This is a genomic window from Brevundimonas sp. AVps23W (genome assembly GCF_058681395.1).
Genome location: NZ_CM178738.1, coordinates 339,315 through 394,429, shown reverse-complemented (window position 1 = coordinate 394,429; position 55,115 = coordinate 339,315). Strand labels below are relative to the sequence as shown.

Below are 55,115 nucleotides of genomic sequence, written 5' to 3'. Positions count from 1 at the left end.
AATATGGTCGGGGCGGGCGGCAGGACGGCGACGATCAGGACGCCGCCGATCGGCAGCAGGGCCAGAACCCCCAGAGCGATCAGGGCCGCCCGGAACCAAGCCTTTTTCCGCCCGCGCGCCATCAGAGGATCAGGATCCCGGCCGCGCCGTCCTCGTCGGCCCAGGCGACCTTGTCGGCGGCGGGGCTGAGGGACAGGGCGACGATGGTCGGGCCTTTCTCGGCCTTGACGAAGTTCAGCCCCTGGGCGGCCGGATGGGCGACCCAGACCCGGCCGTCGGTCAGGCCGGCGGCCAGCAGGCCGTGTTCGGTCCGGGCCGAGACCAGGTTGACCAGGCTCGTGTCGTCATAGCCGATTTCGGTCGCCTCGCGGCCCATGGGGCCGTTCGCGCCGATGAAGGGCCACAGCACCGCGCCCTGGGCGCCCGAGGTGGCCAGCAGCTGGCCATTGGCGAGGAAGGCCAGCGAGCGGACCTTGGACGGATAGCCGCCCATGCGCAGGTTCTTGGCGTCCTTCAGCCGCCAGCCGTGCAGTTGGCTGTCCTGCATGGTGGTGACCACAAAGGCGCCGTCCGGTGAAAAGGCGACGGCGGTGTGCGATCCGGCCCAGGCCAGTTTGACCGGCTGCTGCTTCTCGATCCGGGCGTACCAGAGGGCCGCGCCGCCGTAGGTCGAGGCGGCGATACGCCGGCCCTTCGGATCGAAGGCGACGCCGGAGACGGTGCGTTCGTGCTGAAAATCGCGGCGGAAGCCGGCGTCCTTCGGATCGATCACCGACAGGGTGCGGCCCCAGGAGAAGGCGACCAGGCCCGAGGCGGGCGAGGCGTCGACGGCGTCGACCCACTGGTTCTTGGCCGAGGCCAGGACGGCGGGTTCTGCGCTGCGGCGGCTCCAGACCACCTGGCCGTCGTCGCCGCCGGTGACGACGCCGTCGCCGGTCGGGTGGACAGCCGCGCACAGGACGGCGCCGTCATGGGCCTGGATCGTCGTTCCATCCTCGAATCGGACCGAGCCGTCGCCGAGGGCGAAGACGGCGCCGGTGCTGTCGAACAGGGCGGCGGTGACCTGGGCGTCGAAATCGAAGTTCATGCGGGACGCGTTAGCGGGTTGCGGCAGCGGGGGCAAATCGCGGCTTTATTCTCCCTCCCCTTCATGGGGAGGGATGATCGCGCAGCGATCCGGGTGGGGCCGTTGGAGCGTGACCGATCTCCGTACTACCCCACCCCGGCTACGCTCCGCTCCGCCGCCCCTCCCCATGAAGGGGAGGGAGAAATCAAACGGGGTCGGTGGGCGAAGGCGCCACCGGCGCCGGGGCCGATTGAGCCTTGGCGGGCTCCTCCGGGAGGGGGATGAATTCCAGATCATCCTCGCTGGGCAGGGCCATCCGGCCGGCCTTCCAGTCGGCCTTGGCCTGGTCGATGCGAGCCTGGCTTGAAGCGACGAAATTCCACCAGATCAGGCGCTCGCCGACCGGCTCGCCGCCCAGAACCATGACGGTCGATTGGACCAGGGCCTTGATGGTGGGTTCGGCCGTCGGCTCCAGCACGATCATCTGGCCTTCGTGGAAGGTGCGGTCGCCGACCTCGATGGAGCCCTTGGCCACGAACAGGGCGCGCTCACTCATGCCGCCAGCGCCCTTGCCCGGAGGGGGCGCGGTGCGGACGCCGGGCTGAAGCTCCCAATGGACATAGAAGAGCGGCGACGCCACCGGCACGGCCGCCTTGGCGCCGTAAGCCTCGCCCGCCACCAGACGCGCGAACAGGCCGCCGTTCTCGTAGGCGGGCTGGGCGTCCTCATCCAGGTGGTGGAACGACGGATCGATCTCCTCGGCCTCGTCGGGCAGGGCGACCCAGGCCTGCATCCCGTGCATCGGCCCGCCCCGGCTCTTCTTCAGCGGGTCGGTGCGTTCGGAATGGACGATGCCCTTGCCGGCGGTCATCCAGTTCACCTCGCCGGGGCGGATCGGCTGGCTATAGCCGAGGTTGTCATGGTGCATGATCTCACCCTCGAACAGATAGGTGAGGGTCGACAGGCCGATATGCGGGTGCGGCCGTACGTCGATGGCCGTGGCGCCCGGCGCGAACTCGGCCGGGCCCATCTGGTCCAGAAAGATGAACGGCCCGACCATCCGGTGCGAATGGAAGGGCAGGACACGGCCGACCTCGAACCCGCCCAGGTCCTTGCGGCGCGCGTCGATCACCAGTTCGATCATATCTCTATTCCCCTGCTCTGGCTCTTATCCCCCACGACACCAGTCTCGCCAAGCCATGGTTGATGTTACCATGGTAACATGGTACAACACATTCATGAAGGTTGAGAGAGTTCAAACCGGCGTCAGGCTGGAAAAGCGGCTCCTGAAGGTTCTGAAGGGACTGGCGGAGCATCAGGATCGCAGTCTGGGCGATCTGCTGGAAGGAATCGTCCTGCATGCCTTTGAGGGGCGGACCCCGTTCTCGCCTGAGACGCTGCTCGTGATCGACCAGCTTAAGTCCGTCTACGGCCTGGAATTGACGGCCAATGACAGTCATCGCCTCTTGGAAGATGACGATGCGCGCTGAACGGGCGCTTCTGGAGGCGTTCGAAGGCGGGGCGATCAACCCCGAAGCCTTCAATCATCGCGACCATTTAAAGGTCGCCTGGGCGATGCTGGGCGTCGAACAGCGTCCATTTCACCAGGCCTATTCCGCCTATCGCGAAGGCCTGGTGCGATTGACGGCCGCCGCGGGGGTTCCGGAGAAGTTCAGCGAGACCCAGACCCTGGGCTGGCTCGCGCTGGTCCACGGCGCGGTCGCCGCAACCCGCGAAACCTCCGACTGGGACCGGTTCGAAGCGAAGGCCGGTCTTCACGGCCGTTCGCTGATTCATCGCTATTCGGAGGGTCGGCTGGACGATCCGGTGACGCGAACCGGACTGATCCTGCCCTAAGCGACGTGAGGGGTGACTATGCCAAGAGGCAGGGCCGTCACATTCTTCACGCCACGCGTCACGATGTGGCTTTCACAGTCGGACACCAGGCCAAGGGCCAGCAGTTTCTCGCGCAGGAACCGGTCGAAGGCGTGCATGTCCGAGGTGATGATGCGCAGCACATAGTCCTCGCGGCCCGTGATCGTGGCGCACTGAACCACCTCGGGCCATTTGGCCACGGCGTTGTCGAAGATCTCGAGATTCTCCGACGACGGCAGCATCAGTTTGACGATGGCGTAGACCTCGAAATCGAGGCCGAGCAGTTGCGCGTTCAACAGGGTGACGCGCTTGGTGATCAGACCGGAATCTTCCAGTCGTTTGATCCGGCGCCAGCAGGGCGAGGCCGACAGACCGACCCGGTCCGCGACCTCCGCGACCGAAAGACCGGCGTCTTGTTGCAGGATATCCAGGATCCGAGCGTCGATGGGATCGAGTTCGTCCGCCAATGCGTTTCTCCGATTATCGTTATGGCGAAATAAAATACCCTAAATGGGGTTTTCGCAAGGTCAATTTGAGCGAGCGCCTGCTTAGGGGCCGTGTTATCAAACGTCCAGAGGAAACACGGACGGACCCCCGAACGGACATGGACGCCCGCATGAACGACAAAATGAGTCAAAAGAACAGCCGCCCGTTGTCGCTTCGCGTGCCGGAGCCTGCGGGCCGACCGGGCGATGCGCCGGACTTCAGTCATCTATTGATGGACGCCCCGGGCGCCGTGGACCGACCGGAGCCGGGAACCACCCCCTATGAGATGCGCGACCACGCCTTTCGGCTGATCCGGGTATTGGACGATGAGGGCAATGCGGTCGGGCCGTGGAACCCGCGTCTTGACCCTGAGACACTACGTCGCGGCCTGAAGGCCATGATCCTGACCCGCGCCTTCGACGACCGGATGCACAGGGCCCACCGCCAGGGCAAGACCAGCTTCTATATGAAGTGCACCGGCGAAGAGGCCATCGCGGTGGCGCAGGGGATGCTGCTGTCGCGCGAGGACATGGGCTTCCCGACCTATCGCCAGCAGGGGCTGCTGATCGCCCGCGGCTATCCGCTGGTCGAGATGATGAACCAGATCTATTCGAACGCGGCGGACCCGATCAAAGGCCGTCAGCTGCCGATCATGTATTCGGCCAAGGACTATGGCTTCTTCACCATCAGCGGCAATCTGGGCACCCAGGTGCCCCAGGCGGTCGGCTGGGCTATGGCCAGCGCCTACAAGGGCGACGACAAGATCGCCATCAGCTGGATCGGTGACGGCGCCACGGCCGAAGGCGACTTCCACAACGCCCTGACCTTCGCATCCGTCTATCGCGCGCCGGTCATCCTGAACATCGTCAACAACCAGTGGGCCATTTCGTCCTTCCAGGGGATCGCGGGCGGGCTGGAGACCACCTTCGCCTCCAAGGCCATCGGCTATGGCCTGCCGGCCCTGCGGGTGGATGGCAACGACTTCCTGGCGGTCTGGGCCGCGACCCAGTGGGCCGAGGAGCGCGCCCGGTCGAACCAGGGGGCGACGGTGATCGAACTGTTCACCTATCGCGGCGCCCCGCACTCGACTTCCGACGATCCCAGCCGCTACCGCCCCGGCGACGAGCATGAAAAATGGCCGCTGGGCGATCCGCTGGACCGTCTGCGCCAGCACCTGACCGTCATCGGCGAGTGGGACGACGAGCGCCACGCCACGGCCTTGCGCGAGGCGGTCGAACAGGTCCGCGCCGCCGGCAAGGAGTCCGAGGCCATCGGCACCCTGGGCCAGTCGCGCCCCAGCGTGAAGACGATGTTCGAAGAGGTCTATGCGACCGAAGACTGGCGGCTGATCGAACAGCGCCGCGAGGTGGGGGTCTGACCATGGCTGAGCAAACCACCTTCACCGACGCCGATCGCAACGACGGCGTCGAGCCGGACATGGTCGACCAGAACGCCGCCCCCGCCTCGGAAGCGACGGGATCCGGCGTGCAGCCGATGAACATGATCCAGGCCCTGAACTCGGCCATCGACGTCAAGATGGGCGAGGACGCCAATGTCCTGTCGTTCGGCGAGGACGCGGGCTATTTCGGCGGCGTCTTCCGCGTCACCGACAAGCTGCAGCAGAAGCACGGCCTGACCCGCAGTTTCGACGCCCCGATCAGCGAGTGCGGCATCGTCGCCGCCGCCATCGGCATGGGCGCCTATGGCCTGCGCCCCGTCGTCGAGATCCAGTTCGCCGACTACATCTATCCGGCCTATGACCAGATCGTCTCCGAAGCGGCCAAGATGCGCTATCGCTCGGGCGGTCAGTTCACCAGCCCCATCGTGGTGCGCAGTCCCTATGGCGGCGGCATCTTCGGCGGCCAGACCCACAGCCAGTCGCCGGAAAGCCTGTTCACCCACATCGCGGGTCTGAAGGTCGTCATTCCGTCCAATCCCTATGACGCCAAGGGCCTGCTGATCGCCGCCATCGAGGACGATGACCCGGTCGTCTTCTTCGAGCCGAAACGCCTCTACAACGGCCCGTTCGACGGCTGGCACGAGAAGCCGGTCTCGCCGTGGAAGGCGCAAGGATTGGCCCAGGTGCCGACCGGCAAATATGTCGAGCCCATCGGCAAGGCGCGCGTGATGCGCGAGGGGAACGACGTCACCATCCTGGCCTATGGCACCATGGTCTGGGTCGCCCTGGCCGGCGCCGAACACGCCGGCGTGGACGCCGAGGTCATCGACCTGCGCAGCCTGGTGCCGCTGGACATCGAGACCATCGAAGCCAGCGTGAAGAAAACCGGCCGCTGCGTCATCGTGCACGAGGCGCCCAAGACCTCGGGCTTCGGCGGCGAACTGTCGGCCCTGGTTCAGGAGCGCTGCTTCTATCACCTGGAGGCGCCCATCGCGCGCGTCACCGGCTGGGACACGCCCTATCCCCATGCTTTCGAATGGGAATATTTCCCCGGGCCGCAACGGGTCGCAGACGCCTTGAAGAGCGTCATGACGGGAGGTCGTTAAGATGGGTCGTTTCATCTTCAAACTGCCCGACGTGGGCGAAGGCACCGCCGAGGCCGAACTGGTCGGCTGGCACGTCAAGGTCGGCGATGTCGTCGCCGAGGACCAGATCGTCGCCGACGTCATGACCGACAAGGCCACCGTCGAGATCACCGCCCCGGTGTCCGGCAAGGTGATCGCCCTGCACGGCGAGCCCGGCGCCATGGTGCCGGTGCGCGGGCCGCTGGTGGAGTTCGAGGTCGAGGGGGCGGGGAATGCGGAAGAGAGCCCCTCCGTCTCTCCGCTGCGCTCCGAGCCACCTCCCCCGGCTACGCGCGGGGAGGAGACAGTGGTCGCATCGTCTCCTCCCCATGCCAGTGGGGAGGGGGACCGCGCGAAGCGGGGTGGAGGGGCTCTTGACGCCCCCCAGACCTCCACCGGCAACTATGTCTTCAAACTGCCCGACGTAGGCGAAGGCACGGCCGAGGCCGAGCTGGTCGGCTGGCACGTCAAGGTCGGGGATGCGGTCGAGGAAGACCAGATCATCGCCGACATCATGACGGACAAGGCCACGGTCGAGATCACCTCGCCGGTCGCCGGAACCGTGGTCGCCCTGTACGGCGAGGCGGGACAGCAGGTCCCGGTCGGCGGGCCGCTGGTGGCCTTCGATGTGGCCGGCGCCGGGAATGTCGCCAAGAGCCCCGTTCAGGCCCCCTCCGTCGCCTCCGGCGACACCTCCCCCAAGGGGGGAGGATCAGCGCCGACGCCCGCACCAAAATCTCCCCCCCCTGGGGGGAGTACCCGCGCAGCGGGGGAGGGGGGCAAGTCCGTCGCCCCCGCCCTCACCGGCCGCACCGCCGGCGAACGCCCGTCCGCCTCGCCCGCCGTGCGCAACCGCGCGCGGGATCTGGGCGTGGACCTGACCTTCGTGCCCGGCTCCGGCCCAGCCGGTCGGATCACGCACGAGGACCTGGACGGCTTCATCGCGCGCGGCGGCGCCCAGCCGGCGACCGCACCGGCAGCCGGCTCGACCTTCGCTCGCGCCGAGGGGACCACCGAGGTCCGCATCATCGGCCTGCGCCGCAAGATCGCGGAGAAGATGGCCGAGAGCGTGCGCCGCATTCCCCACATCACCTATGTGGAGGAGATCGACGTCACGGCGCTGGAGGAGCTTCGCGCCCACCTGAACGCGACCAAGACGAAGGATCAGCCCAAGCTGAACCTGCTGCCCTTCATCGCCCGCGCCATCGTGGTCGCCCTGCGCGACCAGCCGCAGATCAACGCCCATTATGACGACGAGGCGGGCGTCCTGACCCAGCACGCCCCAGTCCATCTGGGCATCGCCGCCCAGACGCCGAACGGCCTGATGGTGCCGGTGGTCCGCCACGCCGAGGCGCGCGACGCCTGGGATACGGCGCTGGAGATCGCCCGGGTGTCGGGCGCGGCCAAGGACGGTTCGGCCAAGCGCGAGGAGCTGTCGGGCTCGACCATCACCATCACCTCGCTGGGGACCCTGGGCGGAGTGGTCCACACCCCGATCATCAACCACCCCGAGGTCGCCATCGTCGGCCCCAACAAGATCGCCGAACGGGTCGTGGTCAAGGACGGCCAGATGGTGGTGCGCAAGATGATGAACCTGTCGTCCAGCTTCGATCACCGGATCGTGGACGGGCATGATGCGGCGGTGTTCGTCCAGCGGATCAAGGGGCTGCTGGAGCAGCCCGCGACCTTGTGGATGGGGTGAGTTTTCTTCCTTCTCCCATGGGGAGAAGGTGGCTCGCGTAGCGAGACGGATGAGGGACCGCCGGTGGGCCAACTCGCACCACCGCACCCCTCACCCTTTCGCGCCAGAACGACGGCAAGCCGTCGTGCGCTCAAGCCCTCTCCCGCCGGGAGAGGGAGGGATATGACGGAACGAATGATGCAAGTTCTCAAAACCAAAGTCCTGATCATCGGCGCGGGCACCGGCGGCTATGTCGCCGGCATTCGCTGCGGCCAGCTGGGCCTCGACACTGTGCTGGTGGACGGCGGAGATGGCCAAGGAAACGCAGGATTGGGCGGGACCTGCCTGAACGTCGGCTGTATTCCGTCAAAGGCCATCATCCATGCGGCGGGCAAGTTCGAGACTGTGGCCAAGGCGGCCGGCGGCGGGACCCTGGGCATCACGGCGGCCAAGCCGGCCATCGACCTGAAACAGACGGTCGAATGGAAAGACGGCATCGTCCGTAAGCTGAACGCCGGGGTCGCGGCCCTGCTGAAGAAGGCCAAGGTCAAGGTGATCAAGGGCTGGGCGGCCTTCGAGGACGCCAAGACCTGCGTGGTGAAAACCGAAGACGGCGACATCCGCATCACCGCCGAACACGTCATTCTGGCGACGGGATCGGAGCCGGTCGAACTGCCCTTCCTGCCGTTCGGCGGCGACGTCATCTCCTCGACCGAGGCGCTGAGCCTGTCGGACGTGCCCAAGAAGCTGGTCGTGGTCGGCGGCGGCTATATCGGGCTGGAGCTGGGCATCGCCTTCAGGAAACTGGGCGCCGAGGTGGCTATCGTCGAAATGGCCGAGCGGATACTCCCGCTCTATGACAAGGCCCTGACCGATCCGGTCGCCAAATGGCTGGAGAAACATGGCGTCGAGCTGCACCTGGGCGCACGCGCCGGCGGGTTCGGGAACGGCAAGCTGAACGTCACGACCAAGGACGGCGAACCGCTGCAACTGGACGCCGACAAGGTGCTGGTCACGGTGGGGCGTCGGCCGCGCACCCAGGGCTGGGGTCTGGAAAACATGGGCGTGGCCATGGCCGGGCCGTTCGTGAAGATCGACCAGCGCTGCGCCACCAGCATGCGGAACGTCTGGGCCGTGGGCGACCTGACCGGCGAACCCATGCTGGCCCACAAGGGCTCGGCCCAGGGCGAGGTGGTCGCGGAGATTATTGCGGGCCATGACCGGGTGTTCGATCCCGTCACAATCGCCGCCGTCTGTTTCACCGAGCCTGAGATCGTTTCGGCGGGCCTGGGTCCGAACGATGTGGCGGGCCGCGACGACGTGATCACCAGCGTCTTCCCCTTCGCCGCCATCGGCCGGGCCCTGGCCATCGAGGCGGGCGAGGACGGGGGCTTCGTGCGGGTCATCGCCTCCAAGGCCGACCACCGCATCCTGGGCGTCCAGGCGGTCGGCCAGCATGTGTCGGAGCTGTCGAACAGCTTCGCCCAGATGCTGGAGATGGGGGCGGTGCTGGAGGATGTGGCGGGGACGATCCACGTCCACCCGACCCTGGGCGAGGCCTTCCACGAGGCGTCCCTGCGGGCTCTGGGCCACGCCATCCATATCTGAGACCTGATCCTGAGACCCGGCCGCTCCACGACGGATCGCGCCATAGAAAAAGGGCGGGACCTTGCGGTCCCGCCCTTCTGCATTTTCAGCCTGGAGTGACTTGGACTTAGAAGTCCATGCCGCCCATGCCGCCCATGCCGCCCATGTCGGGAGCCGAGGAGCCGCCCGACTTCTTGGGGGCGTCGGCGACGGCGGCTTCCGTGGTGATCAGGATGCCGGCCACCGAAGCGGCGTCTTGCAGGGCCGTGCGGACGACCTTGGCGGGGTCGATGACGCCCATCTTGACCAGGTCGCCGTATTCTTCGGTCTGGGCGTTGAAGCCGAACGAGGCGTCATCGTTTTCCAGAACCTTGCCGACCACGATCGAGCCTTCGACGCCGGAGTTTTCGGCGATCTGACGGATCGGGGCTTGCAGGGCGCGACGGATGATCGCGATGCCGGCGTTCTGGTCGGCGTTGTCGCCCTTGACGTCGGCCAGGATCTTGGAGGCCTTCAGCAGCGCGATGCCGCCGCCGGGAACGATGCCTTCGTCAGCCGCGGCGCGGGTGGCGTTCAGGGCGTCGTCGACGCGGTCCTTCTTTTCCTTCACTTCGACTTCGGTCGAACCGCCGACGCGGAGAACCGCGACGCCGCCGGCCAGCTTGGCCAGACGTTCTTGCAGCTTTTCCTTGTCGTAGTCGGAGGTGGTGTCTTCGATCTGGCGCTTGATCTGGGCCACGCGGGCTTCGATCTCTTCCTTGCCGCCGACGCCTTCGACGATGGTGGTGTCGTCCTTGGTGATCGAGACCTTCTTGGCCTTGCCGAGCATGTCGAGGGTGACGGTCTCAAGCTTGATGCCCAGGTCTTCCGAGATGACCTGGCCGCCCGTCAGGATGGCGATGTCTTCCAGCATAGCCTTGCGGCGGTCGCCGAAGCCCGGAGCCTTGACGGCGGCGACGCGCAGGCCGCCGCGCAGCTTGTTGACCACCAGGGTGGCCAGGGCTTCGCCTTCGATGTCCTCGGCGATGATCAGCAGCGGACGGCCCGACTGCACCACGGCTTCCAGGATCGGCAGCATGGCTTGCAGCGAGGTCAGCTTCTTCTCGAACAGCAGGATGAGCGGCTCTTCGAGAACAGCCTCCATCTTGTCGGCGTTGGTGATGAAGTAGGGCGACAGGTAGCCGCGGTCGAACTGCATGCCTTCGACGACGTCGACGGTGGTGTCGGCGGTCTTGGCTTCCTCGACGGTGATCACGCCTTCGTTGCCGACCTTGGCCATGGCCTGGGCGATCAGTTCACCGATTTCCGAGTCGCCGTTGGCCGAGATGGTGCCGACTTGAGCGATTTCCGAGTTGTTCGAGACGGGCTTGGACTTGGCCTTGATCTCTTCCAGCACCAGGCCGACGGCCTTGTCGATGCCGCGCTTCAGATCCATCGGGTTCATGCCGGCGGCGACGGCCTTCAGGCCCTCTTGCACGATGGCCTGAGCCAAGACGGTCGCGGTGGTGGTGCCGTCGCCCGCCTTGTCGTTCGTCTTCGAAGCGACTTCGCGGATCATCTGGGCGCCCATGTTCTCGAAGGCGTCTTCCAGCTCGATCTCTTTGGCGACCGACACGCCGTCCTTGGTCGAGCGCGGGGCGCCGAAGGACTTCTGGATCACGACGTTGCGGCCCTTGGGACCCAGGGTCACCTTGACAGCGTTGGCGAGAACGTTGACGCCGCGCAGCATCTTGTCGCGCGCGTCAGTGTTGAAGTGTACGATTTTAGCGGCCATGCGGGCTGCTCCTATCTAGATGGATTGATGGAAGAAAATCGAACGTCGGGTGCTTAGGACAGCACGCCCAGGACGTCGGATTCCTTCATGATGATGAGGTCTTCGCCGTCGATCTTCACTTCCGTGCCCGACCACTTGCCGAACAGGATGCGGTCACCGGCCTTCAGTTCCAGAGCGTTGACCTTGCCGGTCTCATCGCGAGCGCCGGGACCGACGGAGACGACTTCGCCTTCCTGCGGCTTTTCCTTGGCGGTGTCGGGGATGATGATCCCGCCCTTGGTCTTGGATTCTTCTTCAACGCGCTTGACCAGCACGCGGTCGCCGAGCGGACGAAACGCCATCGGTTCTCTCCTTTTGTACCCCCGAACGGGGGCGACTTGAAAACGGTGGGCCAGCCTTCTCCAGATCGCCGTTTTAGCAGCCGACCAGAGAGAGTGCTAACGCGAGCGGGAGTTAGTCAGAGCAGGGCCCAGCGTCAAGGCGGGCCGCCCCATCGGGCGTGCGAAACTTCCGCGACAGGTGAACCCCAAATGAACGGCCGGCTCCGGGCCTGTTCAAGCAGGGGCTGGCAGAACCGTCTCAACGCTGGAGCCCGTCCACACCCGGACAGGCGAAACCCGGCCCGAAAATAAAGGAGACGACCATGTCCAAGATGCTGAAGATCACCGCCGTCGTCGCCGCGCCGGTCGTGGCCATGACCCTGATGGCCGCCCCGGCCTCGGCTCAGTCCTACCGCGACCGTGATCGCGGGGACGACAACTCCGCCCGCAACGCCTTGATCGGCGCGGCGGTGGGCGGTCTGGCCGGCGCAATCTACGGCAACGGCGACGGCAGCTATATCGCCGGCGGGGCCCTGGCCGGCGCGGCGCTCGGCGCCGTGGCGTCCAATCGCGGCTCGGGCTGCGAATATTATCGCGGCGGCCAGTGCTACCGGAACCAGGGCCACTGGGAACGCGAGCACGGCATCAACAGCCGCGACCCGCGCTGGGAGCAGCGCCGGGACTATCGCGACTATCGCCGGGACCAGCGTTATGACCGCCGGGACGAGCGTCGCGACTACCGCTACGACCGCCGCTGGTAAAAGACGGATCGGATGAAGAAGGGGCGTCCTGCGGGGCGCCCCTTTTTGTTACGCCGCGTCCCGGCGCTGGCCCCAATGCGGGAAGGGATCCTCCAGCTTGGCCCAGCCCTTGGGCCCGCGCTCCATCTCGAACCGGGTCAGCAGGGCCGCGTCGAACATGGAGGTCAGCAGGTCGCGGTTCATGTCCTTGCCGATCAGGACGATCTCCTGACGGCGGTCGCCGTAGGGCTGGCGCCAAACGGCTTCGATCGCCTTCAGCCATTCGAGATTGTCGTCGGGCCAGCGGTCGCGCGGGGCCGAGGCCCACCACAGCCCGCCCCATTCATGCTCCGTCACCGCCCCCGCCTGACTCCAGGATCCGACATAGTCCATCCGGCTGGCCAGCCAGAAGAAGCCCTTGGAGCGCCAGACGCCGGGCCATTCCCTGTTCAGCAGGTCGTAGAAACGCCGGGGATGGAACGGCCTGCGCGCCCTGTAGACGAAGGTTGAAACGCCGTATTCCTCGGTCTCGGGCGTCACCTCGCCGCGCAAGGCCTGAGACCAGCCGGCGGCCTCTTCCGCCCGCTCCATGTCGAACAGGCCCGTGCCGATCACCTGGTCCAGGGCAACGGCGCCACGCACCGCCTCGATGATCCGGGCGCGGGGATTGAACTGGGTCATCATCGCCTTCAGCGTCCCGAGCTGCGTCTCCTCCAGCAGATCGCACTTGTTCAACACGATGACGTCGGCGAACTCGATCTGGTCGATCAGCAGATTGGCGACGGTGCGCTCGTCGTCCTCGCCCAGATGTTCGCCGCGGGTCTTCAGCCGGTCGGTCGAGGGATAGTCGCGGTAGAAGTTGAAGGCGTCCACCACTGTGACCATGGTGTCGATCCGGGCCAGGTCCGACAGGCTGAAGCCGTCCTCGTCGCGGAAGTCGAAGGTGGCCGCGACCGGCATGGGTTCGGAAATCCCGGTGGATTCGATCAGCAGACAGTCGAACCGACCCTCGCGCGCCAGCTTGCCGACCTCGATCAGCAGATCCTCGCGCAGGGTGCAGCAGATACAGCCATTGGACATCTCCACCAGCCGTTCCTCGGTCCGCGACAGGTCCGCCCCGCCGCCGTCCCGCACCAGGGCGGCGTCGATGTTCACCTCGCTCATGTCATTGACGATCACCGCGACCCGCAGCCCGTCGCGGTTCGACAGGATGTGGTTCAGCAGGGTCGTCTTGCCGGCCCCGAGGAAGCCGGACAGGACGGTGACGGGCAGTTTCTTGAACTCGGACACGAAGGCGCTCCACGGATGCTGCGCCGAGCTTGACCACAGCCGGGCGACTATGAGAGTTACGTTATAGTATAACACACATAGTCAGCAAGGTTTTCCATGGCGGTCGGCTCAGTCGTCCAGGGGCAGGCGCCCACGGTCTTCACCACCCTGTTCGAGCCGCAGGTGCGGATGGCGATCTGGTCGCGGCCCAGCCCCATGCCGCCCGCCTCCCCGCCCCCGGCCGACTTCACCGCCGAATGCGACGGGCGCTGGATCGCCCCATCGGGCCCGGCGCCCGAGTGGTTGCTGCAGGATATCGAGAGATTGGCGGAGATCGTGGCGGCGATCAGCGGATGCGAGGCCTGGCGCGCGCGGTGCGAGACCGTGACCCGGCGCGCCTGCCCGCGCTTCCACCAGGACGCGGTCCCGGTGCGCCTGATCGTCGCCTATGAGGGACCGGGGCCGGAATGGGCCTTCGCCGGCGAGATCGGCGAGGATCTGGACGGGCGCAAGATCGGCACCCGCCGCCGGGTCCGCACCCTTCACCCCGGCGATGTCGCCGTCATGAAGGGCACGGCGCCGGGCTGGGAGGCCTGGCCGGAGTTTCCGGAGGTCCTGCACCGCTCGCCGCCGGCCGGGAAACGATCCCCCCGGCGCGTCTTGACGATCGACGCCGCGCCGGGCCGCGAGGACCGGGTTTGATCAAGGTCGCGACTGGGCGCGCCCGATCAGGCCGAGATGAGTCACGCCAAAGGCTTCAGGCGATTTCAAGCCATATCCCAAGGCGCGGTCCAGGCCGATATGGACCAGCCAGATCAGCGCCACGGACGTCGCTGAAGGGATAGACGCTGCGAGCCCCACGCCGCCCAGCAGGAGGGGGCCGATCAGGCTGTGCGCCAGGTTATAGACCAGGGCGCCGAAACGCGGCCCCGCCAGATAGGCCGCGAAACTGACGTCGGGAACCAGAAACAGGACGGCGAACAGTATCCAGCCTGCGTCCATATGGGCGTAGGCGACGAGGCCTGCACCGAACAGCGCCACGCCCTCAAGCCTTTGCCAGGCCGCAGCGACGACGTTCATTGAGACAGACGCCTCATCAGACCGGCGGTCGAGGGGTCCAGATCGGCGGAGGGGCCGCCGGCGTGGACGTCCTTCAGGATCGCCTTGGCCAGGACCTTGCCCAGTTCGACACCCCATTGGTCGAAGCTGTTGATGTCCCAGATCACGCCCTCGACGAAGGTCTTGTGCTCATAGAGGGCCAAGAGGGCGCCCAGGGTCTCGGGCGTCAGGCGGTCCATCAGGATGGCGGTCGAGGGGCGGTTTCCGGTGAAGGTTCGGTGGGTCGCCAAACGGGTCGCCTCTTCCTCCGAAAGGCCTTGTGACAGGCCTTCCGCCTTGGCGGCTTCGGTGGTCTTGCCCAGCATCAGGGCCTGACCCTGGGCCAGGGCGTTGGACCAGAGCGGCGATTCCGGCGCGTCCGCATGGGTTTTGGCCACGATCACGAACTCGGCCGGGACGATCTGGGGCCCCTGGTGGATCTGCTGGAAGAAGGCGTGCTGGCCGTTGGTGCCGGGCTCGCCGAACACCACCGGGCAGGTCTGGCGCGTTACTGGGGTTCCGTCGCGATGCACCCGCTTGCCGTTCGACTCCATCTCCAGCTGCTGAAGGAAGGACGGCAGGCGGCGCAGGGCGTGGGCGTAGGGGGCGACGGTGCGGGCCGGTCGGTTCAGGCCATCCACGTTGAACACCTGGGCCAGGGCCAGAAGGATCGGGGCGTTCTGCTCCAGCGGGGCCGAGACGAAATGATCGTCCATGGCCGCCGCCCCGGCCAGCATGGCCTCGAACACGTCCCAGCCCAGGGCGATGCCGCACGACAGGCTGACCGCCGACCACAGCGAATAGCGTCCGCCGACCCAGTCCCGGAAGGCGAAGGTGCGGCCGCAGCCAAAGGCCGCCGCCTTGTCCGGCGCCGCCGTCACCCCGATGAAGTGTTTGGTCATGCCCTCGGCGGGCAGGGACGCGGCCAGCCAAGCCTTGGCGGCCTCGGCGTTGGCCAGGGTTTCCTGGGTGGTGAAGGTCTTGGACACGACCACGACCAGGGTGGTTTCCGGGTCCAGGCCGGTCAGGGCCTCGGCCATGTCGCGCGGGTCGATATTGGCGACGAATCTCAGGTCGATGTACGGATCCAGCGGGCGCAGGGCGTCCCAGACCACGCGCGGGCCCAGGTCCGACCCACCGATGCCGACGTGGACGATGGCCTCTAACTTGCGGCCCGTGGCCCCCGCCTCGGCGCCCGAGCGGACGGCGTCGGCATAGGTTTTCATATCGGCCCGCACGGCGTCCACCTCGGCCGAGACCGGCTCGCCCAGGGCCTTGAAGTCGGCGCCGGCAGGGGCGCGCAGGGCCGGGTGCAGCACGGCGCGGCCCTCGGTCAGGTTGACAGCCTCGCCGGCGAACAGGGCGGCGCGACGGCCCTCGACATCGCTGGCGCGGGCCAGATCAAGGCAGGCTTCGAAGGCGGCCTGGGTCCAGCTCTGTTTCGACAGGTCCAGATACAGGCCCGCCGCCTCGACCGACATCCGCGTCAGACGGTCGGGATCGGCGGCGAACTGGTCCACGATACGGGTCTTGCCGGCCGCTTCAGCGGCGGCGTCGAAGGCGGTCCAGGCGTCGTCACGGGTCATCGGTCGTCCTCTGGGGAGAGAAGTCGGGGAGAGAAGAAGGTAAACACTCGTTTACGGGTCGGGCGTATGCCGGTTCAACGTCCTAGCCGACGCTGAAACAGGAAGTCACCTCATGTCCTGCGGCCTTGCTCTCACAATCGCCCTGACCCTGTCCAATCCTGCGGTGGCCCTGGCGGCCGAACAGCCCGCTGCGGCGGTCGGCGCCCCCGTATCGGTCGCCGGCGAGCCCCTGTTCGCCGACATCGTCGCCCGATCCGGGGCCCTGAAGGCGGTGGTGGACGGCTGGGCGGCGTCAAAAGCGACCGAAGACGCGGCCTTCTTCACCAGCCAGGCCTTCGTCGGCTTCAAGGCCCAGGCCGAAGCCCTGGCCGCCCTGGACCTGCAGGGTCATCTGATCCTGAAGGAACGCGGCACGGACGGCGATCTGAAATGCATCCTGCGGGGGATTTCCGAGGACATGCCGAAGAAGCTGGAGGCGGTGCAGGCGGCCGCCACGCCCGCCGAGCGCGCCACGGCCCTGTCGGAACTGTCCTATCTGCTGAACGACAATGTCGAAGTGATCACCGCGCCGCCTCAGCCGGAAGTCTAGAGGATCAGAACTCCGAGATCGCGCCGGGACGACGCGACCGGGTCTTCAGCCACATGACGCCCAGCAGATCGGCGAAGGCGACCTTCAGCCGGCCCCAGTTGGTGTATTTCGACCGGCCCGTCTCGCGGTGGCGATGATCGACGTCCAGATACTGGTTCCGGAACCCCTCGCGGATCATCAGGGCCGGCAGATAGCGGTGGATGTGATCGAAATAGGGTAGCTGCAGGAAGACGTCGCGGCGGAAGACCTTCAGCCCGCAGCCGGTGTCGTCGGCGTCGTCGCCCAGCAGGTTGCGGCGGATACGGTTGGCCCACAGCGAGGCCTGGCGTTTGGCCTGCGAATCCTGACGCTTGGCGCGACGACCGCCGACCAGGCCGACGTCGGCGGGCGCCGCCAGCAGCGCGTCCACCAGGCGCGGCGCGTCGGCGGGCGGGTTCTGGCCGTCGCCGTCCATGGTCACGATCACGGACCCGCGTGCGGCGAGAACTCCGGTGCGGACCGCGCGGCTCTGGCCGGCGTTGGCGCCGTGCGACAGGATCCGCAGGGCCGGCAGCTCGGCCTGTGCGGCCTTCAGTTCGGCCAGGGTGGCGTCCTTGGAGGCGTCGTCGACGAAGATCATCTCATACGAGCGGCCTGCGAAGGCGGCCGCGATCTCACGGGCCAGGGGCACGGCGGCGCCGGCCTCGTCATGGACGGGAACGACGACGGAAATCTCGGGCGCGGCATGGCTTGTCGGGGCGGTCATCGCCGCTCCATAGACGAGATCGCCCGCTTAGGGGAGACGGCTGACGACAGGCCGGTCGGCGTGTAAGGATCATCGAATGAAGACTTTCGATCTGGATCGCCGCATCGCCGGCTGGAGGGGGCCGCTTCTCGCCGCCCTGCTGACGCTGGTCGCCGGCCTGCCCGGCCTGCTGCTGTTGCCGCCGCTGGACCGCGACGAGAGCCGGTTCGCCCAGGCGACGGCCCAGATGCTGGAGAGCGGCGACTATGTCGACATCCGCTTCCAGGACGAGCCGCGCTGGAAAAAGCCGGTCGGCATCTACTGGCTCCAGGCCGTCGCCGTCTCGTTGACTTCGGATGTCGAGGATCGCGACATCGCCCCCTATCGAATTCCGTCCCTGCTGGGCGCCATGCTGGCCGCCTGGGCCGTGGCCTGGGCCGGATCGGCGATGCTGGGCAGCCGCGTCGGCTTCTTCGGCGGCGCCATCATGGGGGCCACCTTCCTGCTGTCGACCGAGGCGGGCATCGCCAAGACCGACGCCATGCTGTGCGGCGCCACCACCCTGGCCATGGCGGCCCTGGCGCGGATCTATATGGCGGCCAAGGCCGGCGAACGCCCGATCCGGCCGCACAAGCTGCTGTTCTGGATCGGGATCGGCCTGTCCGTCCTGATCAAGGGACCGATCGGGCTTCTGGTCATCGCCCTGGCCGTCATCGCCCTGTCGATCTGGGATCGCGACGTGAAATGGCTGGGGCGGCTCGGCTGGGGCTGGGGCCTGCCCCTGGTCGCCCTGATGGTCGGGCCCTGGGCCATCGCCATCACCATCGCCACCGACGGCGGCTTCTGGCGCGAGGCCATCGGCGGGGATCTGGCCCCCAAGATCGCCGGCGCGCATGAAAGCCATTCCGGCTTCCCCGGCATGTATCTGTTGCTGGCGCCCCTGCTCTTCTTCCCCTCGACCCTGCTGCTGCCCGCCGCGGTTTCGACCGGCTGGAGCCGCCGGGCCGAGCCCGCGATCCGCTTCCTGGTCTGCTGGCTGGTTCCCGGCTGGCTGATGTTCGAACTGGCCCCGACCAAGCTGTGGCACTACACCCTGCCCACCTTCGGCGGTCTGGCCCTGCTGGCCGCAGCGGCCCTGGCGCGGCCGATCGGCAAGGTCTCGCGCATCACCGGGGCCGTGCTGGCGATGTTCGCGGCCGTGCTGATCATCGGCATCACCGTCTATGGACTGACGGTCTATGGCACTTCGACGGCTCAGACCTGGGCGGCCCTGACCGTGGGCACGACCCTGGCGGCGGCGGCCATGGGCGCCTTCCTGTTGCTGAACCGGGCGACGGTCGCGGCCCTGGTCGCCTCGCTCGCCTTCGGGATCGTGGCCCATGGCGCCCTGGCCGGCACCATCCGTCAGCTGCGCCCCCTGGCCATCGCGCCCCAGCTTGAGAAGACGCTTGAGGCCGCCGACCTGCATCCGCGCCAGGGCCGCACCCCCGGCCCGGTGGCCATCACCACCTTCCATGAGCCCAGTTTCGTCTTCCTGACCGGGCGGGACACCGAGCTGACCGACGCCGAGGGCGCCGCCCGCGCCCTGGCCGAGGGCCGGCCCGCCATCGTCGAGGCGCGCGACGCCGACGCCTTCCGCGCCGCCGCCGGACGACTGGGGGTCTCGGGCCGCGCCGTCGGGGTGGTGCGGGGCTACAACTATTCGGGCGGGGACGAGATGACCCTGACCGTCTACGCCCCGCCGCCCCGGCCGACGACCAGCGCCGATGCGGGCGAGGGCGAGGCCCCTTGAGCCGGTTCATCCAGATCGTCGAAGTCGGTCCCCGCGACGGTCTTCAGAACGAGAAGACGGTGCTGGAGCCTGCGGTTCGCGCGGACCTGGTTCGGCGACTGGAGACGGCGGGCGCGCGGCGGATCGAGGCCGTCTCCTTCGTCCATCCCAAATATGTGCCGCAGATGGCCGGCGCCGAAGAGGTGATGGCGGCCCTGCCCTCGACCCCCGGCCGCAGCCGCATCGGCCTGGTCCTGAACGGCAAGGGCTATGACCGGGCGCTGGCGACCGGCGTGGACGAGGTCAATGTCTCGGTCGCCGCCACCGACGGCTTCGGCCTGAAGAACCAGGGCCTGTCGGTGAAGGACCAGTTGGTGATGCTGGGCGAGATCGTCGCCCGCCGCCACAATGCGGAGGCGTCGGACGGCGCGCCGTCGCTGTCGGCCATGATTTCCTGCGTCTGGGGCTGCCCCTTCGACGGCGAGGTCTCGGTGGATCAGGTCGCGGACATGGTCGGCGCCATCGCCGAACTGGGCGTCGGCGAGATCGGTCTGGCCGACACCATCGGCGCCGGCGATCCCTGGGCGGTGACGCGCAAGGTCGAGGCCGCCCGCAAGGCCGCGCCCGAGGCCACCCTGCGTCTGCACTTCCACGACACCCGAAACACCGGCCTGGCCAACGCCTATGCGGGGGTCGAGGCCGGGATCGACGTGCTGGACGCCTCAGTCGGGGGCATCGGCGGCTGCCCGTTCGCGCCCGGCGCCACGGGGAATATCGCCACCGAGGACTTGGTTTATATGCTGACGCGCGGCGGGTTCGAGACCGGCTATGATCTGGACGCCCTGATCGCCACCGCGCGCTGGATCGGCGAGGCCCTGGGCCGCCCGGCCCCGTCCGCCCTCAGCCGCGCAGGCGGTTTCCCCAGCGCCTGAGACCCGCCGTCACACCTCCGTCGTGGCGAACCGAGGCAAAAGGCGGTAGTCAGGGTTAATAAGCGCAGCCATTGCGCCGGGGAGGACCGCCATGCTCATCGCCATACCCCTGCTGCTGATCCCGGTGATCCTGTACAATATCGTCGTGCTGTTCGGGGCCTCGAGCAATGTCGGCATGGCCCAGGCCGACGCCATATTGCGCGACCCGCTGTTCTCCATCCCCATGGCCTCGGGCGCCCAGTGGAACATCGGCTCGGGCGATCTGATCCTGTTCCTGGGCCTGATCCTGCTGTTCTTCGAGCTGATCAAATCGACCTCCAGCCAGAAGGTCGCCATCGTCAATCACGCCCTGTCGATGGTCCTGTTCATCGTCGTCCTGGTCGAATTCCTGCTGATCCGCGGCTTCGCGACCTCGACCTTCTTCCTGATCGTGGTGATGATCCTGCTCGATGTGCTGGCCGGCTTCATCGTCACCATCATCTCGTCCCGCAAGGATTTCGACCTCGGGAACTGACGGCCGAGGGCGGACACCAGGCCCCATACGGCCTCAAGCAGCCCGAAGGGCGATAGGCCCCATACGGCCTCAAGCAGCCCGAAGGGCGATAGGCCCCATGCGGCCTCAAGCAGCCCGATAGCGCGGTAGGCCCCTAAGAAGTCGATAGGCCCCTAAGAGAATGCCGTGAAGATCAGGGCCACGACGGCGACGTCGAAAACCTTGGCGGCGAGGCTGAATGCGGCGGGCATGGGCTGGTCCGAAAAGAGGCGGTCTGCCCCTGTCCCAGCAAGCTCCGTGCCGCCGCCTCAGATGTCGGTCTTGGCGGCCTTGCCGGTCGGCGGCCGGCGCTCGGCCTCGCCGGAATATTCGGTCCCCAGATAGGCGGCGCGGGCGGCGTCGAGCACCGGCGGACCGCCCCGCAGGCCCCGTTTCTGGCCGCGCTGTCCCATCTGCTGGGCGACGAAGGCGGCGGCGCCAGGATCGATAGCCGCATGGACGGCAGGTCTTGCCGGGGCCGCTTCGGGCTTGAACTCCGGTTCAGGGCTCTCGCTTTGAACCAGGGCGCGCGAGGCGGCGTGCTGGGCGCGGCGCTCCTGTTCGCGCCGGTCCCCGTCTCGCCGGTCCACCCGCTGGGGGCCGCCGACCGGCTGAATCCGATCGGTCATTTCGTCTTCGATCCGCCCGCCAGACGATCGATCTGGGCGCGCATCTCGTCCATCTGGCGACGCATCTCGTCCAGGGCGTCAGGCGCAGCGGGCGGCGTCTCATCCATGGGCTCTGCGCCTGCCGCCTGGGGCGTGGGCTCGACACGCGAATAGCCGAAGGCCGGGAACATCTGCATGGCCCGTTCGAACATGGCCATATTGGCCTTCGCCGCCTCTTCCATCAGGCTTGCGCCCGAGCCGGCGCCAAAGGCGCGGCTCATCTGGCTGGCGAACTGTTCCTGCTGGCGACCGAAGTTGGCCAGCGACATCTCCAGATAGGAGGGCAGAACGCCCTGCATCTGACCGCCGTAAAAGCCGATCAGCTGACGCAGGAACTGCACCGGCAGCAGGGCCTCGCCCCGGCTTTCTTCCTCGAAGATGATCTGGGTCAGGATCTGGCGGGTCAGGTCGTCGTTGGTCTTGGCGTCATAGACGACGAACTCGGTCCCCTCGCGCACCATGGCGGCGAGGTCTTCCAACGTCACATAGGCGCTGGTCCGCGTATTGTAGAGCCTGCGGTTGGCGTACTTCTTGATGACGACCTGTGCGCCGTCGCCGTTCTTTCCGCCCTTTGTCTTTTCGTCAGCCACGCTTGTTCTCGCGATGTTGCAACGCGTCACTATCCTCCGTTGCGACGCGAAGCGCTAGAGGCCGTAAAAGCGCAGGCTCCGGACGACCTCAGTGGCTCATCGCAGGGGCCAGAACCACGCCGACCAGCACCGCCATCCAGTGGACCGTGGCCCCGGTGACGACGAAACCGTGCCAGATGGCGCGACGGAAACGCACCTTAGGGCTGATGAAGACGAAGACCCCGGCGGTATAGATCAAGCCGCCCAGCACCAGCAGGCCCAGGGCGATGGGGTGGACCGTCTCCACCATCGGCTTCAGCGCGGCGACCGCCAGCCAGCCGAACACCACATAGACGCCGCTCCAGAACTTGTCGGAAATGCGCGGTGCGAACAGCTTCACGCCTGCGCCGACGAAGGCCAGGGTCCAGATCAGGGCGGTGAAGCCGACGGACCAGCCGCCTTCGAACCTCTGGGTCGTGAAGGGCGTATAGCTGCCGGCGATCATTAAAAAGATGGCGGCCTCGTCGAGCCGGCGCAGCACGGGCCGCGCGGCGCAGGGCCTGGTCCAGTTGTAGATTGTCGAGGCGGTCAGCATGCCGACCAGGCACAGGGCGTAGATGGCCGTGGCCAGAACCCCGCCGATCCCGGTGTAGACGCCGGCCAGCCCTGCCAGAATGACGCCCCCGACCGCCGCCAGCATCAGACCCACGACATGGACCCAGAGGTCGGCCAGGCGCTCGGCGCGCGTCTGGTAATGCTCGATCATGTCCAGCTCGTCCGGCGTGCAGACGTGGGTGACAAGGCGGTTCAGCGTTCGCAGCATGGCCAATCAAATCCAAGATCGTCCGTATCGTTCCCGCCAGAATGGGCCATCAGGGTGACGAATGACTGAATCCGCGCCGATGTTTTTCGTCCGCAGGTGACGAAGCCGCAGGGATGCGGCAAAACGGCAACGAAATATTCCGCAGCGAGTGAAATCCCCATGACCGACGTCGTCATCGTCTCCGCCGCCCGCACGCCTGTCGGGTCTTTCCTCGGCGCCCTGTCGGCCCTGCCGGCGTCGAAGCTGGGCGAGATCGCCATCACGGCGGCCCTCGAACGCGCGGGCGTATCAGGCGATGAGGTGGACGAGGTGATCCTGGGCCATGTGCTTCAGGCCGCCGCCGGCCAGGGTCCAGCCCGCCAGGCCGCCGTCGGCGCCGGGGTGCGTCAGGAGGCGCCGGCCTGGAGCCTGAACCAGATCTGCGGCTCGGGCCTGCGCGCCGTCGCCATCGCCGCCCAGCAGATCGCCCTGGGCGATGCGAAGATCGTCGTCGCCGGCGGCCAGGAAAGCATGAGCCAGGCGCCCCACGCCCAGCAGCTGCGCGCCGGGCACAAGATGGGCGACGTCGCCCTGGTCGACACCATGGTCAAGGACGGGCTGTGGGACGCCTTCAACGGCTATCACATGGGCCAGACCGCCGAGAACATCGCCGACAAATGGGCGATCACCCGCGAAGCCCAGGACGAATTCGCCCTGGCCAGCCAGCACAAGGCCGAGGCGGCGCAGACTGCAGGGCGGTTCGACGCCGAGATCGTCCCGGTCGTCATCCCCGGCAAGAAGGGCGACGTCGTCGTCGACAAGGACGAATATATCCGCCACGGCGCGACCCTCGATCTGATGCAGAAACTGCGGCCGGCCTTCACCAAGGAGGGCAGCGTCACCGCCGCCAACGCCTCGGGCCTGAACGACGGCGCCGCCGCCCTGGTGCTGATGAGCGCCGAAGAGGCCAAGGCGCGGGGCCTGGAGCCCCTGGCCCGTATCGCCGCCTACGCCACCGCCGGGGTCGATCCGTCGATAATGGGCACGGGCCCGATCCCGGCCTCGAAGAAGGCGCTGGAGAAGGCCGGCTGGACCGTCGCGGACCTGGACCTGGTCGAATCCAACGAGGCCTTCGCCGCCCAGAGCCTGTGCGTCGTCAAGGAGCTGGGCCTCGACCCGGCCAAGGTCAACGTCAACGGCGGCGCCATCGCCATCGGCCACCCCATCGGCGCCTCGGGCGCCCGCATCCTGACCACGCTTCTGTTCGAGATGAAGCGGTCGGGGGCCAAGAAGGGTCTGGCCACCCTGTGCATCGGCGGCGGGATGGGCGTGGCGATGTGCGTGGAGCGGGGGTGACGCGCCCCGTTCACCCAACCGCCCAAGCGATCATACTGGCCAGACCGAGCACCCATAAGGCTCAACGCATCATGCCGGCGCTGTGGTCCACGTTGGCAGTTTCGATCATCGGCGGAACAGCTGTATTCCTGCTTCCGCAAGCCAGCTTAGGCATGAACACCGCAAAAGGCATCGTGGCCCTTTGCGCTCTAGGATCTGCGCTCTACTGCCTAATTGTTTTGGATGATATTCGAAAGGGAAAGGTCGGACTGGTCTGGGTCGATGAGGAATTTCTGTTTTGTAGGACGCCCCATCTTGGTCGATTGCGACTGCAGCAGCCTGTAACCGCGCGTGTCGTCCGTCGCCGCTCCATTTACGGCTCCCACGACGAGCTGATTGTAAGAAATGTGGACGGTGAAAGCTTGACCGTCGCGGCATTTTATTCTGACACATCAGCCGCCGCCATGCGCGACGCCTTGATCGGCCCAGAGGATGCGATGATCACTCCGGGCCGCCCATGGGGTTAGATCCTCAGAAAAAGATGCCGCAGTCAGCCCCAGGGACCGCGAGGTTCTGTCGGCGTGGCGGGCACGCCGGTGGTCGTGCGGACGGGGGTGACCGGCACAGCTGATGCGGCGGCCGATTCCACAAAGGCGCGGGGCCGCGCGCCCATCTTCGCGCCGAGCGCCATCAAGGCTTTCACGCGGTTGCCGGTGGCCGGATGGGTCGAGAACAGATTGTCGGCGCCGCGCCCGGCCAGGGGATTGATGATGAACATCTGGCCCGAGGCGGGATTGCGCTCGGCGGTGGGATTGTGGATCCGCTTGGCGTAGGCGTCGATCTTCTGCAGGGCCGAGGCCAGGGCCTGGGGGTCGCCGGCGATCTCGGCGCCGACGCGGTCGGCCTCGTATTCGCGGCCCCGGCTGATAGCCATCTGCACGAGACCGGCCGCCATCGGCGCCAGAATCATCAGGGCCAGGGTGCCGATGATCCCCCCCAAGCCGCTTTCCTGGCGCTCCCGGTCGTCGCCGCCGCCGAAGAAGAGGGCGAAATTGGCCAGGGCGGCGATGGCGCCGGCGATGGTGGCCGTCACCGTCATGATCAGGGTGTCGCGGTTCTTCACATGGGCCAGTTCGTGCGCCATCACCCCCCGCACCTCTTCGCGCGTCAGCATGTCCAGCAGGCCGGTGGTGGCGCAGACGGCCGCCCGCTCAGGATTGCGGCCGGTGGCGAAGGCGTTGGGCTGGTCGTTGGGAATGATGGCGACCTGAGGCTGGGGCAGACCGGCGTCGCGCGCCATCTGGCGCACGTCGGCGACATAGTTCCGCACCACGGCATTGGGGTGCTGCTCGTCGACCGGCTGGGCCCGGTACATCTTCAGCACGATCTTGTCGGCGTTCCAGTAGCTGAACAGGTTCATGCCGCCGGCGAACACCAGGGCGATGGCCATGCCTGTCGCGCCGCCGATCAGATATCCGACGCCCCCGAACAGGGCGGTCAGGGCGGCCAGCAGGATGAAAGTCTTCAAATGGTTCATCGTCGTTCCGTCCGCGATCAACCGGTTTTTCTGGCGTCGCAGCTTCAATCGACTATTTGAGGCCACGAGACGCCGCCCTCAAGGGAGCTGACCTGTGACCGAACATCCCACCCCCGATAGCGGCAACGCGACCGCCCACAACGAAAACCCGCCCGTTTTCAACGCCGACATCCCTCATGCGACGCCCCAGAAGCCGCTGAGCGAGGTCGCGCGCCGCGCCCTGCTGGAGGCGGCCGATCGCCGCGCGGCCGAGCAGGTCGCGACGACCGCCTCCGAATACGGCGGTCCGACCGGCCCTGAGCCTACCCGCTATGGCGACTGGGAGAAGAAGGGTCTGGCCGTCGATTTCTGACGCCGGATCGCGGCCGGCGGGCGCAGCACTTGCCTGAACAGGGACAACTCAGAGGAGTCTGTCCCGTGACGATACAGTCCATGATCGCGGCCGCGTCGGCGGCCCTGCTGCTTTCCGCCGTTCCCGCCCTGGCCGGGGGACCGGCGAGCGGCGGTTGCGGAAGCTGTGGCGGCGGTCATCAGGGCGGCGGCGGACACCCTGGAGGCGGTCACAGCGGCGGGAACTCCAACAGCAACGTCAATGTGAACGTGAATGCGGGAGCCAGCGCCTCGGCCTATGCCGGGGCCGCCGCCTATTCCGCCTTCAACGCCCGCGCCTATTCCCATTCGTCCAGCGTCAGCCATGGCTCCAGCGGCGGCGGCGTGACCTATGTCGGCGGGGGCGGTTACGCCGAGGGCGGATATTCGGGCGGCTATATTCCCGGCCCGCCCGTGACCTTCGTCGGCCCGGCCCCGGTCAGCGCCCCCGTCGGCTATCCGGTCTATGGGTTCGGACGCGACTACATCGGCTGGCGCCCGTATCAGCCGCAGCGCCCGGCCGAGTGCGATTGCCGCCCCGAGCCGCGCCCCGCCTATCGGGAAGACCGGCACGAAGGCCGCTATCACGAGCGGCATGAACAGACCTATGAGCAGCGCGAGCACCACGAACGGGAGCGCGCCTATGTGGAGGCGCCGCCGGTCCATGTTCCACCGGCCCCGGTCGAAATCGCGCCCGCCCCGGTTCATGTGGCCCCGCCCGAGGTCCACGCCCCGCCGCCGGTCCAGGACTATTACGGCGACCTGCCCCCGCCCAATTATGTCGCGCCCCAGGCCCCGCCGCGCCAGTATTACGCCCAGGAACCCGGCGAGCGCGGCTGATCGCTAGATCAGGGCGATGCTTTCGGCGACGGCCAGGGCTGCGGCCCGGGGATCGGTCGCCGCGGTGATCGGGCGGCCGATCACCAGATGGGTGGCGCCGGCCTGAAGCGCGACTTCGGGCGTCGCCGCCCGCGCCTGGTCGTCCAGGGCGGAACCCGCCGGTCTCACGCCCGGCGTCACGATCAGGAAGTCCGGGCAGCCGGCCGCAACGGCGATCTCACGCACCCGCGCCGCCTCGTGGGGACTGGAGACCACGCCGTCGATCCCGGCCTCCAGCGCCTGGCGCACACGCAGCTCCACCAGATCAGCCGGCGACAGACTATGGTCGTCGGCGGCGAGATCCTCGGCCGTCAGACTGGTCAGCACCGTCACGCCCAGAACCTTCAGACCCGATCCCGTCACGCCCCGCGCCGCCGCCGCCATCACCTGGGGTCGAGCGTGCACGGTCAGCAGATCGCAACCCGCGTCCGCCAGATTGGCCGCCGCCTTTTCGACCGTCGCGCCGATGTCGTGCAGCTTCCAGTCCAGAAACACCTTGCGACCCTCGGCCTTCAGGTCGCGCGCCAAGTCCATGCCCCCCGCCGCGAACAGCTGCAGCCCGATCTTGTAGAAGCCCACCGCGTCCTGCACCCGCGCGACCAGGGCCGCAGCCTCTGCGACCGTCGGCACGTCCAGGGCGCAGATGATCCGTTCGTCGGGACCGCGATTGGGGGCGACGGTTTGGGTCTGGGTCATCGACGGACTCGCGCTGAGCGGCTATGCGAGGACGCAAGGGGTGCGTCGGCGCGGCCGGCGTGTTGAATTTCAAGAGCGAGGCGAGGCGATGAACGCGGTCGATCTGGGTGTCAACCTGTTCGTGACCCTGTTCGCGCTGCTGGATCCCATCGGCAATCTGCCCATCTTCGCCGCTGCCACCGCCGGGGCGACGCTGCGTCAGAGAATTTCGGTCTCGGCCCTGGTCTGCCTGTTCGCCGCTGTCTTCCTGTCCTTCTTCCTGTTCACCGGCCTGGGCCTGCTTCAGTTCTTCGGCATTTCGCTGGCCGCCTTCCGCATTGCGGGGGGCATATTGCTGCTGCTGCTCGGCCTGGATATGGCGCGCGGCGACTTCCTGGCCATGTTCGCCGACAAGGACGCCCTGGCCGACAGCAAGGACGTCCGCGGCTACGCCCGCAGGCGTTTCCAGCGGCTGGTGGTGCCCTTCGCCATTCCCTTGATGATCGGCCCCGGCGCCATTTCAGCCGTGATCATCAATGCGGGCGAGGCCGCCCAGCTGGGCTATGCCGGCATGGCGGGCTCGGTCATCGCCATCGCCGCCGCCTGTGTCGTCTCCTGCATCTGTTTCGCCCTGACCGGTTATCTGAGCCGGGTGCTGGGCGAGGTGGGCATGGCCATCATCGTCAAGGTGCTGGGCCTGATCCTGTGCGCCCTGGCCATCCAGTTCATCCTGTTGGGCCTGGGCGAGGCCATTCCGGGCATGATCTCGGGCGCCGTGACCGCACCCTATCCGGCCGCCCCCTGACCGCTCAGTCGGCCGCGTCCTCGATGGCGTGGATGTCGTCGTCGGACAGGCCGAAGTGGTGGCCGATCTCGTGGACCAAGACATGGGCGATCAGCTCGGCCAGGCCGACGTCGCCGCGTTCGCACCATTCGTCCAGGATCGGCCTGCGGTAGAGGAAGACCCAGGACGCCTCCGCCGCCGGACCCAGACTGTCGCGGCGACCGATGTCCACCCCGTGATACAGGCCGGTCAGTTCGAACGGATCTTCGATTTCCAGATCGGCCAGGGTCTGTTCATCGGCGAAGTCGTCGATCCGGAAGACCACCTCGCCCGCTGCGGCGCGGAATTCCGCCGGCAGGGCCTCAAACGCCTCGCGCGCCAGTCGGGCGAAGTCGTCCAGAGAGGGGGCGAAAAGGTCGGCGGTCGCGTCGGTCATGCGTCCGCTATCGCCGCCTGGGCGGTTCAGCGCAACGGGGCGGGTTGACGCAAAGACGGCCTCGATTTTTTCTCGCGCGGTTGGGGTATGGTAAAGGCGAATCAGGTCGCCGTGACCACAGGGATAAGAATGGCCGAGGCCGACATCGCCTATGTCGCCACAGCAGGCGCCGCTGGACTGGCTCTGGCGGTCAGCGCCTGGGCCCTTCGGCTGCGCGCACGGCTGAACTCAACCACGACCGCCGCGACCTATCAGCGTGACGCCGCCTTGGCTGACTTGAGTCGTCATGACAACATGTTGCGCGCCTTCGACGATGTCAGCCTGGCCCTGACGGTGGATGGGCAGGCGAGCGGACCCCCGATAGGTCCCAGCGAACTGATCGACCGCCTGTCCGGCCCGGACGCCGAGACCACCGACGATACGGGCGCCGTCGTCCTCTCCAGACTGAAACAGACCCACGCCGGCCAGATCGAGGCCCTGGTCGAGACCGGAAAAGGCTTCGAGGGCCTGATCGACCTGGATGACGTCGAACCCTGGCGGATCGAGGGACGGGTCGCAGGGGGCGCGGCCTGGCTGCGGCTGTCGCCGGCCTCACGGGTCATGCTGACCGGCGCCGATGCGACCGAGAGCGGTCTGGCCATGCTGGGCGACGCCTCGCCGATCCCGACCTGGGTGGTCGACGGCGCCGGGAAGCTGGCGTGGGCCAACCGAATCTGGCTGCACGAGATCGGAGCAGAAACCGTCGTGCAGGCGCGGGAAATGAGCCTGTCCTTCGACCGGGGCGCCGACGCCCTGGTCGCCGAAGCCGGACGGCTGGGGCTGCGACAGGAAGGTTTCCGCTGGACCACCGGCGGCGGCCATCGCCGCGCCTGGCGGATCATCGCCGAACCCGCAGGCGGCGGCGCGGTCATCGCCTTCGCCATCGAGGTGACCGAGGCGGAGGAGACGCGGGACACCCTGCGCCGCCATGTCGACGCCCATGACGAGACCCTGAACCATCTGGCCGACGCCGTCGCCATCTTCGGCCCGTCCAAGCGGCTGGCCTTCCACAACACGGCCTTCCAGACCCTGTTCGACTTGGATTCGGCCTGGCTGGACGAGCGCCCGACCCATGCCGAACTGCTGGACCGACTGCGCCAGCGCCGCCGCCTGCCCGAGGTCATGGACTATGCCGGCTGGAAGGCGCGCGAGCTGGACTTCTACGGCGCCGCCCAGGCTTCGCCGGACGACAGCTGGTCCCTGCCGGACGGGCGCACGCTGCGGGTCGTGCGCCAGCCCCACCCGCTGGGCGGCATATTGCTGATCTTCTCGGACATCACCGACGAGCTGAACCTGCGCAGCCGGTTCAACGCCCAGATCCAGGTCCAGACCGCGACCCTGGACAAGCTGAACGACGCCGTGGCCGTGTTCGGGTCCGACGGCCGGCTGCGCCTGCACAATGAGGCGTTCGAGGACTTCTGGAACCTGACGGGCGAGCGGATCGCCGCCTCGAACGATTTCGACGCGATAGCCGAGCTGTGCAAGGCCACCCTGCCCGACCCGGCCCTGTGGCTGGGCCTGAAGGCGCGGGTCGCCGATCCGGATCCGGAGAGCCGCATCGCCATCTCGGGCGAAGGGCGGACGGTCGACGGCCGCGTCGCCGCCTGGCAGACCCGCCCCCTACCCGACGGCGCCACCCTGGTCGCCTTCTCGGACGTGACGGCGCGGCGCGGCCTGGAACAGGCCCTGGTCCAGCGCGAACAGGCCCTGGCCGAAAGCCAGGCGCTGAAGCGGGAGTTCGTCGGCAGCGTCTCTTACGAGCTGCGCACGCCGCTGACGACCATCGTCGGCTATTCGGAACTTCTGGAGACCATGGGCGACCTGCCCGAGCGCAGCCGCCAACACGCCGGCGCCATCCGCGTGGCCGCCAGTCAGCTGGCCCGTTCCATCGACGACGTGCTGGACATGGCCCAGATCGACGCGGGCGAGATGGAGCTGTCACTGGGCGACGTCAGCGTCTCCGACCTGCTGGGCCAGGCCGCAGAACGCATAAGGCCCAAGGTCGAGGGCCGAGGCGCCGCTCTGACCGTCCTGTGCGAACCCGGTATGAAACCGATCCGCGCCGACGCCCATCGCGTCGGTCAGGCCCTGAACCATTTGCTGGAAAACGCCGCCCGATCCGTGTCCGAGGGCGGCGCCGTGACGCTTTCGGCGGAAACGGGCAGTTCGGAAATCCGCCTGAGCGTCTCGGACTCGGGCCGCGGCATCCCCTATCACCTGCAAGCCCACGTCTTTGACCGGTTCGTCCGGCGCGAGCGCGGCGGGCCAGGCGTCGGTCTCGCTCTGGTCAAGGCCCTGGTCGAGCTGCACGGCGGCTGGGCCGAGGTCGAAAGCGAGCCCGGAAAGGGCGCCGCCTTCATTCTGCACCTGCCCCTGGGCGTTTCGCCGGCCGCCGCCGCGCCGGAACTTCCGCTTGAAGTCCCGGCTCCTGCGGCAGCCCAGGCGGTCGCCTCCTAAGGCCTATCGCCCTTGGACTGGTCCCGTGCGGGGCCGAATTCAGCGCCGGGATTCCATTCCGGCCATTGGGTCGAGTCGGACAGTTCGCGCCCCACGGCGTAGATCAGAGCGACATCCGCAGCGGCGGCGTCCATGCGCCAGGTCGAATCCCATTCGTCGGTGGGCTGGTGATAGCGGTTCTGGACATAGTCGCGGCTGGCCGCACTGGCGCCCGTAAAACCGGCCGCTGGAAACAGGGCGGGCACGCCCTTCAACGCCAAGGGGAAGTGGTCGGAGCGATAGAAGGCCCCGGCCTGGGGCGCCGGGTCGGCGATCAGGGTCCGACCGGTCGCGGCGGCGTGCCGGGCCAGGACATCGTCCAGCTGGTTCTTGCCCTTGCCGATGACCACGACATTGGGATCGATCTCGGTTCCGGGCAGCAGGCTGTCGACATTGATATTGGCCACCGTCGTCTCCAGCGGCCAGACCGGATTGGCGGCGTAATAGGTCGAACCCAACAGGCCGGCCTCCTCGCCCGACCAGGCGGCGAAGACCACCGAGCGTTTCGGACGCGGACCCTCTGCGAAGGCGTGGGCCAGTTCCAGCAAAGCGGCGACCCCGGTCGCATTGTCCACGGCGGCGTTATAGATCTTGTCGCCCTGGGCGTTGGGGGTGCCGACGCCGTAGCCGTCCCAGTGGGCGCCGTACATCACGGTCTCGTTGGGGCGTTCGGCGCCGGGAATGCGAGCGATGACGTTCTTGGTTTCAACCCGGTCGGCGATCTGACGGAAATCGACGCTCATCGTCAGGCCGGGCAGGACGACGGGGCGGAAGTCGGCGCGGCGGGCGCTGTCCTTTAGCGCAGCGAAGTCGAGCCCGGCGGCGGCGAACAGTTCTTCGGCCTTGGCGCGCTGGATCCAGCCCTGGAAGGGCGCGCGTTCGGCGTTGGGGTCGGCGCGGACGATGTCGAACTTGGGCGCGGCCGATGAGTTCTGAAGCACCGACCAGCCGTAGCCGGCGCCCGCCGTCTCATGCACCACCAGCACGCCTGCCGCGCCGCGACGACCCGCCTCCAGGAACTTGTAAGTCCAGCGGCCATAGAAGGTCATGGCCTTGTCGTCGAACTTGCCCGCGACCGGTTCGCCCGCTGCGGCTTCAAAATCGGGGTCGTTGACCAGGACGACGATGACCTTGCCGCGCACGTCCACGTCCTTGAAGTCATCCCACTGACGCTCGGGCGCGGTAGCCCCATAGCCGACGAAGACCACGGGCGCGTCGGTCACGGTGATGCGGTCTGTGGGCCGGTCGCTGGACACCAGGACGTCCGGGCCGCGCTCGAGGGCGATGGTCTGGCCGCCGACATGGGCGGCCACGGTCGCGGGACCGTCCTGACGAGTCCGCGACAGATGGGCGACCTGGACGAAGGCGCCGTCCGGCCCGCCGCCCTCTGCGCCGGCGGCGCGGAACTGTTCGACCAGCCAGGCGACCGTCTTTTCCTCGCCCGGCGAGGCGGGGGCCCGCCCCTCGAATTCGTCCGACGCCAGAACGCGCACGGCCTCATTCATTCGCGCGGCGTCGATGTCAGGCGTCTGCTGCGCGGTCGCGGGGGAACTGGCGATGATCAGGGCGAGGGCGGAAACAGCGGGCAGGGCGTGGCGCATCGGGGGAAGAGCTCCATAACAGCGGGGGAGGCCAACCCTGCCCCCGTCAGTCCCGGCTGTCGAGCCAAGCCATAAGGCCGCGCGCCGCGACGACGCCGGACGCGAAACTGGCCTGAAGCAGATAGCCGCCGGTCGGGGCCTCCCAATCCAGCATCTCGCCGGCGACGAAGACGCCCGGCCGGGCGGTCAGCATCAACCGTTCATCGACGCCCTCCAGAGCGACGCCTCCCGCCGATGAAATGGCGCGTTCCAGCCCCTGAACCCCCGTCAATGTCAGGTTCAGCACCTTGATCCGCTCGGCCAGGGCGCGGGGCTGGACCGGCAGAGTTCCGGCCTCGTGCAACAGGGCGATGGCGACCGGCTCAAGCCCGGCGGCCTTGCGCAGATGGTTCGACAGACTGGCCTTGCCGCGCGGCTTCGACAGTCGATCCGTCAGCTTGCCGATGGCGACATCGGGTCGCAGATCAATATGGATATCCGCGCGTCCGCCCGTCTCGATGGTCGTCCGCAACCGGGCCGACAGGGCGTAGACGGCGCCGCCCTCGATGCCATACCGGGCGACCATCGCCTCGCCGCGCACCGTCTTGTCACCATGGGTCACGGCGACGCCCTTCAACGGTTGACCGGCGAACCGATCCCGGAACCGGGGCGACCAATCCAGGTCAAAGCCGACATTGGCGGGACGGAAGGGGGCGACGGCGATCCCGGCGGTCTCGAGCCAGGGCTTCCAGGCGCCGTCCGACCCCAGACGCGGCCAGCTGGCGCCGCCCAGAGCCAGGACCACCGCATCCGGTCGTTCCGACCGTTCGCCGTCCGGCGTCTCGAACACCAGGGCCCCGTCACGCCAGCCGGTCCAACGCGACCGGGTGCGGATCTCGACGCCCAGACCGTCCAACCGCGCCAGCCAGGCCCGCAGCAGGGGCGAGGCCTTCATCGTGCGCGGAAACACCCGCCCGCTGGACCCCACAAAGGTCGGCTGCCCCAGACCCTCGACCCAGGCCGTCAGCTCGGCGGGGGTGAAGGCGTCGATCCAGCGCGAGACCGGCGTCTGCGTGGGACCATAGCGGGTCACAAACCGATCCAGCGGCTCGGAATGGGTCAGGTTCAGCCCCCCGCGCCCGGCCATCAGGAACTTGCGGGCCACGGACGGCATCCGGTCGTGAACCACGACGGCGAGGCCGGCCTGGGCCAGACGTTCGGCCGCCATCAAGCCGGCGGGGCCGGCGCCGATCACATGGATCTGGCGAACAGATTGTTTCATCGGCCCGCTTTGCCCGGTTGCGGCGACGCTGGCTATAGGGACGTGGGTCGCTATGTTCCGCCTATGAGCGTCGCATTCACCCGAGAAGAAGATCTGGAAGCCACGGCCGCCGACCTGGCGGACCGCCCGATCTCACCCCATCCCAATCTGGTCACGCCTGAAGGCCTGGCCCTGATCGAGGCGGAACTGGCCGCCGCCCGCGCCGCCTATACCGCCGCCCAGGTGAAGGGGTCGATCGAGAGCGACCGCACCGCCATGGCGCGCGCGACGCGGGATCTGCGCTACTGGTCCGCCCGCCGCGCCTCGGCCCAGCTGATGGAGCCGACGCAGGACGACGGCGGGGTGAGGTTCGGCGGCTGGGTCTCCATCGAACGCGAGGACGGGCGCGTCCAGACCTGGCGGATCGTCGGCGAGGACGAGGCGGACCCGGCCAAGGGCTCGGTCAGCCATGTCTCGCCTCTGGCCCGCGCTCTATTGGGGAAACGCGTCGGGGACGAAGCCGTGGTGGCCGGTCAGTCGGTGGAGGTCACCGCCGTCGGGTGAGGCCTCAGTGGGACTTTTCGTCCGGCTCGCCCAGTATCTCCCGCATCATCTCCAGGATCAGCTTCTGGTTCCGGACCGGCAGACGAGGCGCAAGTCGGGCGATCTCGACACTCTGTTTCGTCGGCCTGTGCTCATGATCGAAACCGGGCGTCTCCTCTTCCCCCAGTCCGGGCTGAGCGTCCCTGAAACCCTGGAAGAAGAACGGGATCTCGACCTTCATGAACTCGGCCATCTCGAACAGTTTCGAAGCCGAGACGCGGTTCGTGCCCTTTTCGTATTTCTGAACCTGTTGGAAGCTGACGCCGACGGCGCGGGCCAGGGCGCTCTGGGTCAGGCCCAGGTCGAGGCGTTTTTCCTGAACACGGCGGCCGACGTGGCGATCGACGGCGTGCGGCTGTTCGGTCTTGTCTCGCGCCATGCCTTGTCCGTCCCAAATCAACGTTCGATTCGGGGAACCCTAGATCGTGCGATCAACGGCCACAAGCCGACGAGCCCGGCCGCCAGAAGGCCGGCCAGAAACAGCCAGTCGCCCAGTCGGCCGTAGGGCGTGACGTCGGTCGGGCGCGGCAGCGGCGCGTCGATCACCCCCATGACGCCGGGGTCCAGCCGTTCCCCGTCCACGATCCGGCCCCAGGGGTCGATCATGGCTGAAATCCCTGTCGGCGTGGCGCGGGCGATAGGCAGACCGGTCTCGATGGCGCGATAGGAGGCCAGGTTCAGATGCTGGCGCGGCCCCGAGGTGGCGCCGAACCAGGCGTCGTTGGAGGCGTTGACGATCCAGTCCGGGCGGCCTGCTGAGCCGGGCGTGAAGCCGGGATAGAGGCTTTCGTAGCAGATCAGGATCTGAGCGGGCGGCGCGCCTGGAATCTGGATCGGCGCCGGGGTCGGTCCTGCCGAAAAGTCGCTGGGCATATGCACCAGACTGCGCAGACCCACGGCGGTCATGATCGACCCCAGCGGCAGATATTCGCCGAACGGCACCAGCCGATGCTTGTCATAGATGGCGGCGATCCGCAGGCCCGGTCCCCCCTCGTCGGCCAGGGCGAACAGGCTGTTGTAATAGCGGGCGCCGTCGGGGGCCGTCAGATCCGCCTCGCCGCGCGCCAGACCCATCAGCAGGGTTTGGCCAGGACGCAGAGCCCCCGCGATGGCCATCGCATCCGTCGAGGCGAAGACGTCATTGGCCGAGGCCGGCAGGGCGCCTTCCGGCCAGACCACGACGTCGGGCGTCTTCGCGCCCGGCTGCCCGGTCAGGGCGACGTAGCGGTTCACGATGGAGCGATAGGCCTCGGGCGACCATTTGGTCTCCTGTTTCACATCGGCCTGAACCAGGCGAACCACCGTATCGGTGAACTGCAAATCGGCCTGGGCCAGACGTACGGCGCCGAAGACGCCGACGGCGGTCAGGGCCAGAACACCCAGTCCCGCCGAGATCAGGCGACTCCGCGCCGCGCCCGGCCCGATCAGGGGCGCCAGGGCGGCGGTCGCTGCGACCGTGACCAGGCTCAACCCATAGACCCCGACCACCGAAGCGAACTGCGACATGCCGCCGCCTGCCCGCCAGGTCGCACCGGCCGGGTTCCAGGGAAGGCCGGTCAACACGTGGCCGCGCAGCCATTCAGCGGCGCAGAACAGGGCGGCGAACAACAGAACCCGGACCACGCCTATGGGGGCGAACCGGCGATAGAGGGCGCAGGCCGCGCCCCAGAACAGGCCGATCCCGGCGGGCAGCAGGCTGGCGGCGAAGGGCGCCATCCAGGCCTGCTCCGGATTGACGAAGAAGGCCTCCGCCACCCACCAGCAGCCGATGAAGAAATAGGCGAACCCCGCCAGCCAGCCCATCCAGAAGGCCCCGCGCGTCGTGTCCGACCGTTCGGACAGGATCATCAGCAGCGGATAACCCAGCAGACCCGCCAGAAGCCCGAACGGCGGATGGGCGAAGGCTGTCCCCGCCCCCGCCAACAGCGCCAAGCCTATCCGGATCCACCGCCAGGTCAGGGCCCTTCGCTTGTCCGGAAGCGCGCGAATGCGGGCGGCGAAACGGTCAAGCGCGGCGTCGGGAAACATAGGGGTCAGTCCTGCCCATCTACGGAGGAGTCGGCGGCGTAGGGGTCTGCGACGCCGATCTGGGCCAGGATTTCGCGCTCCTCGGCCTCCATCTCTTCGGCCTCGGCGTCGTCTTCGTGGTCGCGCCCCAGGAGGTGCAGCACGCCGTGGACGACCAGATGACTCAGATGATCGGCCAGGGTCTTGCCCTGCGCCTCAGCCTCGGCCGCGCAGACGCCGTAGGCCAGGACGATGTCGCCCAGATGCGGCGCAGCGCTCTCGGGCGCCGGGAAAGACAGGACATTGGTCGGCTTGTCCTTGTCGCGAAACCGGGCGTTCAGGTCGCGCACCGCTGCGTCATCGGTCAGCAGAATGACGACATCGCCCTCGACGGCGCCCAGGGCCGCCTTCGCTGCGGTCTCCACCACGGCTTCGGCGTCCGACAATGCGGCGGTCCAGGCCTCCGCCTCGACTTCGATCTCGATCATTCGCTGTCTTCGAGGTCCGGGGCCGGGCGGCCTTTTGCGGCGTCGGCGTCATAGGCGCGCACGATCCGCTCGACCATGGCGTGACGCACCACATCCGAGGCTTCGAACTTCAGGATGCCGACGCCCTTGACCCCGTCCAGAATCCGCAGCGCATGGGCCAGGCCGGAATCGCGCGGGTTCAGCAGGTCGATCTGCGACGGGTCGCCGGTCACCACCATGCGCGCGCCCTCGCCCAACCGGGTCAGGACCATCTTCATCTGCAGCCGCGAGGTGTTCTGCGCCTCATCGACGATGACGAAGGCGTGGCTGAGAGTGCGGCCGCGCATGAAGGCGATGGGCGCCGCCTCGATCTCGCCCTTGTCCCGGCGACGCTGCACGTCCTCGGCGCCCAGGATGTCGTTCAGCGCCTCCCAGATCGGGGCCAGATAGGGATCGACCTTTTCGTTCAGGTCGCCCGGCAGGAAGCCCAGTTTCTCGCCCGCCTCGACCGCCGGCCGGGTGATGACCAGCCGGTCCACCTGGCCGCGCCGCAGCAGGGAGGCGCCGTAAGCCGCCGCCAGGAAGGTCTTGCCGGTGCCGGCCGGACCGACGCCGAAGCTGAGTTCGCAGCGGCCCAACATGTCCAGATAGGCGGCCTGGGCCTTGGTCTTGGGCACGATGGCGCCGCGCTTGCCCCCCGGAAGCGACACGCCCGCCGCCGCCATGCCCGGCGTGCCCTTGCCGCCACGCGCCTGGCCCAGGGCCGCACGGACATCGGCCTCTGTGACCTCCGCCCCCAGAGCCGCACGCTTGGCCAGGTCCTCGATCACCTGGCGGGCGTCCGAGCGATCGCGGGTGCCGCCATTGACCGAAACCCCGCCGCCCGGCGCCTCGACCAGCACCTTGAAGGCGTCCTCGATCAGGGCGACGTGACGGCTATTGGGTCCGATCACCGCACGCAGTTCAGCGTCATTCAGGGGAACGAACTCGGAGTCTCTCGCCACTAGGCCGCCTTTTCTTTCTTCGCCGCCCCTGCGGAGGCGAGCCGACCGGTCAGACTGTTCTGCTGGCCGGCGATGATCTCGACCGGAACGATCTGGCCGATCAGATGATCCGCGTCATCGACATGGACCGACTGAAGATATGGGGATCGACCGACCGCTTGGCGACGGTGGCCGTGTCGGCCCGGCTTGTCGAACAGCACATTCAGGGTGCGCCCCGCCTGGGCGAGGTTGAAGGCGGTCTGTTGTTCGGTCAGCAGGTCGATCAGACGGTGCAGCCGTTCCTTGGCCACCTCCAGCTCGACCTGTCTGCCCATGCCGGCGGCGGGAGTGCCGGGCCGGGGCGAATACATGAAGGCGAAGGCCCCCGCGTAGTTCACACGCCGCACCAGATCCAGCGTGTCCTCGAACTCCTTGTCCGTCTCGCCGGGGAAGCCGACGATGAAGTCGCCGGCCATGGCGATGTCGGGCCGGGCCTCGCGGATGCGGGCGATCAGGTCGAGGTATTTCTCTCGCCCATGCTTCCTGTTCATCAACCGCAGGATCCGGTCCGACCCCGCCTGAACCGGCAGGTGCAGATAGGGCATCAGGGCGTCCAGATCGCCGTGGGCCGCGATCAGGTCGTCCGACATGTCGTTGGGGTGGCTGGTCGTATAGCGGATCCGGTCCAGTCCGGGGATTTCGGCCAGGGCGTAGGCCAGCTCGACCAGGCTGGACTTGCGGCCATCCGGCCGCTCGCCGTCATAGGCGTTGACGTTCTGGCCCAGCAGGGTGACTTCGCGCACGCCGCGCCCGGCTAAGGCCCGCGCCTCTTCCAGCACCGAGGCCAGGGGACGCGACCATTCGGCGCCGCGCGTATAGGGCACCACGCAGAAGGTGCAGAACTTGTCGCAGCCTTCCTGCACCGTCAGGAAGGCGGTCGGGCCTTCGGTAAAGCGGGCGGCCGGCAGAGCGTCGAACTTGTCGTCGGGGGCGAAGTCGGCGCCGATCCGTTCGCCCCGCGCCCGCGCCGTGCGGGTCAGAAGTTCGGGCAGCTGGTGATAGGCCTGGGGGCCGACGACGATATCGACCGCCGGCTGGCGTTTCATGATCTCCTCGCCCTCGGCCTGGGCGACGCAGCCGGCGACGGCGATGGTCATGTCGCCGCCCGCCTCGCGCTTGATGTCGCGAAGCTCGCGCATCTTGCCCAGTTCGGAATAGATCTTCTCCGCCGCCTTCTCGCGGATGTGGCAGGTGTTCAGGATGACGAAATCCGCCGCCTTGACGTCGTCCGTGACGGCATAGCCCAGCGGGCGCAGGACATCGGCCATGCGCTCGCTGTCATAGACATTCATCTGGCAGCCGTAGGTCTTGATGAACAGGCGCTTGGACGGCGTGTCCAGCGTCGCCTCGGCTTGCGGAACCAGGGTCTCGGTCATGCCGGGCTTATGATCGCCCGCATCGACGGCGACAAGACCGAGGTCAGCCTGCATCCACGTCTGCGGGCGCGACCCGGGCGGCGTGGCGCTTGAAGATCAGGCCTTCGCGCTTGGACGGTTCGGCGCCTTCGATCGCCACCCCGTACAGTTCCAGCTTGTGGCCGATCAGTTCGAAGCCCAGGCGTTCGGCGATCTCGGTCTTCAGCTTCTCGATCTCGGCGTCGAAGAACTCGATGACCTCGCCGGTCTTGGTGTCGATCAGGTGATCGTGGTGATCGTCGCCCGCTTCTTCGTAGCGGCTGCGCCCGTCGCCGAAATCATGCTTCTCGACCACGCCCGCCTCTTCGAACAGGCGCACGGTGCGATAGACGGTGGCGATCGAGATGTGCGGATCGATCGAGGAAGCGCGGCGATACAGCTCCTCCACATCGGGGTGATCTTCCGCCGAGGACAGCACGCGGGCGATCACCCGACGCTGTTCAGTCATACGCATGCCGCGGTCGGCGCAGAGTTTTTCGATCCGGTCCATAGACCTAGAATAGGGGTTTGGATCGCTTCAGGGAAGCGGCGCCTTGTCGGGATTATTCCGGAGGTCCAGACCCAGCACCAAAGCATCGGTCCGGCGGCCGTCTGAAGCCGCATAATAGGCCTTGCGCCGACCGATCTGGCGAAAGCCCGCGCGGTCATAAAGGGCGCGGGCCGCCGTATTGTCTTCCGCCACTTCCAGAAACAAACGCGCGGCGCCGGCTGCGGCTGCAGTCAAAGCCCCCTGCCCCGTCAGACGCCCGCCCAATCCAACGCGTCTCGCCTCGGGCCGGACCGCTAGGGTCAGGATTTCAGCCTCGTCCAGCACGACGCGGACCAGGATGAAGCCGTCGGGCTCCACCACGGCGAAGACGCCCGTCTGGTTCAGCAGATCCGCGAACTCCGCCTCGCTCCACGGCGCGGCGAAGGCCTGGGCGTGAAGCCGCGCCAGAAGGTCGGGATCGGCGGCGCTCATGGGGCGGGCTGACGCGGCTGGCCCGGCAGGCGGCTGGGCGGGGTGGCGTCTGGCGCGCGCAGATACAGGGGGCGGGGCGGATGACGCTCTGGATCGGCCGCGCGGACCAGGCGGGCCAGAGCTTCGGGCGTCGGCGCGACACGAGCGTCCATGGATGCGAAGCCCAGATCAGGAAAGGCCTCGACCAGCACGGCGGCGCCGTTGCCGACCAGACGAACGCCGTCGCCCTGAGCGGCGATTCTCCGCGCCGCCTCGTCCAGCGTCAAGGCTTCGTCAGGACCGACAGCTCCGCCCTGGCTGAACAGTTTGGCGTAGACCTGTCCGCGGCGCGCGTCGATCAGCGCGGCGACCGGGGCTTCAGTTCGTTCGAGCGAGGCCGCCAGCCCATCCAGCGTCGATACGCCCACGACTGGACGACCCAGGGCCGCGCCCAGCCCCTGAGCGAAGGCCAACCCGACACGCAACCCCGTGAAAGAGCCGGGTCCGACCGTCACGCCGATCCGGTCCAGGTCTTCAAACGCCCCTCCGGCTTCCGCCATGGCGTCCCGCGCCAGACCCCCCAGCCGCTCCTGATGGCCCTTGGTCATGGGTTCGAACCGGACAGCCAGGGGCCGGTCGTCCTCGAACACCGCAGCCGTGCAGGCGCCGAGCGCCGTATCGATCACCAGAAGTCTCATGCCCCGCCTTCTAGGCGGCTCTTGCCAGAACCTCCACCAGTCGTGTCAGGGCGCGCCGAACCGCCCGGTCCTCAATGCGGGAAAAACCGCTGGCCATGGCCCGACCCTCGGGCGTTTCGGCAAGCGACCGGATCAGGGACAGTTCCACGTTCTGGACGTCCTCGGGCCGTTCCGGGAAGAAGGCCTCGACCGGAAGTCCCAACGCCAAAGCCAGATGGTGCAGACGCGCCGCCGAAATCCGGTTCTGGCCCCCTTCGTACTTCTGCACCTGCTGGCAGCTGACGCCGACCAGTTCGCCCAGAGCGGTCTGGGAAAGGCCCAAGGCCGTACGTCGTGAGGCGATCCGTGCGCCAACCTCGACGTCGAGAGGTTCGACCGCGCGGGCCGTTTTACGAGAGGGGGGCGTCCTGTCCATAAGGGGAGAATGGCACAACCTTTGCGGGCATACAACCTTTTCGTTTCATGGCTCATGGCGGGCGATGACGGCGGACAGGCGCGACACGTCCCGCCGGTCGATGACCTCCCGGCGATCCAGTGCGCCGGCGCCCCGGACATGGATCAAGTTTGCGTCGGACCTTTCGAACAGGCGGACACGCACGGCGCCGCCCGTCATCTCAATGACGCAGCCCTGCCCCGGACGCGGGGATAAGCCCGGCTGGTATTCAAGAACGACGCCCGGTTCAGCCCAGGGCGACAGGGCGTCGTCGCAAACCTCCAGTCGCTTCGACCTAGTCGACCCTTCGAAATCGCGCCCCCGGCTCTCCACACCCGTTGTCAATGAAGCGGGCTCCGGCGCAGGGCCGCCCAGGATCAGGGCCAGAGCCTCGGGCGTCGAATCCAGGGCGCCGGTCAGACGCCGCTGCACATCGGGACGGAACAGACCTGGTCTGCGGCCGGACTCATAGAGGCCCCATCCCTGGCTGGTCATGTCCAGCCGCGCGCCGGCCTCGGCCTGGGACAGACCACGCTCGCGGCGCAACGCAGCAAGCGCCTCGCCCAGGCGAAGGACTTCAGGATCAGGAACGAAGCGCGGCATGTCGCCCCCAAGATGGCGCACCGACGCACGTGTGGCGAGAACGAAAAACGCCTCAGGCGATCAGACGGTCTGCTCGACCCGCGTCACTTCCGGCACATAGTGGCGCATCATCTGCTCGACGCCCGCCTTCAGGGTCGCCGAAGACGAAGGACAGCCGGAGCAGGCGCCGCGCATCCGCAGGCTCAACACCCCGGTCGCTTCGTCGAAGCTATCGAACAGGATGTCCCCGCCGTCCTGGGCCACGGCCGGGCGGATGCGGCTGTCCAGCAGGGCCTTGATCTCGGCGACGATCTCGCTGTCGTCTTCGGCATGGCCCTCGGCTTCGGCCCCTTCGCGGGTCAGGGGGCGGCCGGAGACGAAATGATCCATGATGACGCCCAGGATCGGCGCCTTCATCTCGGACCAGTCCGGTCCGCGCTCATTGCGGGTCACCGAAACATAGTCGGCGCCGAAGAAGACGCCGTCGACGCCTTCGAGTTCGAACAGGGCCTCGGCCAGAGGCGAGGCTTCGGCCTCGTCTATGGTGCGATAATCCAGCACCTTGAGCGGCGAGACATCGCGGCCCGGCAGGAATTTCAGCACGTTCGGATTGGGCGTGGGTTCGGTCTGGATGAACATGGGCGTGAGATGCGCATGCCGCCGTCGGGTTGCAAGCCTTATCGGCGTCGCAGTCCGCCCAGCACGCCCCGCAGCAGTTCGCGGGTGAGGGTCGATCCGGCCGTGCGCAACACCGACTTGGTCAAGGCCTCCATCGGGGTCTGCCGATTGGAGGCGCGAGCCCGGGGAGCCGGCGCAGGTCGGCCCCTTACCTTCGCCGCCTTTTCGTCGGCTTTGGCCTGAGCTTCGGCCTGATCCGAAGCGGCATGGCGCGCCGCGAGAATTTCCTCGGCCGACTCGCGGTTCAGCACCTAGTCGTAGAGACCGCGCACCGGGCTGGCCGCAATAACGGCCGCGCGTTCGGCCTCGGTCGCCGGCCCCAGTCGCGAGGCCGGCGGCCGGATCTTCGTGCGGGCGACGACCGTCGGGGCGCCCTTCTCGTCCAGCACCGAAACCAGGGCCTCGCCCACGCCCAGGGCCTGAATGGCCTCGGCGGTGTCGAAGTCGGGATTGGCGCGGAAGCTCTGGGCCGCAGCCCTCAGGCCCTTCTGCTCGGACGGCGTATAGGCGCGCAGCGCGTGCTGGATGCGATTGCCCAGCTGGGCCAGGACGCTGTCAGGGATATCGGCGGGGTTCTGGGTGACGAAATAGACGCCGACCCCTTTGGACCGGATCAGCCGCACCACCTGTTCGACCTTCTCCAGCAGGGCGCGGGGCGCGTCGTTGAACAGCAGGTGGGCCTCATCGAAGAAGAAGACCAGGCGCGGCTTCTCCGGGTCGCCCACCTCCGGCAGCTGTTCGAACAGTTCCGACAGCAGCCAGAGCAGGAAGGCCGCGTACAGGCGCGGACTGTTCATCAGCCGGGTCGAATCCAGCACATTGACCTGGCCCCGCCCGTCCAAACCGGTGCGGATCATGTCCTCCAGCTTCAGGGCCGGTTCGCCGAAGAAGGCCGATCCGCCCTGCTGTTCCAGCTGAAGCAGGGCGCGCTGGATAGCGGCGATCGAGGCGGGGGCGACATTGCCGACCTCGCGACCGATCCGCTCGGCGTTCTCGCCGACATAGGCCAGCAGGCTGCGCAGGTCGTCGAGGTCCAGTAGCAGCAGTCGCTCCTTGTCCGCGATATGGAAGACCACCGTCATCACGCCTTCCTGAACCTCGTTCAGGTCCAGCATCCGGGCCATCAGCACGGGGCCGATCTCGGACACGGTCGTGCGGATCGGATGCCCCTTCTGGCCATACAGATCCCAGAACACCGTCGGCGCAGCGCGCGGCGCCAGGGTCAGGCCCATTTCGGCGGCGCGGGCGAGCAGTTTCTCGTTCGGGGCGCCGACCTGCGAAATGCCCGACAGGTCGCCCTTCACATCGGCGCAGAAGACCGGCGTGCCGGCGTCCGAAAACCCCTGGGCCATGATCTGCAGGGTCACGGTCTTGCCGGTTCCGGTGGCGCCGGCGATCACGCCGTGGCGGTTCGCCCGGTGAAACAGCAGGGTCTCGGGCCGGGCCGCGTCAGACTGGCCCGCGTCAGACTGGCCGAGGAAGAGACCGGAGGGAGCGTCTGACATCGGTAGGTCTCCAAAGGGGTGACGAAGGTCTAGCGCAGACCCTCGCGCGCCGGAACCGTCGCTGTTCGCGCTTGTTGACGCCGGTCGGCGCTCCGCCGACAAGGATCGCCATGAAAAGTCCCATCACCATGCAGCCGTCGGCCGTATCGCGGAACGCCGCAGCCCTGATCGCGACGGTGGCCGCCGGCGCGGCCATATACTGGCTTCGGGACATACTGACGCCGCTGGCCATGGCCCTGTTCCTGCTGATCATGATCGACGGGGTGAAGCGGTCGGTGGCCGCGCGGACGCCGCTGAACGACCGTTGGGCCGGGGTCGCCGCCCTGATCCTGGTCGTGCTTTCCTTCTTCGCCTCCATCGCCATCATCGTGAACGGCGCGGCCGGCTTCTTCGGCGAGGCCTCGGGCGTGTCGCAGAATATCGGGCCCCGCATCGATCAGATCCTCCGCGACGTCTATGGCATGGTGCGGCTGGACAATCCGCCGACGGCCCAGGAGCTGATCAACGGCGTCGATTTTCGCGGCTATGTCGCGTCGATCGCCATGCAGGCCCAGGGCATCGCCTCCGGCGCATTCTTCGTCATGGTCTATCTGGGCTTTCTGCTGGCGTCGCAGATCGGCTTCCGGCGCAAGATCGTCGCCATGTTCCCCCAAAAGGCCCAGCGCGACGAGGCGGTCGCGGTGTTCGAACGGGTTCGCGGCGGGGTCGAGGGCTATATCTGGGTCCAGACCGTCACCGGGGCCATGATCTGTCTGGCGGCGTGGATCCTGATGCGGGCCGTGGGACTTCAGAACGCCGAGTTCTGGACCTTCGTCATCTTCATCGTCGGTTTCATCCCCGTACTGGGCGGGGCGGTGGCGGGACTGGCGCCCCCCCTGTTCGCCCTGGTGCAATTCCCCAGCTATTGGCCGGCCCTGATCCTGCTGGTCGGACTTCAGACCATTCTCTTCATCGTCGGCAATCTGGTTCAGCCGCGCATGCAGGGCGACAACCAGAACATCGATCCGGTCGTGGTCCTGTTGGCCCTGGCCTTCTGGGGCAAGCTGTGGGGCGTGGTGGGCATGTTCCTGTCGACCCCTCTGGCCGTCATGGCCATGGCGATCCTGGCCGAGTTCCAGGGCTCGCGCTGGATGGCGATCCTGCTGTCCGGCGACGGCGCCCCCTATGCCGACGAAGGCCGGCAGAGGGACAAGGCCCGAAGCGCCGCCTCAACGAAGAAGGCCGCCGAAACAAAGACCTGAGCCCTGCGGCGCCGCGTCGCGCCAAAAGCCGCGCTTGCGTCCCTTGAACCCGGCGAAAGGCTTCCCATTTTCCATCTCGACGCTGCGGGACAATCCCCTCCGAACCGCAGCGAAGCGAGACCGACGCACCCTCCCCTCCCCTCGCGTCGGATTCGCGCAGGCCGCCGAGTTCCCCCGCTCGGCGGCCTTCTCGTTTTTGCAACGCAAAAGTCTTCCAACCTGAACACCGTTCAGGAGACTCTTCGGTCTTCAGGGGCTTCACGAGCGATCAGACCTGGCCTAGTCAGCGATGTGACGCGCAGTCGCGCGTCCCGCCCCAGCGGCCAAGGCCGCGTTGCCGAGACCATTGTCCATGACCGCCCTCGATCCGCGCCTCGCCCCGGTTCAGCCGATCTCCCCGGCCGCCCTGGAAGCCTCCTTCGCGCGGATTATGGGGACGTCCCCCGGCAAGACCGAACAATCCTTCCTGGCCCAGGCCCACGAGGACTACGCCGCCGACGAGACGCCCGAGCTGGACGGCGAGGACCTGGCGGCCCTGTTGGCCGCCTCGTGGCGTGCGGCCAAGGATTACCCCGCCGGGTCCGCGCCCCTGATCACCGTCGGCCCGCTGGCGGGCGCCGACGGTCAGGCCCTGGACTATGATCTGGTCCGTATCGTCCAGACGGACGCCCCCTTCCTGGTGGACAGCGTCATGGGCGCCCTGGCCGAGGCAGGGGTTTCGGTGCGCGCCCTGTTCCACCCGGTGGTGGAGCTGGACGGTCGTCGCCTGTCGGTGATCATGCTGGTCATCGACGGCGCCCCGCAGGAACGCCGCGACGCCATGGGCGAAGGCCTGGCCGAATGCCTGGCCGACGTCCACGCCGCCGTCGCCGACCATGAGACCATGACCGGCCTGATGCGCCAGGCCCTGCTGCGACTTCAAGAGACCCCGCCGAAGGTCGATCCGGCGGTCCTGGCCGAGAACATCGCCTTCCTGAAATGGCTGAAGAGCGACCATTTCGTCTTCCTGGGCGCCCGCGACTACAACTATCCCCTCGACGCCAAGGGGGACTATGAGGCCGAGGCCCCGCTGAGCCAGTCGAGCGCCGGCCTGGGCATTCTGGCCGATCCCGAGCGCACCGTGCTGCGCCGCGCCTCCGAACCGGCCGTGCTGACGCGCCAGATGCGCCGCCAGCTGGACCTGAGCGAACCCGTCACCGTCGCCAAGGCCAACGCCCGCTCGCGGGTCCACCGCCGCGCCTACATGGACTATGTCGGGGTCAAACGTTACGGGCCGGACGGCAAGGCGACGGGCGAGACCCGGTTCGTGGGCCTGTTCACCTCGGACGCCTATGACCAGCTGGCGACCGAGACCCCGCTGATCCGACGCAAGGTGGCCAATGTCCTGACGCGCGCCGACAAGGCGCCGGGCAGCCACAACGAGAAGCGGCTGCGCAACATCCTCGAGAATTACCCGCGCGACGAGCTGTTCCAGATCAGCGAGGACGAGTTGCTGTCCATCGCCCTGGGCATTCTCCACCTCTACGACCGTCCGCGCATCCGCCTGTTCTCGCGCCAGGATCCGTTCGACCGGTTCGTTTCGGTCCTGTGCTTCATCCCGCGCGAGAAGTTCGATGCGGCGGTGCGCGAGCGGATCGGCCAGATCGTCGCCCGCGCCTGGGGCGGCCGGATCTCGGCCTGGTATCCGCAACTGTCGGACGCGCCCCTGGTGCGGGTCCATTTCATCATCGGCGTGACGCCGGGCGATCACCCGGTCCCGGACGCGGCCCAGCTGGAACACGACGTGGCCGAGGCCGGACGCGGTTGGGTCGATAGGTTCGAGACTGCCCTGCGTCGAGCCGATGTGGCCGATATCGAGGTCGGGCCGCTGAGCACCCGCTGGGCCCGCGCCTTCGGCGCCGCCTATCGCGACCGCTATGACGCCGACGAGGCCGCGATCGATCTGAGGGAGATGAACCGGCTGAACGCGACCGGAGAGGTCGGGGCCGGGGAATCTGTGGCGGTCCGCGCCTTCCGCAATGCCGAGGACAACCGGCTGCAATTCCGGTTCAAACTCTATCGTCGCGGCCCGTCTGTGCCCCTGTCCGACGTTCTGCCGATCATGGCCGACATGGGGCTGAAGACCCTGGAGGAATACGGCTACCCAATTCGGCCGATGGGCGAGGAGGAGATCCACGTCCACGAGTTCCTGATGGAGGATCCACGCGGCGAAGAACTGGTCTTCGCCGATGTGAAGGGCCCGTTCGAACGCGCCTTCGCCGCCGTATGGAACGGGCGCACCGAGAGCGACGGCTTCAATCGCCTGGTCATCGAGCTGGGCATCGAATGGCGCGAGGCCGCCCTGATCCGCGCCCTGGCCCGCTATCGCCAGCAGACCGGGCTGGATCCGTCACAGGCGGTGCAGGAAGAGGCCCTGACGGAATATCCCGACGTGTCCCGGGCCCTGCTGTCGCTGTTCAAGGCGAAGTTCGACCCGATCGACGGCGCAGTGGAGAGCCGCGAGGGTGCGGTCACAGCGCTGACCGCCAAGATCAACGCCCTGTTGCAGGACGTGAAGAGCCTGGACCACGACAAGGCGCTGCGCCGCATCGCCGCCCTGGTCGGGTCGATCAAGCGCACCAACTACTTCCAGCTGGACCTCGACGGCCTGCCCAAGCCGCACATCTCGATCAAGATCGCGTCGCGCGAGCTCGAAGACCTGCCGCTGCCCAAGCCCTATCGCGAGATCTTCGTCTGGGCGCCCCATGTCGAGGGGGTTCACCTGCGCTTCGGCCCCGTGGCGCGGGGCGGCCTGCGCTGGTCGGATCGTCGCGACGACTTCCGCACCGAGGTGCTGGGCCTGGTCAAGGCGCAGCAGGTCAAGAATGCGGTCATCGTGCCGGTCGGCTCGAAGGGCGGCTTCTATCCCAAGCAACTGCCCCGCACGACGGACCGCGAGGCCATTCAGGGCGAGGCCATCCGCGCCTATCGCACCTTCCTGTCCGGCCTGCTGGACATCACCGACAACATCGCCGGCGACGGGTCGGTGACGCGTCCGGCCCATGTGGTCGCCTGGGAGCAGGACGATCCCTATCTGGTCGTCGCCGCCGACAAGGGCACGGCGACCTTCTCGGACATCGCCAACGGAGTCTCGGCCGCCTACGGCTTCTGGCTGGGCGACGCCTTCGCCAGCGGCGGGTCGATCGGCTACGACCACAAGGCCATGGGCATCACGGCGCGCGGCGCCTGGGAGGCGGTCAAGCGCCACTTCCGCGAGATCGGTCCGCGCGACAAGGTCTGGGACATCCAGACCGAGCCCTTCACCATGGTCGGCGTCGGCGACATGTCGGGCGACGTCTTCGGCAATGGCGCGCTTCTGTCCAAGGCCACCAAGCTGATCGCCGCCTTCGACCACCGCGACATCTTCATCGACCCGACGCCCGATCCGGCGAAGAGCTGGGTCGAGCGCAAGCGACTGTTCGACCTGCCGCGGTCGTCTTGGCAGGACTATGACAAGGGGCTGATCTCTGCGGGCGGCGGCGTCTTCTCGCGGTCGGCCAAGTCGATCCAGCTGACGCCCCAGATCAAGGCCGCGCTGGACATCGCCGATGACGAACTGGATCCGGTCAGCCTGATCCGCGCCATCCTGAAGGCGCCGGCGGACCTGCTGTATCTCGGCGGGATCGGCACCTATGTGAAGTCGGCGGCCGAGACGGACGCCCAGGTCGGCGACAAGGGCACCGACGCCCTGCGGATCAACGCCGACGAACTGCGGGTCAAGGTTGTGGGGGAAGGGGCCAATCTGGGCTTCACCCAGGCGGGACGGATCGTCTTCGCCCAAGGCGGCGGCCGGATGAACACCGACGCCATCGACAACTCGGCCGGGGTCGACACCTCGGACCACGAGGTCAACATCAAGATCCTGGTCGGGTCGGCCGTGACCAACGGCGTCCTGCCGGTCGAGGAACGGACCCCGCTGCTGGCGTCCATGACCGACGAAGTCGGGCTGAAGGTGCTGGCCCACAACTATGACCAGACCCTGGCCCTGACCCTGCAGCAGGCCGAAGGGCCTAGGGCGCTGGACGCCCAGCAGCGGTTCATGCAGGCCCTGTCGGCGCGCGGCAAGCTGGACCGCAAGGTCGAGGGCCTGCCCAACGACGCCCGGGTCAAGGAGATGATGGTCGCCGGCGTTCCGCTGGCGCGGCCCGAGCTGGCGGTGCTGACCGCCTACGCCAAGCTGGAGCTGTCGGAGGAGATCGTCGCCTCCCAGGCGCCGGAGGACCCCTTCTTCGAACAGGTCCTGGTCCGCTACTTCCCGGAGGCCCTGGCGCGGTTCGAGCCGCAAATGAAGAGCCACAGGCTGCGGCGCGAGATCATCGCCACCGTCATGGCCAACGAGGTCGTCAACATGTGCGGCCCGACCTTCCCGGACCGGCTGCGCGGCTCGGCCGAATGCGACACCACGGCCCTGATCATCGCCTTCGAGGCGGCGCGGCGCGTCTTCCGCCTGGACGAGGCCTGGGACGCGGTCTCGGCCCTGGACCGGTCGATCTCGGCCGAGGCTCAGATCGACCTGTATCGCGAGATCGCCGTGGTTCTGCGTCGCCAGACCTTCTGGCTGGCGCGCCGGGCCAAGGCCGGGGTGTCGGTCCAGGCGCTGATCGATCGTTACCGGCCCATCGCCGACGCCCTTCAGGCCGAGGGGGCGCCCGTGCTGTCGCGCTTCGAACAGGGGCGTCTGGAGCGCCGGGTCGAGACCTTCGCCCAACACGGCGCGCCGCAAGACCTGACGCGTCGCATCGGCATCATGCGGCCGCTGGTGGCGGCCTCCGACATCGGCGATCTGGCCCAGGAGACCGGCTGGCCGGTGGCCGCCATGGCGCGGCTGTATCACCAGGTCGGCGCCGCCTTCGACTTCGACCGGCTGCGCGCAGCGGCGGGCTCGATCCCGTCGGCGGACCATTTCGACCGGCTGGCCGTGCGCCGTCTGATCGAGGACCTGATGAACGAGCAGGCGACCCTGACGCGGGCCGTGGCCCGGACGTCGGATCCGTCGGTCGGGGTCAGCGAGGATGCGGCCGAGGGCGCCGTCGACGCCTGGATCGGATCGAAACAGGCGGCGGTCGAGGGCGTGCGCGCCTCGGTCGACGAGATCGAACAGTCGGGCTCGGGCTGGACCTTCGCCAAGCTGACCATCGCCAATGCGACGATCCGCGATCTGGCCACGGCCGTGGTCCAGGCTTGACGGCGGTCGCCTGGCACGGCCTCTTCGGTCGATAAGAAGAGCGGGGAGGCCGGTATGCCGAGGAAGTTCCTGGTCGTCGTGGACGACAGCCCCGAGTTCGAGGCCGCGCTGCGGTTCGCCTGTCGGCGCGCCCGCTCAACCGGGGGGCGGGTGGTGATGCTGCGCGTCATGCCCTCCAACAGCGACGCCCACTGGTCGGGCGTGCGCGAGGAGATCGAGCGTCAGCAGCGCGAGGAGGCCGAAGCCCTGCTGAACCGGCTGGGCGAGGAGGCGACGGAGCGATCCGGCGCCGCGCCGATCTTCCTGATAGAGAAGGGCGAAGCCCAGGCCGCGATCAAGAAGGCGGTCGGCGACGATCCCGACATCAAGATCCTGGTCCTGGCCGCCGGAAACGGCTCGCGCGGGCCGGGGCCGCTGGTCTCGGCCATCATCAAACAGGGGGCCCAGCTCGGCGGGCGCAAACTGCCGGTCACCATCGTGCCCGGCGAACTGACCGAGGCCGAGATCGAGGATCTGGCCTAGAGGCTGAAGTCGGAGCCCGAGCAGACGGGGGTCCGAGCCGTGGAAATAGACTCATTCCACCCAATAAAAATGGAGTTTATTTTCGTCTATTCTGGCGCGTGACCCCGTGCGGCGTAGCGATGTCAAAGACCCGGCGACATCCTACACCCGCCCGGACCGGCGCTGAGATGAAGACGAATCCCCCAAGTCAGACGATTGAAATCGCAGGCTTATTTTCTCAAAATTAGGCGCGCTGGACGGCTGCGCGTGCGCTCAGGCCCTCTCCCGGCGGGAGAGGATCTTGCATGGTCACCCCTTGGGGACCAGCCGCCACATGTGGAGAGGGTGGCGCACGGTTCCGGCCTCGGCGCCGGCGGCGTCGCCTCGTCCCATGTAAAGGTCGGCGCGGACCGGGCCCCGGATCGCCGATCCCGTGTCCAGCGCCATGGCCAGACCCCGATAGGAGGCCGTGGCGCCGCGCAGGTTCCCGCCGTCGGCCTCCAGCCAGACCAGTTCGCCATAGCGCCAGTGAGACGGGTCGACCGCAATGGCGCGGCGCTCGGTCAGGGGGATGCCCGCCGCGCCGGGCGGATGGCCGTTATCGTCCGGATCGAGGCGGAAGAAGATGTAGCGGGGATTGAGGGCCATCACCGCCTGGGCCTGATCGCCCCGGTGATCGGCCAGCCAGGCGCGAATAGCGTCGCCGGACGTGCCGTTTTCCGGCAGCAGGCCCTGACGCGCCATCGGCCGAGCGATGCCGACGAAGGTCTTGCCGTTGTCGGCGGCGTAGGCGGCGCGGCCGCGCGCGCCATCCTCGAACGTCAGATAGCCGGAACCCTGGATCTGCAGAAAGAACAGGTCCTCGGCCCGCATCCAGGCCAGGGCCTGGTCGGGGCGGGCGTTGGCTTCGATGGTCGCCCGGTCGCCGGCGCCGCGCGGATCGGCGGGCTTGGGCAGGACGGGAGCCGAAAACTCGGCGTCCGGGACGCGGCGGGCCGGATATTCGGGCGCGAAATAGGAGGTCAGCAGGCCCGGCGACCCGTCGGGGGTGCGGGCGGGCACGGCGCTGAAGTTCGCCTCGAAGAAGGCCCGGGCGGCGGTCGGCGAGAAGGCGGGGCCTGCGGACAGGGCCCGGGCGCGGGCGCAGACCGTTCGACCGGCCATATCCCGCGCTGCGCTGCAGCCCTCGACATAGGCGACGAAGGCGGCGAGGTGATCCTCCTCGTTCCAGCCCGGTAGAACAGCGGGGCTGACGGCGTCGGACGGCGTAGGCCGGGGGGGAGGCGCGTCCGGCGTGGGCGAGGGAATATAGGGTTTAGGCTCTGTCGTTCCGGGCGTTACCGGCGGCGTCGGAGCGGTCGGGGTCATGGGACCGGTCGAACAGGCGGCGGCCGCCAGGACCGACGCAAGCGTCGGCGCCCAGCGCAAGACCCGCCTGGGCGCCGTCTTCCTGGCCGCCGACATCAGGCGTTGGCCGGCTCGACGCGGGCCAGGACCCAGTTGGGGTCTGCGGCCCCGAGGGTGCGTTCGAAGGTCCAGTGTTCGGCGGTGCGACGTTCCTCGACCAAGGGCTCGCCCGTGACGGAATCGGCGGTTTCGCCCGAGGCCTTGGTCACGCGGCTGCGCAGTTCGGCCAGAAAGCGGACCTTGGCCACGGCCTTGTCGCCCTGAACGGTGGCGCCTTCCAGATCGGCGCGGGGCGGGAAGAGGAATTCGACCGTCTCGGTCTCGCCGCGCGTCTCGCGCGCCGCAATGCCGGCGTCGAAGGAGGCCATGACATTGGGCGTCAAAAGAGGCTTCAGAGCCGCGCGGTCGCCCGACGCATAGCCACGGACGATGGTCTCATAGGCCTGACGCGCGCCTTCGACGAACCGATTGGGATCAAAGGCCGGATCGCGGGCCTTCAGCCCGGCGATGGAGGCGAGGGTCGCAGCGTCAAGCGCCGGGGTCTTGGAGGCCTCGGGCGTAGCGGTCTGCGCCGCAGGCAGGGTCTTGGCGTCCTCCTGCGGCTGACGGCCGACCTTCTTGCCCAGCACATTATAGAGCTGGAACAGGACGAACGCCGCTATGACGGCGAAGACCACGATCTGGAACTGGACCGGAAAGGTGGGCAAGGGGGACTTCCTGACTGTCGGCGCGCAAGCGAGAAGGCGCCACGGAGACGATTAGGGTCTCATATAGGAGGACGCAAGGCGGCGCGCGCCCCCTGTCGAGCGAGCGACGTTGCGGCCAAGCGTCTCGGCGTGGTAGTCGCGGCGCCTTATTCCCGGCCCAATCGGCCTTTTTCCGTAATCGAAGACGCCCATGACCGACGCCGCTCCGCCCGCCGACACCAACGCCCCGAACGGGACCCAGCCCCAGCAGGGCCAGCCCGCCGGTCCCGGCTTCCGCATCCTGGCGCAATATGTCCGCGACTTTTCGTTCGAGAATCCACGCGCGCCGGAATCCCTGCGTATCGACGGCAAGCCGGCCATCGATCTGGGCGTTGAAATGTCGGCCCAGGGCCGTCCGGACGGCCTGTTCGAACTGGACCTGAAGCTGTCGATCAAGGCCAGCCACGAAAACCAGGCGGTCTTCCACGTCGAGCTGGTCTATGGCGGCCTGTTCCAGCTGGCCAATGTCCAGGAGCAGGACATCGAGCCCCTGCTGCTGATCGAATGCCCGCGCTATCTGTTCCCGTTCGCCCGCGAGATCATCGCGCGCGCCACGGCGGACGGCGGCTTCTATCCGCCCTTCATGCTGGACCCGATCGACTTCGCCGCCATCTATATCGCGCGCCAGCAACAGATCGCCCAGCAGCCGGTCGAAACGGGCCAGGCGTAAATTTCTCCCTCCCCTTCATGGGGAGGGACGATCGCGTAGCGATCAGGGTGGGGCCCGAAGGGGCGCGAGCGAGGTTCTGGCTGCCCCACCCCGGCTGCGCTTCGCTTCGCCGCCCCTCCCCATGAAGGGGAGGGAGAATAGATCTAAGCCGCTTCTTCCTCGGCCTTGACCCCATAGGCGTCCCACAGGGACCGGTCTTTCAGGACCTCGGCCAGGAAGGCGACATGAGCCGCCTGTTCGTCCGGCGTCGAGCGCATCGCCAGCGGACGGGGGCGGGCGCCATAGGCGGCGGCCTGGATCACGCCGGACGCATCCCGGCCCGCGACCGGGGCCGACGACAGGTCCAGCACCCGCTCCTTGCCGCCGCGAAGCTCCAGATAGACCTCGGCCAGCAGACGGGCGTCGATCAGGGCGCCGTGCAGGGTGCGTTCGACCAGCGACACCTTGAACCGCTTGCACAGGGCGTCCAGCGAGTTGGGCATGCCGGGAAACCGGGTCTGGGCCAGTTTCAGCGTATCGATCCAGCGCGCCTCGCCGGTGATCGGCCGACCGCACAGCTTGTATTCGAAGTCGATGAAGTTGCGGTCGAAGGCGGCGTTGTGGGCGATCATCTGCGCGTCGCCGATGAACTCGATCAGATCGTCGGCGATCTCGTGGAATTTGGGGGCGTCCTTGACCTTGTCGTCAGTGATGCCGTGGACCCGGATCGCGTCGGGCGGGATCAGGCGTTCGGGATTGACGAAGCGGTGAAAGGTCCGACCGGTCGGGAGCAGGTCCAGCAGTTCGATACAGCCGACCTCGATCAGCCGGTCGCCCGTCTTAGGGTCGAAGCCGGTGGTCTCGGTGTCCAGAACGATCTCGCGCGCCATTGGCCCTTAATGAGGGGGTTCGGCGCCGGGCGAAAGGGGCGCGGCGCGCCGACGCGGAGATATCCACGCCGGATCCAGCACCGTCTCGATTATGGCGGCGACG

Annotated in this window: 56 protein-coding genes and 1 pseudogene (2 of these 57 cut by a window edge); 23 read left to right on the top strand and 34 right to left on the bottom strand. The window is 67.7% G+C overall.

Annotated elements, in window-relative coordinates; all coding sequences use genetic code 11:
* The 3 genes from mtgA to ACW177_RS01865 all read right to left on the bottom strand — a co-directional run.
* Positions 1-122 carry the 5' portion of a monofunctional biosynthetic peptidoglycan transglycosylase gene (mtgA, locus tag ACW177_RS01875; RefSeq protein ID WP_492026973.1) on the bottom strand. 571 nt of this gene lie to the left of the window's left edge, so only the first 122 of its 693 coding nucleotides appear in the window; the start codon lies at positions 120-122; its stop codon lies off the left edge, out of view.
* The gene (locus tag ACW177_RS01870) at positions 122-1,087 is read right to left on the bottom strand and encodes a WD40 repeat domain-containing protein (protein WP_492026972.1); all 966 of its coding nucleotides are present in this window, start codon (positions 1,085-1,087) and stop codon (positions 122-124) included. Before ACW177_RS01870 ends, mtgA begins: the two co-directional genes overlap by 1 nt.
* Positions 1,088-1,271: 184 nt before the next feature.
* The gene (locus ACW177_RS01865) at positions 1,272-2,210 is read right to left on the bottom strand and encodes a pirin family protein (RefSeq protein ID WP_492026971.1); all 939 of its coding nucleotides are present in this window, start codon (positions 2,208-2,210) and stop codon (positions 1,272-1,274) included.
* 55 nt (positions 2,211-2,265) lie between these two features.
* Here ACW177_RS01865 and ACW177_RS01860 point away from each other — a divergent pair, with 55 nt between their 5' ends.
* Both ACW177_RS01860 and ACW177_RS01855 read left to right on the top strand, forming a co-directional pair.
* A complete protein-coding gene (locus ACW177_RS01860) occupies positions 2,266-2,556 on the top strand; it encodes a hypothetical protein (protein WP_492026970.1) in 291 nt (96 codons plus the stop codon).
* Complete coding sequence (locus ACW177_RS01855; protein ID WP_492026969.1) at positions 2,546-2,923, top strand: hypothetical protein; 378 nt, start codon at positions 2,546-2,548, stop codon at positions 2,921-2,923. The genes ACW177_RS01860 and ACW177_RS01855 overlap by 11 nt, the downstream gene beginning before the upstream one ends.
* Here the strand turns inward: ACW177_RS01855 and ACW177_RS01850 are convergent.
* Positions 2,920-3,408: an Lrp/AsnC family transcriptional regulator gene (locus ACW177_RS01850; protein WP_492026968.1), complete on the bottom strand. Its 489-nt coding sequence runs from the start codon at positions 3,406-3,408 to the stop codon at positions 2,920-2,922. The genes ACW177_RS01855 and ACW177_RS01850 overlap by 4 nt on opposite strands.
* Before the next feature lie 149 nt (positions 3,409-3,557).
* On the opposite strand from ACW177_RS01850, the gene ACW177_RS01845 reads away from it, so the two are divergent.
* The 4 genes from ACW177_RS01845 (at position 3,558) to lpdA (ending at position 9,239) form a co-directional block, all read left to right on the top strand.
* Positions 3,558-4,805, top strand: coding sequence for a thiamine pyrophosphate-dependent enzyme (locus ACW177_RS01845; protein ID WP_492026967.1), 1,248 nt, complete (start codon positions 3,558-3,560; stop codon positions 4,803-4,805).
* Positions 4,806-4,807: 2 nt separating this feature from the next.
* Positions 4,808-5,932 carry an alpha-ketoacid dehydrogenase subunit beta gene (locus ACW177_RS01840; RefSeq protein ID WP_267515055.1) on the top strand — a complete coding sequence of 375 codons (1,125 nt, stop codon included), beginning with the start codon at positions 4,808-4,810 and terminating at the stop codon, positions 5,930-5,932.
* Between the two features lies 1 nt (position 5,933).
* The gene (locus tag ACW177_RS01835) at positions 5,934-7,652 is read left to right on the top strand and encodes a dihydrolipoyl dehydrogenase family protein (RefSeq protein WP_492026966.1); all 1,719 of its coding nucleotides are present in this window, start codon (positions 5,934-5,936) and stop codon (positions 7,650-7,652) included.
* A 174-nt stretch (positions 7,653-7,826) separates the two neighbouring features.
* Positions 7,827-9,239: a dihydrolipoyl dehydrogenase gene (lpdA, locus tag ACW177_RS01830; protein ID WP_492026965.1), complete on the top strand. Its 1,413-nt coding sequence runs from the start codon at positions 7,827-7,829 to the stop codon at positions 9,237-9,239.
* A gap of 106 nt (positions 9,240-9,345) precedes the next feature.
* On the opposite strand, the gene groL is transcribed toward lpdA, so the two are convergent.
* Complete coding sequence (groL, locus tag ACW177_RS01825; protein ID WP_492026964.1) at positions 9,346-10,992, bottom strand: chaperonin GroEL; 1,647 nt, start codon at positions 10,990-10,992, stop codon at positions 9,346-9,348.
* Positions 10,993-11,045: 53 nt separating this feature from the next.
* On the bottom strand, positions 11,046-11,333 hold the full coding sequence (gene groES, locus ACW177_RS01820; RefSeq protein ID WP_492026963.1) for a co-chaperone GroES: 288 nt from the start codon (positions 11,331-11,333) through the stop codon (positions 11,046-11,048).
* 302 nt (positions 11,334-11,635) lie between these two features.
* Here groES and ACW177_RS01815 point away from each other — a divergent pair, with 302 nt between their 5' ends.
* Complete coding sequence (locus ACW177_RS01815) at positions 11,636-12,073, top strand: hypothetical protein (RefSeq protein WP_492026962.1); 438 nt, start codon at positions 11,636-11,638, stop codon at positions 12,071-12,073.
* Between the two features lie 48 nt (positions 12,074-12,121).
* Here ACW177_RS01815 and zigA read toward each other — a convergent pair whose 3' ends face one another.
* On the bottom strand, positions 12,122-13,342 hold the full coding sequence (zigA, locus tag ACW177_RS01810; RefSeq protein WP_492026961.1) for a zinc metallochaperone GTPase ZigA: 1,221 nt from the start codon (positions 13,340-13,342) through the stop codon (positions 12,122-12,124).
* Between the two features lie 96 nt (positions 13,343-13,438).
* Between zigA and ACW177_RS01805 the strand changes: the two genes are divergently transcribed.
* Complete coding sequence (locus ACW177_RS01805; RefSeq protein WP_492026960.1) at positions 13,439-14,023, top strand: DUF1826 domain-containing protein; 585 nt, start codon at positions 13,439-13,441, stop codon at positions 14,021-14,023.
* Here ACW177_RS01805 and ACW177_RS01800 read toward each other — a convergent pair whose 3' ends face one another.
* Both ACW177_RS01800 and pgi read right to left on the bottom strand, forming a co-directional pair.
* Positions 14,024-14,401 (bottom strand): DUF4260 domain-containing protein, encoded by a 378-nt coding sequence (locus ACW177_RS01800; protein WP_492026959.1) that lies wholly within the window; start codon positions 14,399-14,401, stop codon positions 14,024-14,026. It abuts the gene before it with no gap.
* Positions 14,398-16,005, bottom strand: coding sequence for a glucose-6-phosphate isomerase (pgi, locus tag ACW177_RS01795; protein WP_492026958.1), 1,608 nt, complete (start codon positions 16,003-16,005; stop codon positions 14,398-14,400). Before pgi ends, ACW177_RS01800 begins: the two co-directional genes overlap by 4 nt.
* Before the next feature lie 112 nt (positions 16,006-16,117).
* Between pgi and ACW177_RS01790 the strand changes: the two genes are divergently transcribed.
* Complete coding sequence (locus ACW177_RS01790; RefSeq protein ID WP_492026957.1) at positions 16,118-16,594, top strand: hypothetical protein; 477 nt, start codon at positions 16,118-16,120, stop codon at positions 16,592-16,594.
* Between the two features lie 4 nt (positions 16,595-16,598).
* Here the strand turns inward: ACW177_RS01790 and ACW177_RS01785 are convergent, their stop codons facing one another.
* Entirely contained in the window at positions 16,599-17,339 is a 741-nt protein-coding gene (locus tag ACW177_RS01785; protein WP_492026956.1) for a glycosyltransferase family 2 protein, read from the bottom strand.
* 76 nt (positions 17,340-17,415) lie between these two features.
* On the opposite strand from ACW177_RS01785, the gene ACW177_RS01780 reads away from it, so the two are divergent.
* The 3 genes from ACW177_RS01780 (at position 17,416) to ACW177_RS01770 (ending at position 20,535) form a co-directional block, all read left to right on the top strand.
* Positions 17,416-19,110: an ArnT family glycosyltransferase gene (locus tag ACW177_RS01780; protein ID WP_492026955.1), complete on the top strand. Its 1,695-nt coding sequence runs from the start codon at positions 17,416-17,418 to the stop codon at positions 19,108-19,110.
* Entirely contained in the window at positions 19,107-20,021 is a 915-nt protein-coding gene (locus ACW177_RS01775) for a hydroxymethylglutaryl-CoA lyase (RefSeq protein ID WP_492026954.1), read from the top strand. Before ACW177_RS01780 ends, ACW177_RS01775 begins: the two co-directional genes overlap by 4 nt.
* Before the next feature lie 91 nt (positions 20,022-20,112).
* Positions 20,113-20,535: a hypothetical protein gene (locus ACW177_RS01770; protein WP_267515040.1), complete on the top strand. Its 423-nt coding sequence runs from the start codon at positions 20,113-20,115 to the stop codon at positions 20,533-20,535.
* A gap of 287 nt (positions 20,536-20,822) precedes the next feature.
* Here the strand turns inward: ACW177_RS01770 and ACW177_RS01765 are convergent, their stop codons facing one another.
* The 3 genes from ACW177_RS01765 to trhA all read right to left on the bottom strand — a co-directional run bounded on the left by ACW177_RS01765 (position 20,823) and on the right by trhA (position 22,613).
* The gene (locus tag ACW177_RS01765; protein WP_492026953.1) at positions 20,823-21,182 is read right to left on the bottom strand and encodes a hypothetical protein; all 360 of its coding nucleotides are present in this window, start codon (positions 21,180-21,182) and stop codon (positions 20,823-20,825) included.
* Positions 21,179-21,811, bottom strand: a complete 633-nt coding sequence (gene phaR / locus ACW177_RS01760) for a polyhydroxyalkanoate synthesis repressor PhaR (protein WP_492026952.1) — start codon at positions 21,809-21,811, stop codon at positions 21,179-21,181. Before phaR ends, ACW177_RS01765 begins: the two co-directional genes overlap by 4 nt.
* An 88-nt stretch (positions 21,812-21,899) precedes the next feature.
* Positions 21,900-22,613 carry a PAQR family membrane homeostasis protein TrhA gene (gene trhA, locus ACW177_RS01755; RefSeq protein WP_492026951.1) on the bottom strand — a complete coding sequence of 238 codons (714 nt, stop codon included), beginning with the start codon at positions 22,611-22,613 and terminating at the stop codon, positions 21,900-21,902.
* Positions 22,614-22,772: 159 nt separating this feature from the next.
* On the opposite strand from trhA, the gene ACW177_RS01750 reads away from it, so the two are divergent.
* Together ACW177_RS01750 and ACW177_RS01745 are read left to right on the top strand one after the other, a co-directional pair.
* A complete protein-coding gene (locus tag ACW177_RS01750) occupies positions 22,773-23,948 on the top strand; it encodes an acetyl-CoA C-acetyltransferase (protein ID WP_492026950.1) in 1,176 nt (391 codons plus the stop codon).
* 71 nt (positions 23,949-24,019) lie between these two features.
* Positions 24,020-24,454, top strand: a complete 435-nt coding sequence (locus ACW177_RS01745; protein ID WP_492026949.1) for a hypothetical protein — start codon at positions 24,020-24,022, stop codon at positions 24,452-24,454.
* Positions 24,455-24,477: 23 nt separating this feature from the next.
* Here the strand turns inward: ACW177_RS01745 and htpX are convergent, their stop codons facing one another.
* Positions 24,478-25,464: a zinc metalloprotease HtpX gene (htpX, locus tag ACW177_RS01740; protein ID WP_492026948.1), complete on the bottom strand. Its 987-nt coding sequence runs from the start codon at positions 25,462-25,464 to the stop codon at positions 24,478-24,480.
* 94 nt (positions 25,465-25,558) lie between these two features.
* On the opposite strand from htpX, the gene ACW177_RS01735 reads away from it, so the two are divergent.
* Together ACW177_RS01735 and ACW177_RS01730 are read left to right on the top strand one after the other, a co-directional pair.
* A complete protein-coding gene (locus ACW177_RS01735) occupies positions 25,559-25,816 on the top strand; it encodes a DUF1674 domain-containing protein (RefSeq protein ID WP_492026947.1) in 258 nt (85 codons plus the stop codon).
* Between the two features lie 65 nt (positions 25,817-25,881).
* Entirely contained in the window at positions 25,882-26,673 is a 792-nt protein-coding gene (locus tag ACW177_RS01730) for a hypothetical protein (protein ID WP_492026946.1), read from the top strand.
* Positions 26,674-26,676: 3 nt separating this feature from the next.
* Here ACW177_RS01730 and pyrF read toward each other — a convergent pair whose 3' ends face one another.
* Entirely contained in the window at positions 26,677-27,408 is a 732-nt protein-coding gene (pyrF, locus tag ACW177_RS01725) for an orotidine-5'-phosphate decarboxylase (RefSeq protein WP_492026945.1), read from the bottom strand.
* A gap of 88 nt (positions 27,409-27,496) precedes the next feature.
* Between pyrF and ACW177_RS01720 the strand changes: the two genes are divergently transcribed.
* The gene (locus tag ACW177_RS01720; RefSeq protein ID WP_492026944.1) at positions 27,497-28,192 is read left to right on the top strand and encodes a MarC family protein; all 696 of its coding nucleotides are present in this window, start codon (positions 27,497-27,499) and stop codon (positions 28,190-28,192) included.
* 4 nt (positions 28,193-28,196) lie between these two features.
* Here ACW177_RS01720 and ACW177_RS01715 read toward each other — a convergent pair whose 3' ends face one another.
* On the bottom strand, positions 28,197-28,607 hold the full coding sequence (locus ACW177_RS01715) for a metallopeptidase family protein (protein ID WP_492026943.1): 411 nt from the start codon (positions 28,605-28,607) through the stop codon (positions 28,197-28,199).
* A 129-nt stretch (positions 28,608-28,736) separates the two neighbouring features.
* Between ACW177_RS01715 and ACW177_RS01710 the strand changes: the two genes are divergently transcribed.
* Positions 28,737-31,103, top strand: a complete 2,367-nt coding sequence (locus tag ACW177_RS01710; RefSeq protein WP_492026942.1) for a sensor histidine kinase — start codon at positions 28,737-28,739, stop codon at positions 31,101-31,103.
* Here ACW177_RS01710 and ACW177_RS01705 read toward each other — a convergent pair.
* Positions 31,100-32,743, bottom strand: a complete 1,644-nt coding sequence (locus ACW177_RS01705; protein ID WP_492026941.1) for a M28 family metallopeptidase — start codon at positions 32,741-32,743, stop codon at positions 31,100-31,102. The genes ACW177_RS01710 and ACW177_RS01705 overlap by 4 nt on opposite strands.
* A gap of 46 nt (positions 32,744-32,789) precedes the next feature.
* A complete protein-coding gene (locus ACW177_RS01700; RefSeq protein ID WP_492026940.1) occupies positions 32,790-34,004 on the bottom strand; it encodes a TIGR03862 family flavoprotein in 1,215 nt (404 codons plus the stop codon).
* Positions 34,005-34,067: 63 nt separating this feature from the next.
* Between ACW177_RS01700 and greA the strand changes: the two genes are divergently transcribed.
* Complete coding sequence (greA, locus tag ACW177_RS01695) at positions 34,068-34,547, top strand: transcription elongation factor GreA (protein WP_492026939.1); 480 nt, start codon at positions 34,068-34,070, stop codon at positions 34,545-34,547.
* 4 nt (positions 34,548-34,551) lie between these two features.
* Here the strand turns inward: greA and ACW177_RS01690 are convergent, their stop codons facing one another.
* The 12 genes and pseudogenes from ACW177_RS01690 to ACW177_RS01635 form a co-directional block, all read right to left on the bottom strand.
* Positions 34,552-34,965, bottom strand: coding sequence for a helix-turn-helix domain-containing protein (locus ACW177_RS01690; RefSeq protein ID WP_492026938.1), 414 nt, complete (start codon positions 34,963-34,965; stop codon positions 34,552-34,554).
* A gap of 17 nt (positions 34,966-34,982) precedes the next feature.
* Complete coding sequence (lnt, locus tag ACW177_RS01685) at positions 34,983-36,614, bottom strand: apolipoprotein N-acyltransferase (RefSeq protein ID WP_492026937.1); 1,632 nt, start codon at positions 36,612-36,614, stop codon at positions 34,983-34,985.
* Positions 36,615-36,619: 5 nt separating this feature from the next.
* Entirely contained in the window at positions 36,620-37,081 is a 462-nt protein-coding gene (ybeY, locus tag ACW177_RS01680) for an rRNA maturation RNase YbeY (protein WP_492026936.1), read from the bottom strand.
* Positions 37,078-38,064 carry a PhoH family protein gene (locus tag ACW177_RS01675; protein WP_492026935.1) on the bottom strand — a complete coding sequence of 329 codons (987 nt, stop codon included), beginning with the start codon at positions 38,062-38,064 and terminating at the stop codon, positions 37,078-37,080. Before ACW177_RS01675 ends, ybeY begins: the two co-directional genes overlap by 4 nt.
* Positions 38,064-39,479 (bottom strand): tRNA (N6-isopentenyl adenosine(37)-C2)-methylthiotransferase MiaB, encoded by a 1,416-nt coding sequence (miaB, locus tag ACW177_RS01670; RefSeq protein WP_492028053.1) that lies wholly within the window; start codon positions 39,477-39,479, stop codon positions 38,064-38,066. Before miaB ends, ACW177_RS01675 begins: the two co-directional genes overlap by 1 nt.
* Before the next feature lie 43 nt (positions 39,480-39,522).
* Entirely contained in the window at positions 39,523-40,008 is a 486-nt protein-coding gene (locus tag ACW177_RS01665; RefSeq protein ID WP_492026934.1) for a Fur family transcriptional regulator, read from the bottom strand.
* A 27-nt stretch (positions 40,009-40,035) separates the two neighbouring features.
* Entirely contained in the window at positions 40,036-40,479 is a 444-nt protein-coding gene (rimI, locus tag ACW177_RS01660; RefSeq protein WP_492026933.1) for a ribosomal protein S18-alanine N-acetyltransferase, read from the bottom strand.
* Positions 40,476-41,156, bottom strand: coding sequence for a tRNA (adenosine(37)-N6)-threonylcarbamoyltransferase complex dimerization subunit type 1 TsaB (tsaB, locus tag ACW177_RS01655; RefSeq protein WP_492026932.1), 681 nt, complete (start codon positions 41,154-41,156; stop codon positions 40,476-40,478). The genes rimI and tsaB overlap by 4 nt, the downstream gene beginning before the upstream one ends.
* Positions 41,157-41,166: 10 nt before the next feature.
* Complete coding sequence (locus tag ACW177_RS01650) at positions 41,167-41,478, bottom strand: helix-turn-helix domain-containing protein (RefSeq protein ID WP_492026931.1); 312 nt, start codon at positions 41,476-41,478, stop codon at positions 41,167-41,169.
* Positions 41,479-41,616: 138 nt separating this feature from the next.
* Complete coding sequence (locus ACW177_RS01645; RefSeq protein ID WP_492026930.1) at positions 41,617-42,192, bottom strand: helix-turn-helix domain-containing protein; 576 nt, start codon at positions 42,190-42,192, stop codon at positions 41,617-41,619.
* A 60-nt stretch (positions 42,193-42,252) separates the two neighbouring features.
* Positions 42,253-42,810, bottom strand: coding sequence for a NifU family protein (locus tag ACW177_RS01640; protein WP_492026929.1), 558 nt, complete (start codon positions 42,808-42,810; stop codon positions 42,253-42,255).
* Positions 42,811-42,848: 38 nt separating this feature from the next.
* A pseudogene (locus ACW177_RS01635) lies at positions 42,849-44,354 on the bottom strand (helicase HerA-like domain-containing protein).
* A 110-nt stretch (positions 44,355-44,464) separates the two neighbouring features.
* Here ACW177_RS01635 and ACW177_RS01630 point away from each other — a divergent pair.
* From ACW177_RS01630 to ACW177_RS01620, 3 genes are all read left to right on the top strand, one after another.
* On the top strand, positions 44,465-45,595 hold the full coding sequence (locus tag ACW177_RS01630) for an AI-2E family transporter (protein ID WP_492026928.1): 1,131 nt from the start codon (positions 44,465-44,467) through the stop codon (positions 45,593-45,595).
* 352 nt (positions 45,596-45,947) lie between these two features.
* Positions 45,948-50,819: an NAD-glutamate dehydrogenase gene (locus ACW177_RS01625; protein WP_492026927.1), complete on the top strand. Its 4,872-nt coding sequence runs from the start codon at positions 45,948-45,950 to the stop codon at positions 50,817-50,819.
* A 54-nt stretch (positions 50,820-50,873) separates the two neighbouring features.
* The gene (locus ACW177_RS01620) at positions 50,874-51,341 is read left to right on the top strand and encodes a universal stress protein (protein WP_492026926.1); all 468 of its coding nucleotides are present in this window, start codon (positions 50,874-50,876) and stop codon (positions 51,339-51,341) included.
* Between the two features lie 288 nt (positions 51,342-51,629).
* Here the strand turns inward: ACW177_RS01620 and ACW177_RS01615 are convergent, their stop codons facing one another.
* Positions 51,630-52,688: an MltA domain-containing protein gene (locus tag ACW177_RS01615; RefSeq protein ID WP_492026925.1), complete on the bottom strand. Its 1,059-nt coding sequence runs from the start codon at positions 52,686-52,688 to the stop codon at positions 51,630-51,632.
* A gap of 95 nt (positions 52,689-52,783) precedes the next feature.
* A complete protein-coding gene (gene timA / locus ACW177_RS01610; protein WP_492026924.1) occupies positions 52,784-53,434 on the bottom strand; it encodes a TIM44-related membrane protein TimA in 651 nt (216 codons plus the stop codon).
* A 190-nt stretch (positions 53,435-53,624) separates the two neighbouring features.
* On the opposite strand from timA, the gene secB reads away from it, so the two are divergent.
* A complete protein-coding gene (gene secB, locus ACW177_RS01605; RefSeq protein WP_492026923.1) occupies positions 53,625-54,143 on the top strand; it encodes a protein-export chaperone SecB in 519 nt (172 codons plus the stop codon).
* 143 nt (positions 54,144-54,286) lie between these two features.
* Here the strand turns inward: secB and dnaQ are convergent, their stop codons facing one another.
* Both dnaQ and coaE read right to left on the bottom strand, forming a co-directional pair.
* Positions 54,287-55,012 (bottom strand): DNA polymerase III subunit epsilon, encoded by a 726-nt coding sequence (dnaQ, locus tag ACW177_RS01600; RefSeq protein ID WP_492026922.1) that lies wholly within the window; start codon positions 55,010-55,012, stop codon positions 54,287-54,289.
* Positions 55,013-55,018: 6 nt separating this feature from the next.
* On the bottom strand, positions 55,019-55,115 hold the end of the coding sequence (coaE, locus tag ACW177_RS01595) for a dephospho-CoA kinase (RefSeq protein WP_492026921.1). 554 nt of this gene lie beyond the right edge of the window; 97 of the gene's 651 nt are visible here — the last part of the coding sequence; the start codon falls outside the window, past its right edge — the gene reads right to left on this strand; it ends in the stop codon at positions 55,019-55,021.

Coding starts and splice junctions, on each gene's coding strand:
- ACW177_RS01870 (WP_492026972.1), bottom strand. CDS start 1,087: ATGAACTTCGATTTCGACGCCCAGGTCACCGCCGCCCTGTTCGACAGC.
- ACW177_RS01865 (WP_492026971.1), bottom strand. CDS start 2,210: ATGATCGAACTGGTGATCGACGCGCGCCGCAAGGACCTGGGCGGGTTC.
- ACW177_RS01860 (WP_492026970.1), top strand. CDS start 2,266: ATGGTTGATGTTACCATGGTAACATGGTACAACACATTCATGAAGGTT.
- ACW177_RS01855 (WP_492026969.1), top strand. CDS start 2,546: ATGCGCGCTGAACGGGCGCTTCTGGAGGCGTTCGAAGGCGGGGCGATC.
- ACW177_RS01845 (WP_492026967.1), top strand. CDS start 3,558: ATGAACGACAAAATGAGTCAAAAGAACAGCCGCCCGTTGTCGCTTCGC.
- ACW177_RS01840 (WP_267515055.1), top strand. CDS start 4,808: ATGGCTGAGCAAACCACCTTCACCGACGCCGATCGCAACGACGGCGTC.
- ACW177_RS01835 (WP_492026966.1), top strand. CDS start 5,934: ATGGGTCGTTTCATCTTCAAACTGCCCGACGTGGGCGAAGGCACCGCC.
- lpdA (WP_492026965.1), top strand. CDS start 7,827: ATGATGCAAGTTCTCAAAACCAAAGTCCTGATCATCGGCGCGGGCACC.
- groL (WP_492026964.1), bottom strand. CDS start 10,992: ATGGCCGCTAAAATCGTACACTTCAACACTGACGCGCGCGACAAGATG.
- groES (WP_492026963.1), bottom strand. CDS start 11,333: ATGGCGTTTCGTCCGCTCGGCGACCGCGTGCTGGTCAAGCGCGTTGAA.
- ACW177_RS01815 (WP_492026962.1), top strand. CDS start 11,636: ATGTCCAAGATGCTGAAGATCACCGCCGTCGTCGCCGCGCCGGTCGTG.
- ACW177_RS01805 (WP_492026960.1), top strand. CDS start 13,439: ATGGCGGTCGGCTCAGTCGTCCAGGGGCAGGCGCCCACGGTCTTCACC.
- ACW177_RS01800 (WP_492026959.1), bottom strand. CDS start 14,401: ATGAACGTCGTCGCTGCGGCCTGGCAAAGGCTTGAGGGCGTGGCGCTG.
- pgi (WP_492026958.1), bottom strand. CDS start 16,005: ATGACCCGTGACGACGCCTGGACCGCCTTCGACGCCGCCGCTGAAGCG.
- ACW177_RS01790 (WP_492026957.1), top strand. CDS start 16,118: ATGTCCTGCGGCCTTGCTCTCACAATCGCCCTGACCCTGTCCAATCCT.
- ACW177_RS01785 (WP_492026956.1), bottom strand. CDS start 17,339: ATGACCGCCCCGACAAGCCATGCCGCGCCCGAGATTTCCGTCGTCGTT.
- ACW177_RS01780 (WP_492026955.1), top strand. CDS start 17,416: ATGAAGACTTTCGATCTGGATCGCCGCATCGCCGGCTGGAGGGGGCCG.
- ACW177_RS01770 (WP_267515040.1), top strand. CDS start 20,113: ATGCTCATCGCCATACCCCTGCTGCTGATCCCGGTGATCCTGTACAAT.
- ACW177_RS01765 (WP_492026953.1), bottom strand. CDS start 21,182: ATGACCGATCGGATTCAGCCGGTCGGCGGCCCCCAGCGGGTGGACCGG.
- trhA (WP_492026951.1), bottom strand. CDS start 22,613: ATGCTGCGAACGCTGAACCGCCTTGTCACCCACGTCTGCACGCCGGAC.
- ACW177_RS01750 (WP_492026950.1), top strand. CDS start 22,773: ATGACCGACGTCGTCATCGTCTCCGCCGCCCGCACGCCTGTCGGGTCT.
- ACW177_RS01745 (WP_492026949.1), top strand. CDS start 24,020: ATGCCGGCGCTGTGGTCCACGTTGGCAGTTTCGATCATCGGCGGAACA.
- htpX (WP_492026948.1), bottom strand. CDS start 25,464: ATGAACCATTTGAAGACTTTCATCCTGCTGGCCGCCCTGACCGCCCTG.
- pyrF (WP_492026945.1), bottom strand. CDS start 27,408: ATGACCCAGACCCAAACCGTCGCCCCCAATCGCGGTCCCGACGAACGG.
- ACW177_RS01720 (WP_492026944.1), top strand. CDS start 27,497: ATGAACGCGGTCGATCTGGGTGTCAACCTGTTCGTGACCCTGTTCGCG.
- ACW177_RS01715 (WP_492026943.1), bottom strand. CDS start 28,607: ATGACCGACGCGACCGCCGACCTTTTCGCCCCCTCTCTGGACGACTTC.
- ACW177_RS01710 (WP_492026942.1), top strand. CDS start 28,737: ATGGCCGAGGCCGACATCGCCTATGTCGCCACAGCAGGCGCCGCTGGA.
- ACW177_RS01705 (WP_492026941.1), bottom strand. CDS start 32,743: ATGCGCCACGCCCTGCCCGCTGTTTCCGCCCTCGCCCTGATCATCGCC.
- ACW177_RS01700 (WP_492026940.1), bottom strand. CDS start 34,004: ATGAAACAATCTGTTCGCCAGATCCATGTGATCGGCGCCGGCCCCGCC.
- greA (WP_492026939.1), top strand. CDS start 34,068: ATGAGCGTCGCATTCACCCGAGAAGAAGATCTGGAAGCCACGGCCGCC.
- ACW177_RS01690 (WP_492026938.1), bottom strand. CDS start 34,965: ATGGCGCGAGACAAGACCGAACAGCCGCACGCCGTCGATCGCCACGTC.
- lnt (WP_492026937.1), bottom strand. CDS start 36,614: ATGTTTCCCGACGCCGCGCTTGACCGTTTCGCCGCCCGCATTCGCGCG.
- ybeY (WP_492026936.1), bottom strand. CDS start 37,081: ATGATCGAGATCGAAGTCGAGGCGGAGGCCTGGACCGCCGCATTGTCG.
- miaB (WP_492028053.1), bottom strand. CDS start 39,479: ATGACCGAGACCCTGGTTCCGCAAGCCGAGGCGACGCTGGACACGCCG.
- ACW177_RS01665 (WP_492026934.1), bottom strand. CDS start 40,008: ATGGACCGGATCGAAAAACTCTGCGCCGACCGCGGCATGCGTATGACT.
- rimI (WP_492026933.1), bottom strand. CDS start 40,479: ATGAGCGCCGCCGATCCCGACCTTCTGGCGCGGCTTCACGCCCAGGCC.
- tsaB (WP_492026932.1), bottom strand. CDS start 41,156: ATGAGACTTCTGGTGATCGATACGGCGCTCGGCGCCTGCACGGCTGCG.
- ACW177_RS01645 (WP_492026930.1), bottom strand. CDS start 42,192: ATGCCGCGCTTCGTTCCTGATCCTGAAGTCCTTCGCCTGGGCGAGGCG.
- ACW177_RS01640 (WP_492026929.1), bottom strand. CDS start 42,810: ATGTTCATCCAGACCGAACCCACGCCCAATCCGAACGTGCTGAAATTC.
- ACW177_RS01630 (WP_492026928.1), top strand. CDS start 44,465: ATGAAAAGTCCCATCACCATGCAGCCGTCGGCCGTATCGCGGAACGCC.
- ACW177_RS01625 (WP_492026927.1), top strand. CDS start 45,948: ATGACCGCCCTCGATCCGCGCCTCGCCCCGGTTCAGCCGATCTCCCCG.
- ACW177_RS01620 (WP_492026926.1), top strand. CDS start 50,874: ATGCCGAGGAAGTTCCTGGTCGTCGTGGACGACAGCCCCGAGTTCGAG.
- ACW177_RS01615 (WP_492026925.1), bottom strand. CDS start 52,688: ATGACCCCGACCGCTCCGACGCCGCCGGTAACGCCCGGAACGACAGAG.
- secB (WP_492026923.1), top strand. CDS start 53,625: ATGACCGACGCCGCTCCGCCCGCCGACACCAACGCCCCGAACGGGACC.
- dnaQ (WP_492026922.1), bottom strand. CDS start 55,012: ATGGCGCGCGAGATCGTTCTGGACACCGAGACCACCGGCTTCGACCCT.